This window comes from Sphingorhabdus sp. EL138 (assembly GCF_900258045.1).
Classification (GTDB): domain Bacteria; phylum Pseudomonadota; class Alphaproteobacteria; order Sphingomonadales; family Sphingomonadaceae; genus Parasphingorhabdus.
On record NZ_OGVD01000004.1, the window covers coordinates 1,432,024 to 1,487,865 of the forward strand.

General features: G+C 52.6%; 62 protein-coding genes and 1 other RNA gene (2 of these 63 cut by a window edge). 26 read left to right on the forward strand and 37 right to left on the reverse strand.

Translation table 11 applies throughout. The features are described from left to right. Nucleotides 1–391, reverse strand: partial view of a leucyl aminopeptidase gene (locus DK507_RS16780; RefSeq protein WP_109357430.1) — the 5' portion only. It extends 1,067 nt beyond the left edge of the window; 391 of the gene's 1,458 nt are visible here — the first part of the coding sequence; its start codon is at nucleotides 389–391; its stop codon lies beyond the left edge, outside the window. 262 nt (nucleotides 392–653) lie between these two features. On the opposite strand from DK507_RS16780, the gene lptD reads away from it, so the two are divergent. The 4 genes from lptD to rsmA all read left to right on the forward strand — a co-directional run bounded on the left by lptD (nucleotide 654) and on the right by rsmA (nucleotide 6,216). After that, entirely contained in the window at nucleotides 654–2,891 is a 2,238-nt protein-coding gene (gene lptD / locus DK507_RS16785; protein WP_109357431.1) for an LPS-assembly protein LptD, read from the forward strand. A gap of 108 nt (nucleotides 2,892–2,999) precedes the next feature. Next, nucleotides 3,000–4,355 (forward strand): peptidylprolyl isomerase, encoded by a 1,356-nt coding sequence (locus tag DK507_RS16790; protein WP_254054457.1) that lies wholly within the window; start codon nucleotides 3,000–3,002, stop codon nucleotides 4,353–4,355. Nucleotides 4,356–4,366: 11 nt separating this feature from the next. Continuing rightward, nucleotides 4,367–5,377 carry a 4-hydroxythreonine-4-phosphate dehydrogenase PdxA gene (gene pdxA, locus DK507_RS16795; protein ID WP_109357433.1) on the forward strand — a complete coding sequence of 337 codons (1,011 nt, stop codon included), beginning with the start codon at nucleotides 4,367–4,369 and terminating at the stop codon, nucleotides 5,375–5,377. Between the two features lie 44 nt (nucleotides 5,378–5,421). Further along, nucleotides 5,422–6,216, forward strand: a complete 795-nt coding sequence (gene rsmA / locus DK507_RS16800) for a 16S rRNA (adenine(1518)-N(6)/adenine(1519)-N(6))-dimethyltransferase RsmA (RefSeq protein ID WP_254054429.1) — start codon at nucleotides 5,422–5,424, stop codon at nucleotides 6,214–6,216. Here the strand turns inward: rsmA and DK507_RS16805 are convergent. Continuing rightward, on the reverse strand, nucleotides 6,213–8,327 hold the full coding sequence (locus DK507_RS16805) for a malate synthase G (protein WP_109357435.1): 2,115 nt from the start codon (nucleotides 8,325–8,327) through the stop codon (nucleotides 6,213–6,215). The two genes, rsmA and DK507_RS16805, sit on opposite strands and share 4 nt — an antisense overlap. A 93-nt stretch (nucleotides 8,328–8,420) precedes the next feature. On the opposite strand from DK507_RS16805, the gene DK507_RS16810 reads away from it, so the two are divergent. From DK507_RS16810 to DK507_RS16830, 5 genes are all read left to right on the forward strand, one after another. Next, entirely contained in the window at nucleotides 8,421–8,924 is a 504-nt protein-coding gene (locus DK507_RS16810) for a hypothetical protein (RefSeq protein WP_109357436.1), read from the forward strand. A 60-nt stretch (nucleotides 8,925–8,984) separates the two neighbouring features. Then, complete coding sequence (locus DK507_RS16815) at nucleotides 8,985–10,193, forward strand: hydrolase (RefSeq protein ID WP_109357756.1); 1,209 nt, start codon at nucleotides 8,985–8,987, stop codon at nucleotides 10,191–10,193. Beyond that, nucleotides 10,190–11,209: an arginine N-succinyltransferase gene (locus DK507_RS16820; RefSeq protein ID WP_109357437.1), complete on the forward strand. Its 1,020-nt coding sequence runs from the start codon at nucleotides 10,190–10,192 to the stop codon at nucleotides 11,207–11,209. Before DK507_RS16815 ends, DK507_RS16820 begins: the two co-directional genes overlap by 4 nt. 5 nt (nucleotides 11,210–11,214) lie before the next feature. Continuing rightward, on the forward strand, nucleotides 11,215–12,477 hold the full coding sequence (locus DK507_RS16825) for an N-succinylarginine dihydrolase (RefSeq protein ID WP_109357438.1): 1,263 nt from the start codon (nucleotides 11,215–11,217) through the stop codon (nucleotides 12,475–12,477). A gap of 102 nt (nucleotides 12,478–12,579) precedes the next feature. Continuing rightward, complete coding sequence (locus tag DK507_RS16830; RefSeq protein ID WP_109357439.1) at nucleotides 12,580–12,810, forward strand: hypothetical protein; 231 nt, start codon at nucleotides 12,580–12,582, stop codon at nucleotides 12,808–12,810. Nucleotides 12,811–12,919: 109 nt separating this feature from the next. Here DK507_RS16830 and ssrA read toward each other — a convergent pair. Together ssrA and mscL are read right to left on the reverse strand one after the other, a co-directional pair. Beyond that, nucleotides 12,920–13,299, reverse strand: a transfer-messenger RNA (tmRNA) gene (gene ssrA, locus DK507_RS16835). Between the two features lie 74 nt (nucleotides 13,300–13,373). After that, nucleotides 13,374–13,796, reverse strand: a complete 423-nt coding sequence (gene mscL / locus DK507_RS16840) for a large conductance mechanosensitive channel protein MscL (protein WP_109357440.1) — start codon at nucleotides 13,794–13,796, stop codon at nucleotides 13,374–13,376. A 143-nt stretch (nucleotides 13,797–13,939) separates the two neighbouring features. Here mscL and DK507_RS16845 point away from each other — a divergent pair, with 143 nt between their 5' ends. The 4 genes from DK507_RS16845 to DK507_RS16860 are packed head-to-tail and all read left to right on the forward strand — an operon-like array spanning nucleotide 13,940 to nucleotide 16,586. Further along, nucleotides 13,940–14,530, forward strand: coding sequence for a LemA family protein (locus DK507_RS16845; protein ID WP_109357441.1), 591 nt, complete (start codon nucleotides 13,940–13,942; stop codon nucleotides 14,528–14,530). A 6-nt stretch (nucleotides 14,531–14,536) separates the two neighbouring features. After that, complete coding sequence (locus tag DK507_RS16850; protein WP_109357442.1) at nucleotides 14,537–15,361, forward strand: YgcG family protein; 825 nt, start codon at nucleotides 14,537–14,539, stop codon at nucleotides 15,359–15,361. Beyond that, nucleotides 15,361–16,047 (forward strand): TPM domain-containing protein, encoded by a 687-nt coding sequence (locus DK507_RS16855; RefSeq protein ID WP_109357443.1) that lies wholly within the window; start codon nucleotides 15,361–15,363, stop codon nucleotides 16,045–16,047. Before DK507_RS16850 ends, DK507_RS16855 begins: the two co-directional genes overlap by 1 nt. Nucleotides 16,048–16,094: 47 nt before the next feature. Next, entirely contained in the window at nucleotides 16,095–16,586 is a 492-nt protein-coding gene (locus DK507_RS16860) for an NUDIX hydrolase (RefSeq protein ID WP_109357444.1), read from the forward strand. Between the two features lie 9 nt (nucleotides 16,587–16,595). Here DK507_RS16860 and DK507_RS16865 read toward each other — a convergent pair whose 3' ends face one another. Both DK507_RS16865 and DK507_RS16870 read right to left on the reverse strand, forming a co-directional pair. Beyond that, on the reverse strand, nucleotides 16,596–16,874 hold the full coding sequence (locus DK507_RS16865) for an NADH dehydrogenase ubiquinone Fe-S protein 4 (RefSeq protein ID WP_109357445.1): 279 nt from the start codon (nucleotides 16,872–16,874) through the stop codon (nucleotides 16,596–16,598). Between the two features lie 26 nt (nucleotides 16,875–16,900). Then, entirely contained in the window at nucleotides 16,901–17,914 is a 1,014-nt protein-coding gene (locus DK507_RS16870) for a polyprenyl synthetase family protein (protein WP_109357446.1), read from the reverse strand. Nucleotides 17,915–18,043: 129 nt separating this feature from the next. Here DK507_RS16870 and DK507_RS16875 point away from each other — a divergent pair, with 129 nt between their 5' ends. After that, a complete protein-coding gene (locus tag DK507_RS16875) occupies nucleotides 18,044–18,328 on the forward strand; it encodes a chorismate mutase (RefSeq protein ID WP_109357447.1) in 285 nt (94 codons plus the stop codon). Here the strand turns inward: DK507_RS16875 and DK507_RS16880 are convergent. From DK507_RS16880 to DK507_RS16900, 5 genes are all read right to left on the reverse strand, one after another. After that, nucleotides 18,325–19,527 (reverse strand): NAD(P)/FAD-dependent oxidoreductase, encoded by a 1,203-nt coding sequence (locus DK507_RS16880; RefSeq protein ID WP_162559104.1) that lies wholly within the window; start codon nucleotides 19,525–19,527, stop codon nucleotides 18,325–18,327. The two genes, DK507_RS16875 and DK507_RS16880, sit on opposite strands and share 4 nt — an antisense overlap. 40 nt (nucleotides 19,528–19,567) lie before the next feature. Continuing rightward, the gene (locus DK507_RS16885) at nucleotides 19,568–20,884 is read right to left on the reverse strand and encodes an ATP-binding protein (protein WP_109357449.1); all 1,317 of its coding nucleotides are present in this window, start codon (nucleotides 20,882–20,884) and stop codon (nucleotides 19,568–19,570) included. A 95-nt stretch (nucleotides 20,885–20,979) separates the two neighbouring features. Then, nucleotides 20,980–21,645 carry a response regulator transcription factor gene (locus DK507_RS16890; RefSeq protein ID WP_109357450.1) on the reverse strand — a complete coding sequence of 222 codons (666 nt, stop codon included), beginning with the start codon at nucleotides 21,643–21,645 and terminating at the stop codon, nucleotides 20,980–20,982. Nucleotides 21,646–21,728: 83 nt separating this feature from the next. Next, the gene (locus DK507_RS16895; RefSeq protein ID WP_109357451.1) at nucleotides 21,729–22,037 is read right to left on the reverse strand and encodes a hypothetical protein; all 309 of its coding nucleotides are present in this window, start codon (nucleotides 22,035–22,037) and stop codon (nucleotides 21,729–21,731) included. Between the two features lie 68 nt (nucleotides 22,038–22,105). Then, on the reverse strand, nucleotides 22,106–22,825 hold the full coding sequence (locus DK507_RS16900; RefSeq protein WP_109357452.1) for an SIMPL domain-containing protein: 720 nt from the start codon (nucleotides 22,823–22,825) through the stop codon (nucleotides 22,106–22,108). A gap of 146 nt (nucleotides 22,826–22,971) precedes the next feature. Between DK507_RS16900 and DK507_RS16905 the strand changes: the two genes are divergently transcribed. From DK507_RS16905 to DK507_RS16915, 3 genes are all read left to right on the forward strand, one after another. Then, nucleotides 22,972–24,783 carry an ABC-F family ATP-binding cassette domain-containing protein gene (locus DK507_RS16905; RefSeq protein ID WP_109357453.1) on the forward strand — a complete coding sequence of 604 codons (1,812 nt, stop codon included), beginning with the start codon at nucleotides 22,972–22,974 and terminating at the stop codon, nucleotides 24,781–24,783. Between the two features lie 168 nt (nucleotides 24,784–24,951). Then, a complete protein-coding gene (locus DK507_RS16910) occupies nucleotides 24,952–25,431 on the forward strand; it encodes a helix-turn-helix domain-containing protein (RefSeq protein WP_109357454.1) in 480 nt (159 codons plus the stop codon). Between the two features lie 161 nt (nucleotides 25,432–25,592). After that, nucleotides 25,593–26,696: a sigma-54-dependent Fis family transcriptional regulator gene (locus DK507_RS16915; RefSeq protein WP_162559105.1), complete on the forward strand. Its 1,104-nt coding sequence runs from the start codon at nucleotides 25,593–25,595 to the stop codon at nucleotides 26,694–26,696. Nucleotides 26,697–26,729: 33 nt separating this feature from the next. On the opposite strand, the gene fliS is transcribed toward DK507_RS16915, so the two are convergent. The 18 genes from fliS to DK507_RS17005 form a co-directional block, all read right to left on the reverse strand. Beyond that, the gene (fliS, locus tag DK507_RS16920) at nucleotides 26,730–27,125 is read right to left on the reverse strand and encodes a flagellar export chaperone FliS (protein WP_109357456.1); all 396 of its coding nucleotides are present in this window, start codon (nucleotides 27,123–27,125) and stop codon (nucleotides 26,730–26,732) included. A gap of 19 nt (nucleotides 27,126–27,144) precedes the next feature. Beyond that, entirely contained in the window at nucleotides 27,145–28,497 is a 1,353-nt protein-coding gene (gene fliD / locus DK507_RS16925) for a flagellar filament capping protein FliD (protein WP_109357457.1), read from the reverse strand. Between the two features lie 70 nt (nucleotides 28,498–28,567). Next, nucleotides 28,568–29,710: a flagellar biosynthesis protein FlhB gene (locus DK507_RS16930; RefSeq protein WP_109357458.1), complete on the reverse strand. Its 1,143-nt coding sequence runs from the start codon at nucleotides 29,708–29,710 to the stop codon at nucleotides 28,568–28,570. After that, on the reverse strand, nucleotides 29,710–30,492 hold the full coding sequence (gene fliR / locus DK507_RS16935) for a flagellar biosynthetic protein FliR (protein WP_109357459.1): 783 nt from the start codon (nucleotides 30,490–30,492) through the stop codon (nucleotides 29,710–29,712). The genes DK507_RS16930 and fliR overlap by 1 nt, the downstream gene beginning before the upstream one ends. Further along, complete coding sequence (locus tag DK507_RS16940) at nucleotides 30,489–30,764, reverse strand: flagellar biosynthetic protein FliQ (protein ID WP_109357460.1); 276 nt, start codon at nucleotides 30,762–30,764, stop codon at nucleotides 30,489–30,491. The genes fliR and DK507_RS16940 overlap by 4 nt, the downstream gene beginning before the upstream one ends. A gap of 2 nt (nucleotides 30,765–30,766) precedes the next feature. Then, entirely contained in the window at nucleotides 30,767–31,552 is a 786-nt protein-coding gene (gene fliP / locus DK507_RS16945) for a flagellar type III secretion system pore protein FliP (protein ID WP_254054431.1), read from the reverse strand. Continuing rightward, nucleotides 31,533–31,787 carry a flagellar biosynthetic protein FliO gene (locus DK507_RS16950; RefSeq protein WP_109357462.1) on the reverse strand — a complete coding sequence of 85 codons (255 nt, stop codon included), beginning with the start codon at nucleotides 31,785–31,787 and terminating at the stop codon, nucleotides 31,533–31,535. The genes fliP and DK507_RS16950 overlap by 20 nt, the downstream gene beginning before the upstream one ends. Then, nucleotides 31,787–32,140 (reverse strand): flagellar motor switch protein FliN, encoded by a 354-nt coding sequence (gene fliN / locus DK507_RS16955; protein WP_109357463.1) that lies wholly within the window; start codon nucleotides 32,138–32,140, stop codon nucleotides 31,787–31,789. The genes DK507_RS16950 and fliN overlap by 1 nt, the downstream gene beginning before the upstream one ends. A 9-nt stretch (nucleotides 32,141–32,149) precedes the next feature. Continuing rightward, complete coding sequence (locus tag DK507_RS16960; protein WP_109357464.1) at nucleotides 32,150–33,064, reverse strand: FliM/FliN family flagellar motor switch protein; 915 nt, start codon at nucleotides 33,062–33,064, stop codon at nucleotides 32,150–32,152. A 22-nt stretch (nucleotides 33,065–33,086) separates the two neighbouring features. After that, nucleotides 33,087–33,659: a flagellar basal body-associated protein FliL gene (gene fliL / locus DK507_RS16965; RefSeq protein ID WP_109357465.1), complete on the reverse strand. Its 573-nt coding sequence runs from the start codon at nucleotides 33,657–33,659 to the stop codon at nucleotides 33,087–33,089. A 45-nt stretch (nucleotides 33,660–33,704) separates the two neighbouring features. Next, nucleotides 33,705–35,393 carry a flagellar hook-length control protein FliK gene (locus tag DK507_RS16970; RefSeq protein ID WP_162559106.1) on the reverse strand — a complete coding sequence of 563 codons (1,689 nt, stop codon included), beginning with the start codon at nucleotides 35,391–35,393 and terminating at the stop codon, nucleotides 33,705–33,707. Then, complete coding sequence (locus DK507_RS16975) at nucleotides 35,383–35,829, reverse strand: hypothetical protein (RefSeq protein ID WP_109357467.1); 447 nt, start codon at nucleotides 35,827–35,829, stop codon at nucleotides 35,383–35,385. The genes DK507_RS16970 and DK507_RS16975 overlap by 11 nt, the downstream gene beginning before the upstream one ends. After that, entirely contained in the window at nucleotides 35,826–37,184 is a 1,359-nt protein-coding gene (locus DK507_RS16980; RefSeq protein WP_109357468.1) for a FliI/YscN family ATPase, read from the reverse strand. The genes DK507_RS16975 and DK507_RS16980 overlap by 4 nt, the downstream gene beginning before the upstream one ends. Next, entirely contained in the window at nucleotides 37,177–37,869 is a 693-nt protein-coding gene (locus DK507_RS16985) for a hypothetical protein (RefSeq protein WP_109357469.1), read from the reverse strand. The genes DK507_RS16980 and DK507_RS16985 overlap by 8 nt, the downstream gene beginning before the upstream one ends. Further along, nucleotides 37,862–38,914, reverse strand: a complete 1,053-nt coding sequence (locus tag DK507_RS16990; protein WP_162559107.1) for a flagellar motor switch protein FliG — start codon at nucleotides 38,912–38,914, stop codon at nucleotides 37,862–37,864. The genes DK507_RS16985 and DK507_RS16990 overlap by 8 nt, the downstream gene beginning before the upstream one ends. Next, nucleotides 38,907–40,649 carry a flagellar basal-body MS-ring/collar protein FliF gene (fliF, locus tag DK507_RS16995; RefSeq protein ID WP_109357471.1) on the reverse strand — a complete coding sequence of 581 codons (1,743 nt, stop codon included), beginning with the start codon at nucleotides 40,647–40,649 and terminating at the stop codon, nucleotides 38,907–38,909. Before fliF ends, DK507_RS16990 begins: the two co-directional genes overlap by 8 nt. A gap of 1 nt (nucleotide 40,650) precedes the next feature. Continuing rightward, nucleotides 40,651–41,013 carry a flagellar hook-basal body complex protein FliE gene (gene fliE, locus DK507_RS17000; protein ID WP_109357472.1) on the reverse strand — a complete coding sequence of 121 codons (363 nt, stop codon included), beginning with the start codon at nucleotides 41,011–41,013 and terminating at the stop codon, nucleotides 40,651–40,653. Between the two features lie 14 nt (nucleotides 41,014–41,027). Further along, nucleotides 41,028–42,242, reverse strand: coding sequence for a sigma-54-dependent Fis family transcriptional regulator (locus DK507_RS17005; protein WP_162559108.1), 1,215 nt, complete (start codon nucleotides 42,240–42,242; stop codon nucleotides 41,028–41,030). Nucleotides 42,243–42,599: 357 nt separating this feature from the next. On the opposite strand from DK507_RS17005, the gene DK507_RS17010 reads away from it, so the two are divergent. Continuing rightward, nucleotides 42,600–43,415, forward strand: a complete 816-nt coding sequence (locus DK507_RS17010; RefSeq protein WP_109357474.1) for a flagellin — start codon at nucleotides 42,600–42,602, stop codon at nucleotides 43,413–43,415. Between the two features lie 95 nt (nucleotides 43,416–43,510). On the opposite strand, the gene DK507_RS17015 is transcribed toward DK507_RS17010, so the two are convergent. From DK507_RS17015 to DK507_RS17050, 8 genes are all read right to left on the reverse strand, one after another. After that, nucleotides 43,511–44,230 (reverse strand): sigma-70 family RNA polymerase sigma factor, encoded by a 720-nt coding sequence (locus DK507_RS17015; protein ID WP_109357475.1) that lies wholly within the window; start codon nucleotides 44,228–44,230, stop codon nucleotides 43,511–43,513. Nucleotides 44,231–44,247: 17 nt separating this feature from the next. Next, entirely contained in the window at nucleotides 44,248–46,359 is a 2,112-nt protein-coding gene (gene flhA / locus DK507_RS17020) for a flagellar biosynthesis protein FlhA (protein ID WP_254054432.1), read from the reverse strand. Nucleotides 46,360–46,365: 6 nt separating this feature from the next. Then, entirely contained in the window at nucleotides 46,366–47,208 is an 843-nt protein-coding gene (locus DK507_RS17025) for a flagellar biosynthesis protein FlgJ (RefSeq protein ID WP_109357476.1), read from the reverse strand. Nucleotides 47,209–47,392: 184 nt separating this feature from the next. Next, entirely contained in the window at nucleotides 47,393–47,701 is a 309-nt protein-coding gene (locus DK507_RS17030; protein WP_109357477.1) for a hypothetical protein, read from the reverse strand. Continuing rightward, nucleotides 47,698–47,988: a flagellar biosynthesis anti-sigma factor FlgM gene (gene flgM / locus DK507_RS17035; protein WP_109357478.1), complete on the reverse strand. Its 291-nt coding sequence runs from the start codon at nucleotides 47,986–47,988 to the stop codon at nucleotides 47,698–47,700. Before flgM ends, DK507_RS17030 begins: the two co-directional genes overlap by 4 nt. 120 nt (nucleotides 47,989–48,108) lie before the next feature. After that, the gene (locus tag DK507_RS17040; protein ID WP_109357479.1) at nucleotides 48,109–48,606 is read right to left on the reverse strand and encodes a flagella basal body P-ring formation protein FlgA; all 498 of its coding nucleotides are present in this window, start codon (nucleotides 48,604–48,606) and stop codon (nucleotides 48,109–48,111) included. Between the two features lie 72 nt (nucleotides 48,607–48,678). Beyond that, the gene (locus DK507_RS17045; RefSeq protein WP_109357480.1) at nucleotides 48,679–49,164 is read right to left on the reverse strand and encodes a hypothetical protein; all 486 of its coding nucleotides are present in this window, start codon (nucleotides 49,162–49,164) and stop codon (nucleotides 48,679–48,681) included. A 3-nt stretch (nucleotides 49,165–49,167) separates the two neighbouring features. Continuing rightward, the gene (locus DK507_RS17050; RefSeq protein ID WP_109357481.1) at nucleotides 49,168–49,863 is read right to left on the reverse strand and encodes a MotA/TolQ/ExbB proton channel family protein; all 696 of its coding nucleotides are present in this window, start codon (nucleotides 49,861–49,863) and stop codon (nucleotides 49,168–49,170) included. 248 nt (nucleotides 49,864–50,111) lie between these two features. Here DK507_RS17050 and flgB point away from each other — a divergent pair, with 248 nt between their 5' ends. From flgB to DK507_RS17090, 8 genes are all read left to right on the forward strand, one after another. Beyond that, complete coding sequence (gene flgB, locus DK507_RS17055; protein WP_109357482.1) at nucleotides 50,112–50,465, forward strand: flagellar basal body rod protein FlgB; 354 nt, start codon at nucleotides 50,112–50,114, stop codon at nucleotides 50,463–50,465. A gap of 14 nt (nucleotides 50,466–50,479) precedes the next feature. Then, entirely contained in the window at nucleotides 50,480–50,866 is a 387-nt protein-coding gene (gene flgC / locus DK507_RS17060; protein ID WP_109357758.1) for a flagellar basal body rod protein FlgC, read from the forward strand. Next, nucleotides 50,866–51,534 (forward strand): flagellar hook assembly protein FlgD, encoded by a 669-nt coding sequence (locus DK507_RS17065; RefSeq protein WP_109357483.1) that lies wholly within the window; start codon nucleotides 50,866–50,868, stop codon nucleotides 51,532–51,534. Before flgC ends, DK507_RS17065 begins: the two co-directional genes overlap by 1 nt. A 43-nt stretch (nucleotides 51,535–51,577) precedes the next feature. After that, complete coding sequence (locus DK507_RS17070; protein ID WP_109357484.1) at nucleotides 51,578–52,408, forward strand: flagellar hook-basal body complex protein; 831 nt, start codon at nucleotides 51,578–51,580, stop codon at nucleotides 52,406–52,408. 33 nt (nucleotides 52,409–52,441) lie between these two features. Further along, nucleotides 52,442–53,188, forward strand: a complete 747-nt coding sequence (gene flgF / locus DK507_RS17075; protein WP_109357485.1) for a flagellar basal-body rod protein FlgF — start codon at nucleotides 52,442–52,444, stop codon at nucleotides 53,186–53,188. A gap of 33 nt (nucleotides 53,189–53,221) precedes the next feature. Then, entirely contained in the window at nucleotides 53,222–54,010 is a 789-nt protein-coding gene (gene flgG / locus DK507_RS17080) for a flagellar basal-body rod protein FlgG (protein WP_109357486.1), read from the forward strand. Nucleotides 54,011–54,108: 98 nt separating this feature from the next. Then, nucleotides 54,109–54,726 (forward strand): flagellar basal body L-ring protein FlgH, encoded by a 618-nt coding sequence (locus tag DK507_RS17085; RefSeq protein ID WP_109357759.1) that lies wholly within the window; start codon nucleotides 54,109–54,111, stop codon nucleotides 54,724–54,726. A 21-nt stretch (nucleotides 54,727–54,747) separates the two neighbouring features. Beyond that, nucleotides 54,748–55,842 carry the 5' portion of a flagellar basal body P-ring protein FlgI gene (locus DK507_RS17090; RefSeq protein ID WP_109357487.1) on the forward strand. Its footprint extends 30 nt past the window's final position, so 1,095 of the gene's 1,125 nt are visible here — the first part of the coding sequence; the start codon lies at nucleotides 54,748–54,750; its stop codon lies beyond the right edge, outside the window.

The window sequence follows — 55,842 nt, forward strand, 5'->3', positions numbered from 1 at the left end:
TGCGATATTTATCGATTCTCCAGCTACGCAGTTTCGCGCCAAACAGCAGCCGTGCCAATTGATCTTGCTCCAGGCCCGATCCACTGATCACAAGGTGTTTTACGCCTGATGCAATTAACTTGGTGACAACCGCTCCGCCAGCCGCTTCGCAATCCTTGCGTTCCCCTTTTCCGGTACCGGTCAATATGACCTGTATGACCGCGTCGCCTTCTGTCACAAATGTCTGAAATGTCTGGCCGGTTTTTCCTTCAAACCTTGCCGCTTTGGCGGCAGTGCGGACCACTTTATCCTCTTCAACGTCGATCTTCGCGCTGTCCAGTGCATCTTTGCCAACGGCAATGGCAATTGCATCTGGTGTGGAAGACAGGCTTTCGGCAAAAGTGAATTTCATGGGTAAAACGTCCTTATCAATGGGTCAGCCGTATTCGTATCCCGGCTATATGATCTTCTGTTCAGGGTGGATCAATGAAAGATTGGCAGTGTCTTTGCAATCATCATTTCATCCGAGTTAATGATGAAATCGGGAGATTGGGAAAAATCAGCAGAGAAAATTTGCAGCAAACGCAATCTGGTGCAATAGGGCGTCGAACAGGTTGGCGCCAATATAAATTACGCCAATATTTCATGGGGTCAAAGGTAGGTTAATCTCGTCGATGAAATCTTCAATCGCACTGATTGCATTGGCTCTTCCGATTGCCCTTCCACAGTCCGCTATGGCACAAGCGGATACCGGCGGACAACCACAAGCATCTGCAGAAGCGCCGCAAAAATCTCCTGAGCAATCAGAAGAAATTGAATTTAGCGCCGATACGATAGATTATGATTTTGAAAATGATGTTGTAACGGCCAAAGGCAACGTGCTGCTTAACCGGGACGGATACAAACTGCGTTCCGATACTGTCATCTGGAATCGCAAGACCGGTATCGTGCGTGCGGAAGGTAGTATTCGTTCGATAAGCCCCGATGGCGACACTGCCTATGGCGACAGCATTGTGCTGACCGACAGTCTGCGAGACGGAATCGTCGACAATTTATTGCTGGTGCTCGATGACGGCAGCAGGCTTGCCGCCCGAAAGGGAGAACGGTTTGCGGATGGCGCTCTAACACTTGACAGCGCCGCTTACACAGCCTGTGCAGTTACCACCGAAGATGGCTGCCCGAAAAACCCCAGCTGGCAGATTAAAGCCGTTAAAGTTCGCTATGATCCGATCAAGAAACGCGTCAGCTATGACGGGGCGCGGATCGAGATATTTGGACTGCCGGTCATTCCCCTGCCTGGCCTGTCGCATCCGGTCAGCAACGAAAATCGCAGCGGCATATTGGTCCCTAATCTGAGGTTTGATTCGACCAACGGCGTTGCGGTTTCCATTCCCTATTATTTCAACCTTGCGCCCAATGAGGACGCAACGGTAACAACTCAGGTCTTTACCGAGGTAGCCCCGTTGATCAGCGGGACATATCGAAATCTAAGCGAAAAAGGCGCATTTCAACTCACCGGCTACGCCACTTACGGATCCCGTATCCCCACCGGAGCGTCCGGACCATTGCCAGATGCAGAGAAAGATTTCAGGGGATATTTTGCAACCACTGGCCGCTTCATTCTGGATGAGAACTGGACGATATCGCAATCCGCGAGATTAGTCTCTGACCGAACTTTCCTGCGCCGCTACGATATCAGTGACGATGACAGCCTGCGATCGACCATCAATGTCGAACGGATAGACGACAGCAGCTATTTTTCACTGGCCGGGTGGGCGTTCCAGACCTTGCGCGCCGGCGATCCGCAAAACCGCGTTCCAATCGCTTTGCCCGTAGTTGACTATCGCAAGCGCTTTGCCGAACCGGTACTTGGCGGAAAAACGCAAATTCAAATCAACAGCCTGGCCGTCGGCCGTACTGAGGGTCAGGACACACAACGCGCCTTTGCATCCGCCCGTTGGGATCTGCGCAAACTGACAACCCTGGGTCAGGAAATAACCCTGACCGGCTTTGCACGCGGCGATGTCTATAACAGCCAGGATAACGCGCTTAACGAAACAGCCATTTATCGCGGTGAATCCGGTTGGCAAACCCGTGGTATTGTGACGGCGGCCGTAGACATTAAGTGGCCATTTATTGGGCAGGCCTTTGGCGGAACCCAAACGCTGACACCGCGTTTTCAGGTTGTCGCGACACCCGCTATATCAAATCAGTCGATTCCCAATGAAGATTCGCGTTCGGTCGATCTGGAAGATACAAATTTGTTTGCGCTCAACCGGTTCCCCGGCTTTGATCGTTATGAAGATAATGTTCGGGCCACCTATGGTCTGGAATGGAATCTCAACCGGCCTAATTTGCGCGTCGATGCCATTGTTGGTCAAAGCTATCGACTTGCCAATAATAGCAACATTGTTCCCGACGGAACCGGCCTTTCAGACAGGTTTTCCGATATCGTCGGACGGACGGAAGTCCGCTTCAAGGACATCGTCAAGTTTACCCATCGATATCGGCTGGATAAAGACAATCTCGCAGTCCGGCGCAACGAGATTGATGCCACGGTTGGCACGCGGGATACTTACGCACAAATCGGTTATTTACGGCTGAACCGCGATATTGGCGCCGGGATTGAAGATCTTAGTGATCGTGAAGAGGTCCGTGTTGGTGGCCGTTATCAGATAGACCGATATTGGTCTGTTTTCGGTTCCGCGATCATCGATCTTACCGATGCGCGGGAAGATCCGCTGTCTTCTGCAGACGGATTTGAACCCGTACGGCACCGGATCGGCGTCGCCTATGATGATGGTTGCTTGTCTCTCGGCATAACATGGCGCTATGATTATGAAGATACGGGAGATGACCAGCGCGGCAGCACATTCCTCTTCCGACTGGCTTTACGCAATTTGGGTGTGTAAGGCGTTTGTTAATGATATTTGATTGCTCATATTAGGTTCAGCCCTTTTTTGATATTGGCAGGTCTAAAGTTGTTCTTAGAGTTTGAAAAGAAACGAAAAATGAATTTTATGCGTACCCGATTTACCGGCAGACATGCAAAATTTGCGATTGCTGCTACCGCCGCTCTGTTGGCTGCGACCCCGTCATCAAGTCAGACAGTTTCGGACAATGCTGTGCCTCAAGCAGGCCTCAACATTCCCGAACAACTCACCATTTTTGGCGAAGATAATCCTAACGTTCGGCGGGCAACGGCGATTGTTAACGGAGATATCATAACCGGCACCGACGTCAGCCAGCGCCTTGCGCTGATCGTGACAGCAAATGGCGGCACGGTTTCCAAGGAAGAAGAGGACCGTCTACGCTTGCAGGTACTCAGAAACCTGATTGACGAAACACTTCAGATCCAAGAAGCTGAAGCGAATGAAATCACGATTTCCCAGGCGGAAATAGATCAGACATTTAATCAAGTGGTCCAGCAAAACTTTAGACGAGATTTGAATTCTATTGAACCTTATTTGCGCAGGAATGGCTCCTCAACCTACACGTTGAAACAGCAGATCAAAGGTGAACTCGCATGGAGCCGTCTGCTGCGACGCAATATTCAACCCTTTATCAATGTCGGCGATGAAGAGGTGAACGCTATTATCGAGCGGCTCAATGCTTCCAAAGGCACGACCGAGTATCGTATTGGCGAGATTTATATGTCAGCGGCCCCCGAGGCCGCCGAACAGGTTGCTTCCAACATGCGCCAGATATTGGATCAGATCCGTCAGGGCGGCTCTTTTGTCGCCTATGCGCGTCAATTTTCCGAAGCTTCTACAGCTGTCACTGGCGGGGACCTCGGTTGGGTCCGCCCCGTACAATTGCCGCAATCGTTAGCGGATGCAGCAGCGCAGATGCAAATTGGCCAGGTTGTTGGTCCCGTTCAAGTTCCCGGCGGCTTCTCGATATTATACCTTATCGACCAACGTCAGATACTGACGGCCGACCCGCGCAATGCGGTCTTAAGCCTTAAACAGCTCGCCATCGGTTTCCCACCTGGAACGACCGAAGCACAAGCGACCAGTCGTGCAGCAGAATTTGCTACGGCTACCCAAAACATCAAAGGCTGTGGTGCCGCCAATGAAATAGCCGCCAATATCGGAGCGTCGGTGGTTGACAATGATCAAGTGCGTCTGAAGGACTTGCCTGGTCCACTGCAGAGCACCATCGCCAACCTGCAAATTGGACAAGCCAGCCAGCCTTTTGGATCCGTAACAGATGGCGTACGTGTGTTAATCCTATGTGGCCGCGACGACCCGCAAACCGCAACAGCACCATCTTTTGACAAGATTATGTCGGATCTGGAAAATGAGCGGATCAACAAACGCGCGCAAATCTACCTGCGCGATCTGCGCCGTGACGCCATTATCGAATATAATTGAGGAATGCGAGGGTGACAAAACCCTTTGCCCTTTCGTGCGGTGATCCTGCAGGAATAGGGCCCGAAATCATCTGTAAGAGCTGGCTTGAACGGGAAAGCCTTGGTTTGAGCCCGTTTTTTGCGGTCGGGAATTTTGAAGATTTCAAAGGATCAGATAGTAACGGGCTTTGCGGTGCGCCCATTATCAAGATATCCGATCCTGCCGAAGCCAAAAGTAAATTTGATGCGGCACTACCGATCTTTCATATCCACAACGGCGAACCTACGGTACCGGGGCGACCTACGCTGGACGGCGCTCAATGTGCTTTACATGCTCTGGAAATAGCGTGTGGGCTTGCGCGATCGGGAGACGCTGGCGCAGTTATTACAGCTCCAGTTTCCAAGTCGCAATTGTACAAGGTCGGGTTCCGTTATCCGGGGCAGACCGAATTTGTGTCAGAACGATGCGGTATCGCCCGGGAAAATGCAGTGATGATGCTGGCCGGTCCTTCGCTGCGCGTAGTTCCAATGACAACACATATAGCTTTGAAAGATGTGCCCTCACAGCTCAGCAAGTCACTAATCATCGCGCGTGCCAAGGCGGCTCATAAGGCCATGATCAGGAATTTTGGCATAGAGAATCCGCGAATCGCCATCGCTGGACTTAATCCCCATGCAGGGGAAAATGGGAATTTGGGTGACGAGGAAAAACTGGTCATGGAACCCGCGATTGAGGAGCTTGGGGCGCAAGGTTTTGATGTGTCCGGGCCCTTGCCTGCTGATACCATGTTTCATGAAGAGGCCCGGTCTCAATATGATGTAGCTCTGTGCCCCTATCATGATCAGGCTTTAATACCTCTGAAAACACTACATTTTTTCGACGGTGTGAATTTGACACTCGGCTTGCCAATCGTCCGGACCTCTCCCGATCATGGCACTGCATTCGGGATAGCAGGACAAGGAATTGCCGATCCCCGGTCGATGATTGCCGCCATCCAGATGGCCGCCACCGCCGTTTCCAATCGCGAAAAATACGACCTTTGAGCCACTCATCGACACAGCCACCATCCCTGCCTCCCTTGAGGGAGGTGATCAAAAAACATGGCCTGACCGCCAACAAGGCACTCGGCCAGAATTTCCTGCTTGATACCCAGCTATTGTCGCGCATCGCGGCAGTTCCAGGCGATCTGGAAAACGCCCAGGTGTTTGAAGTCGGCCCCGGTCCCGGCGGACTGACACAGGCGCTGCTGCAGGCGGGCGCAAAGGTGACAGCGGTAGAGCGAGATGAACGATGTCTGCCTGCTTTGGCTGATCTTGCGGATCATTTTCCCGGGCAATTGCAGGTTATCAACGAAGATGCCTTGAAAATTGACCTGTCGCAATTGTTCGACGCACCTTTTCACATCGCATCCAACCTCCCCTATAATGTTGGTTCCGCGCTTCTAATAAAATGGCTGTCCAGTTCTGCGTGGCCGCCCGCTTGGCAATCCCTGACGCTGATGTTCCAACGGGAAGTCGCTGACCGGATTGTTGCCGATGCGGGCTCCAGTGCATATGGGCGCCTGTCCATTTTGGCGCAGTGGCGCTGCGATGCGAAACTTGCGATGTCAGTCCACCGTTCAGCCTTCACGCCGCCGCCGAAGGTGATGTCGGCTATCGTGCATCTGACACCAAAAGAACAGCCCGACGGCGTTGATCCCGAAATTCTGGCCAAACTGACTCAGACCGCTTTCAGCCAGCGCCGCAAAATGCTGCGGCAAAGCCTGAAAGGCCTGCCCGGCGGACTCGACGCCCTGAAAGACGCGGGGATTGACGGCGCTCGCCGCCCTGAAACCGTCAGCGTAGACGAATTTGTCGTGCTGGCCCGCTTTCTGTCGGCCTAGCTTGCTGCTTTCAGTTTCCGGCGATAGGCGTGCAGCAAGGGTTCTGTATAACCGCTTGGCTGCTCGACACCTTTGAACACTAGGTCCCTTGCGGCCTGAAATGCCAGACTGCCGGCCGGATCACTCGCCATCGGCTGATACAACGGATCGCCCGCATTCTGACCATCGACCTTCGCCGCCATGCGCAGCAGCGCAGCATCAACCTGCTCTGCCGAGCAAACACCATGCAACATCCAGTTTGCCATATGCTGGGATGAAATCCTGAGGGTCGCGCGATCCTCCATCAGGCCGACATCATGAATATCCGGAACCTTAGAACAGCCAATGCCCTGGTCAACCCAGCGCACCACGTAGCCCAATATGCCTTGCGCGTTGTTATCCAGCTCGCGTTCAATTTCTTCGGTCGACCAATTATGCCCCTCTGTCAGAGGAATAGTGAGCAGCTTGTCCAGTGATGGTATTCCTTCACTTGCCACCTCTTTCTGACGCGCGAACACGTCCAGCCGGTGATAGTGAATGGCGTGCAAGGTCGCCGCCGTCGGGCTTGGCACCCATGCGGTATTTGCACCGGTCATCGGATGACCAATTTTCTGCTCCATCATATCTGCCATCATGTCGGGGGCTGCCCACATGCCTTTGCCGATCTGCGCCTTGCCGGACATGCCGCAAGCCAGACCGATAGCAACATTGCGGGCTTCATAGGATTGAATCCAGTCGCTGGATTTCATGTCTGCTTTTGCGACCATGGCGCCACCCTGCATGCTGGTATGGATTTCATCACCGGTACGGTCCAGGAAGCCTGTGTTAATAAACACAATCCGGTCTTTCACAGCCTCAATGCAGGCCGCAAGGTTGGCAGAGGTCCTGCGTTCTTCGTCCATTACGCCCACTTTTATCGTGTTACGGGCCAGCCCCAGCAGGTCCTCCACCGCATCGAACAGATCATTGGTGAAGGCACATTCTTCCGGACCGTGCATTTTCGGTTTCACGATATAGATGGAGCCGGCTTTGCTGTTGCGCAGCTCCCCCAACCCCTGCAGGTCATGCATCGCAATCAGGCTGGTAAACACGCCGTCGAGCAGGCCCTCTGGCGCCTCGGACCCGTCGCTCAGCAATACGGCCGGATTGGTCATCAAATGTCCAACATTGCGAACAAACATCAGGCTGCGCCCAGGCAGTGTGAAAGAATTACCATCCTGATCGACATAGTCGCGATCCGGATTGGCGCGGCGCTCAGCCTCCTTGCCGCCTTTCATGAATTTGGCTGCGAGATCACCCCGCATCAGGCCAAGCCAGTTGGTATAGGCGAGAACCTTGTCTTCCGCGTCAACCGCAGCGACGGAATCTTCCATGTCGATAATCGTCGTCAGAGCCGCTTCCAGATAGACGTCGGCAATATTGGCTGGATCATCCTTGCCGATCGGGTGATCTGCATCAAAAATCACGTCAATATGCAGGCCGTTATCTTTGAACAGGCATCCCTTGTCATTCCATCCAACGCATTGCGAAGGATCTTTCAGCGGGATGCCGTTTTCTTTGACATTGCTCAGGTCACTCCAGCTGCCGTTCGACAGCGGTAGCGTCTCGTCCAGAAACGCCTTGGCCGCCTTGATCACCGCTGCACCGCGTACAGGGTCATAACCGCCGGGTTGGGCCGGTGCCGCATCCAGTGCGTCGGTGCCGTAGAAGGCATCATAAAGGCTGCCCCAGCGCGCATTGGCGGCGTTCAGTACGAAACGATCATTCAGTGAAGGCACCACCAGTTGTGGCCCCGCCATTGTAGCAATTTCCGGATCTACATTTTCTGTTGTGATGGCAAAAGGTGCTGGCTCATCCACAAGATAACCGATCTCTTTCAGGAACGCCTGATAGGCCGCCTGATCAATTGGTTTACCCTTGTTGGCGATATGCCAGTCATCAATCTGTGATTGCAGTTTTTCCCGTTTGGCCAGCAGTTCAGCATTGCGCGGAGCAAAACGGGCCAAAAGATCAGCAAAACCAGACCAGAACTGATCCTGATCCACACCTGTGCCAGCCAGGGCGCGTTCATTGACAAAATCAAACAATAACGAAGAAATCTGGACACCGTTTTGACGGACATATTCGGACATGAAGGGTTCCTCTTGTTCAAAAACATAGCACGCCCCCGACATCATTGCCTGAGCGCAAAAGCAGATAATCCGGGGAGGAATCGGTCGCATCCTATGACGTGTGACTCGATTTTTGTAAATGCCGGAAATCAAATCCTTGCCGATGGCGTAAAGATGGTCCAGAAATTCTCACCCATGGTTCTGGATGAAAAAATAACACTGCTCGAAACAAGCCTCGAACGGGCAGCAGACAGGCTTGGTGATATTACCGAGCCGGTGATGAAACGATACTATGACATACACCCCGAAGCCCGAGATTCTTTCCGTGAGCATGGCCTCGGGAACACAGTTAAACTCGAAGCCGAAATGGTGGAAAGCGTTGTCTACTGCTTGATGAACTGGCTAGAAAGTCCGCAGGAAATCCGCATCATGTTTGGCAGTACAGTCCCGCATCATGAGGAAACACTGCATGTGCACACTGACTGGTTTAGCGGGTTGGTCGATGCGGCGGTGCATGTCATTGCTGAAACGATCCCGGACACGAAGCAGGAGGAGCGCGATCTGTGGGAAGAAATTCATCAGGGCGTCAACGACCTGATTGCAGACGCCCGATATTAGGCCTGCAATTGTCGCTGGAAAAAGGTGACAGCGATTGATTACAAATGCTATCAGTTTCAAATGAAAGCAAATCCTCTTCCCGAAAGCGCTATTCTGGAAACTGCCAAAGGCCTGCCGCTTCTGCAACGCACGGAAACCTGGTCCAGAGTCAATAGCGGTACCACCAATCTGGATGGCCTGAAAACCGTTGCTGGCCAGTTGGCAGATACTTTTTCTGCCTTGCCTGGAGATATAAAACTGGTTGATCCAGATCCGGTCGAAGCAGTACGCTCCGACGGTTCCGTTGATCAGGTCCAGCGAGGTCAACACCTCCATGGCTCTATCCGTCCTCACGCGCCTGTGCGGATATTGCTTACCGGCCACATGGATACTGTTTTCCCTGTCGATCACCATTTCCAGAATCTCGAATGGATCGAAGATGGCGTGCTCAATGGCCCCGGGGTCGCGGATATGAAGGGCGGTCTTTCGGTCATGCTAGGCGCGCTGCAATTGCTGGAGCAATGCGAACAGGCCAACCATATCGGCTATGACATCATGATTAACAGCGATGAAGAAGTGGGCTCTGCTTCCTCCTCTGCGCTGATTGAACGCTGCGCCAAGGGCAAGGTCGCCGCCCTTACCTACGAACCTGCCCTGCCCGATGGCACTCTGGCTGGCGAACGCGGCGGTAGCGGTAATTTCTCGATCATTTTTACAGGCAAAAGCGCCCATGCCGGCCGGAACCCTGATGAAGGTCGCAATGCGCTGGTCGCTGCCGCCGATATGGCTCTGCAACTGAAGGCGCTGCACCGAGAAGGATTGAGTGTTAACCCGGCTAAAATTGAAGGCGGCGGTCCTAATAACGCCGTTCCCGATCATGCCATTTTACGGGTGAATTTTCGACCCAAGACGTTGGCAGACCAGCAAGAGGCCCAAAGCACGCTTGATAATCTGGTCGGCATTATTGCCCGGGGTCATGATCTTGATGTGCATTGTCATGGCGGCTTTGGTCGTCCGCCCAAGCCGATTGACCCGCAGGCTCAAAAGCTGTTTCATCTGGTCAAAAGCTGCGGCGCGGATCTGGGGCTGGACATTAACTGGCGGGGGACCGGCGGTGTTTGTGACGGGAACAATATTGCAGCTTGCGGAGTGCCGGTTGTTGACACAATGGGGGTACGCGGCGGCGCTATTCACAGCGCAGACGAGTTTCTGATCACGGACAGTCTTGTCGAACGCACACAGTTATCGGCGCTTACAATCATGCGTATTGCCGCCAAAGGGGGATTATGACGAATTTCAAGATAAGAGCGGCACGGATCGATGATCTGCAGCATCTTTACGAGATGGCAAAGCTGACCGGCGGCGGGTTCACAAACCTGCCTGCTGACAAGGATAGCCTGACAGCGAAGCTGGGTCGTTCCACGCGTGCTTTCGATCGGACGTCGGATGAACACGGCAATGACCTGTTTGTGATGGTGCTCGAAAATGTCGAAACCGGCGCGGTGCGCGGGACATCGCAGCTATTCACCATGGTCGGGCAAAGCTGGCCATTTTATTCCTATCGCCTCAGCACCTTGTCACAGACCAGCAAGGAACTGGACCGGACGTTTCGCGCGGAGATGCTGACTTTGGTCACCGATTTGGAAGGCGCCAGCGAAGTTGGAGGCCTGTTCCTCCACCCCGGCGAGCGCGCGGGTGGACTGGGCATGCTCCTGGCACGCAGCCGTTATCTGTTCATCAAGGAGCACCGGTCCCGCTTTGGTGATCGCCTTTTTGCAGAATTACGCGGCGTGATTGACGAAGCAGGCGGTTCGCCGTTCTGGGATGGGCTCGCTGGCCGCTTTTTCGGCATGGGATTTCAGGAGGCGGATTATTTCAACGCTATCCACGGCAATCAGTTTATTGCCGACCTGATGCCCAAACATCCGATCTATACGGCAATGCTTAGCGAAACCGCACGCGCCGCTATCGGTATCCCCCATCCCAATGGCCGTGCTGCGATGCGGATGCTGGAGAACGAGAATTTCTCTTATGACGGCTATGTCGATATTTTTGACGGCGGCCCGACTATGATCGCCAAGACGGATGATGTGACCAGCGTAAAAAATGCCAAATCGGATGAGATCGTGGCCATCACCGCTTCGGGATCGGGCCTCAAGTCTATTATCTCTTGCGGTAGGCTTCACGATTTTCAGGCCACTTACGCCTTTGTCGGTGAAGCGGAAGGCGGTGTGACGATTGATGAGGATGCTGCCGCCAGTCTGGGCCTGTCCGTCGGCGATACGATCGGACATATTCCAAGGTAATCAGAATGACAAAAGTTCAGGAAATAAATTTCGACGGGCTCATTGGTCCCAGCCATAACTATGCCGGGCTCAGCCTTGGCAACATTGCCTCTTCAACCAATGCTGGCGAGGCATCTTATCCGCGCGAAGCCGCCTTGCAGGGCATCGCCAAGATGCGGCATAATATTGATCTCGGGCTGGCACAGGGCTTTTTCATGCCGCTGGATCGGCCCAATATAGCCTGGCTGGACCAACTGGGCACAACGATAGAAAGTTCAGAACCGCATGTTCGGGCCGCCGCCTATTCCGCGTCATCCATGTGGGCAGCCAATGCAGCAACCGTCTCGCCCGCGCAGGATAGCGAAGACGGCAGGTGCCATTTGACGGTCGCGAACCTGCAAACCATGCCGCATCGCAGCCATGAATGGCCGGGCACTCTCGCGCAGCTGCGGCTCGTCTTTGCCAATCCGGATCATTTTTCTGTTCATGGACCGATTCCTTCTCCCTTTGGGGACGAAGGAGCAGCCAACCATATGCGATTATGCCCCTCTCATGGAGAAGCGGGGATCGAGATATTCATCTACGGCAAAAGTGGCGGCCCCTTCCCCGCTCGCCAGCATGTAGAAGCCAGCAAGGCGGTGGCGCGGAAGCATGGCCTGCAAGATGATCACGTCATTTTCGCGCAGCAATCAGACAAGGCCATCGCCGCTGGAGCTTTTCACAATGATGTCGTTGCTGTTGCCAATGAGCAAGTGCTGTTCGCTCATGAAGATGCGTTTGAGCACCGCGATGATTTTTATGCAGAAGTGCAGCGCAAATTCCCCCAAGCAGAAATTATCACCGTACCGGCCGACAAAGTAAGTCTGGCCGACGCGATCACATCCTATTTGTTCAACGCACAGCTAGTTACCCTGCCCGACGACGGCGGCATGGCTCTGATCCTGCCGACTGAAGCGAAAGACAATGAAGCGGTTTGGACCTATCTACAGGAATTGGTGTCCGGCAACGGCCCGATCCGCAAACTCTGTCCCGTCGATGTCCGGCAATCCATGGCCAATGGCGGCGGCCCAGCCTGCTTGCGTCTGCGCGTTGTTGCCGATCCAGATGCTGTCGATCAGCGCTTCATCGCGACACCGGAGAAGCTGGACGCCATAGCCGGGGTGGTGGAACAATATTGGCCGGAAACCATCATGCCGGAACAACTGACCGATGCCGATCTGCTGACGAGCATCAAAAATGCACGAAAAGCGCTTTTGGAGACATGTGCCCTTACCGACCTTGCGACCTGAATTTCATGCCTCAACTGTCGAGTTAACTTACAGTTAACTATATTGGCAATTGCGAGACTCCCACTTTTCTGGGCTTGGCACGGTGCTTGCTGCGTCTTTGACATGTGGAAAAAATTCAAGCGTCTGTTCATCATCAAAACCAAGTTTGAAGCGTTCTTGATCATCTACGCACTGGCGACTGGCGCTGTCGCGAGAGGTCAGGACTATCTGATGCAATATCCCGGCTTTGGTGGAAAGCTGCTGTTTCTGGCCTGTACCGGTGCGGTTTTCATGGCCGGGGCCAAAATGCTGGATGCGATCGACTATCGCCGAGCCTATGGGCCAGATTATTAAGAAAGTCGGTGTTCCCCGACATCTCATGTGCTGCGAGATATTCGATCAGGGGACATCCAAAGCCATCCAGTGGTAAGCCGCTGTTGCTCGGCACCAAGTCATAATGAAAAGTGGGGGTTTCTGTTGCTCGGTACCCCCAAACCGCCGGTATCCCTTCTGTTGCCCGGTGGGTCCAACCGCGCTTTAACTTCTTAAGTTACAACCGTGAGGTTGTTGGCTTAAGCCGCTACTGCGAGTGCTTCGTTATCGTTTGCACTTATAGTTTTTGAGCAATCACGGCATACTCAGGCCGGGTAAAAATAATGCTTTTCAACACACGTCGATCCTGGTTCGGCCCCATCAGCAAAGATGTCCAAAAACATCCCAAATGGTGGAGCCGCCGGGTACTGCCCCCGGGTCCGTTGTGCCTATTGCACATCACAATTTATCACCATAGTCCACCGAAGCGGACAGGCCCTATATAGGCGCTTAATTCTGAATGAAAAGAGAATGCCGCAAAAATATGGGCGCGGATATTACTATCCACGCCCATAGATATCGTACTTAAACACCTGATTTAGAGTTTATTTTTTCAGATTATCACGAATTTCGGTCAGCAGATCAATTTCGCTTGGGCCGGAAGGTGCTTCTTCCTCTTCTTTCTTCGCCATCACTTTGTTGGCATAGCGGACGATCATGAAAATGATGAAAGCCAATATGATGAAATTGATGACCACAGTCAGGAACTGTCCCCAACCCAGCATGGGTACTCCGGCTTCTTTCAACGCTGCATAATCGGTAGAGCCGGCCAATTCAGCTGGCGGCGTACCGAGCAAGATGAACATTTTTGAGAAATCAGGTGTACCGAGAACCGCACTTACGATCGGCATGATGACGTCTTCGGTCAGTGATGTCGTGATGGTCGCAAAAGCGGCGCCGATAATGACCGCAACTGCCAAATCCAGCACATTGCCTTTCAGGATAAACTCTTTAAATTCTGCAAACATAGCAATACTCCTCTTCCCCGTAAGATGATGGCTAAATGCCCGAAAACCTCTGATTTGTCGAGGGAAGTCATTGCATTTACCCGCTTTCATTCCTATTTTTACATTTGATGAGGCGATCAATAGGAACGTGGGAGAAAATCAACATGCGTGGCAAGTTAAGCAAATTTCTGATGGTACCGGTTTTGGCAATGGCGCTCAGCGCTTGCGGCATTAACAGCGTGCCCACGGCCGAGGAACAGGCCAAGGCAAAATGGGCCGATGTCGAGAGCACCTATCAACGCCGTGCAGACCTGATTCCCAATCTGGTGGAAACGGTCAAAGGCTTTGCAGCCCAAGAGCAGGACACCCTGACCGCTGTGGTGGAAGCACGTGCGAAAGCGACATCTATCCAGGTCAGTGCCGATGATTTGGGTGATGCTTCAAAAATTCAGGAATTTGCCGCAGCGCAGGGTCAGCTTTCACAAGGTCTGGGCCGCTTGCTGGCAACTGTAGAATCCTATCCTGACCTCAAATCCAATCAAAATTTTCTGGCTCTGCAGAGCCAGCTTGAAGGTACAGAAAACCGCATCAATGTGGCCCGCCGGGACTATAATGAGGCGGTCCGGCAATATAATACCACCATCCGGACCTTCCCCGATATTATCGGTGCCAAGATCATCCACGGTGCAGAACCAATGGAGCCATTTACGGCGACAACCGAAGGTGCCGACGAAGCGCCAACTGTAGCGTTTTAAACCGTAATGCGATATTTCCCCCACAGCATTGTCGCAGCAATTTGGGCTGCCTTGATTTTGTCGATCACTGCCGTCTCGGTACCTGCGGCGGCCCAAAACTTCCCTGAATTGACCGGTCGTGTGGTCGATCAGGTGGATTTGCTTGATCCGGCGCAGGAGGCATCCCTGACGGCTAAACTGGAAGCCCTTGAGGCCAACTCTACCCGGCAACTGGTTGTGGCTACAGTTTCCAGTTTGGACGGCTATGATATTGCCGATTATGGTTATCAGCTCGGCCGATCATGGGGCATCGGGCAGGATGGCGACGGCGAAACGGAAAAAGACAATGGCGTCATATTGCTGGTCGCCCCCAATGATCGCAAGGTCCGCATAGAAGTCGGCTATGGACTGGAAGGCATAATGACTGACGCGCTGTCCAGCATGATCATCCAAAATGACATCTTGCCACAATTTCGAAACGGCAACATGCCGGCTGGCATTGAGGCTGGCGTCGACCGGATCGCGATGCAGCTCACACTGCCCGAGGCAGAAGCACGCGCCTTTGCAACACAGGCGGTGGCTCAACAACGTGAACGTTCCAGTGATGGTGAAGGCGGTTTGATCATATTCTGGATCATTGTCGGAATAGTCATAATCGTAATGTCCATATCCGGTTCCCGTGGCGGCAGGCGTTATCGCGGCGGCTCTGGCCCCGTTGTTATCTGGGGCGGTGGTAGCTCCAGCGGATGGGGCAGTTCCAGCGGCGGATTTAGCAGCGGCGGCTTTGGCGGTGGCGGTTTTAGCGGCGGTGGCGGCAGTTTCGGCGGCGGTGGCGCATCAGGGGGATGGTAATGAAAAAGGTCAACCAGCTCTCTGAAGCCGATCACAAGCTTGTTACGGCAGCAGTCAGCGAAGCGGAAAAATCCACCGACGGCGAGATTGTCACCATTGTCACCGATCTGTCAGACAAATATCATGATGCCGGCCTGCAATGGGCTATTGGTATCACATTCTTCTTCCTGTCGACGCTCGCTGTTTTTCCGGCCTTTTATCAATCAATAATAACGGGATTATTTGGCGGTTGGGAGCAGGATTTCACCACTCCCGGTGAGCAAATGGCAGTGCTCTTCATTGCCAGCGTGACCCTGTTTCTCATGATGCGTTATCTGTTTGCGTGGATGCCACTGCGGCTATTGGTAACGCCAAAAAGTACCAAACAACGCCGCGTTCGCAAGCAGGCGATAGACTTTTTCAAAGTAGGTGCAGAGCGCAGAACTATGGGCTTGACTGGAATATTGATCTACGTTTCCCTGAAGGAACATCGTGCAGAAATTGTTGCCGATCAGGCCATCGCGGAAAAAGTCTCTCCCGAAGTCTGGGGCGAGGCCATGGTTGCGCTGATCGATGAAGTACGCGCTGGCCGACCTGGCGAAGGGATGGCAGCGGCCGTCAAGCATGTCGGCGTGGTGCTGAAAGAGCATTTCCCCAAAACTGACAAAAATCCCAATGAACTGCCAGATCGGTTGATCGAAATTTGAGTAGCGGAAATTCCGACACGCCGGATTCCGGTGCCCCTGTCGAAACCATGTGGGAAGGCCGTTTTATAACGGCCAAAAGACAAGGTCGATGGGAATATGTTTCCCGCAGTCGCGGTATCCGGGCAGCAGTCATATTGGCTATCGATGAAGGTCATGTCCTGTTGGTCGAACAATATCGTGTGCCATTGGGTAAGAACTGCATAGAACTTCCGGCAGGCCTGGTTGGCGATCATGATGATAATGGCGATGAGGATGCATCATTGGCTGCTGTTCGAGAACTCGAAGAAGAAACCGGTTATCGTGCCAGCGCAATGGAAAATTGCGGCGAATTTTATTCTTCGCCGGGCATGGTATCAGAGAGCTTTTCGCTATTCAGGGCACATGGTCTGAGCAAAGTCGGCGAAGGTGGCGGCGTGGAAGGTGAGAATATCATTGTTCACCGCATCGCTGTTGAAGAGCTTGATGATTTCATTGATCAAAAACGCGCTGAAGGTGCTGCAATTGATGTTAGGCTGCTGTTACTTTTTCAACCGAAATAAGAGCAACCTCTATCGAAAATTATCCGCATAGGCTTGGATTTTTAAAGTCTTGTTCGGCGTAGGCACGATAGAATAAGAGATACCATATTTGTCGGCATAAGCCTTTGCAGCATCAACATCAGGAAATTTCATCCGCACTTGTCGCTGTGTATCACCAGACCCCGCCCAGCCGGTCAGTTTGTCCGCTTTGCGTGCTTCGGACGGCTCAAACTCCAATATCCATTTGTCAGTCAGCGCCTTGCCTGACTGCATAGCATTCATGGGGTTCTGGTAAATCCGTGCGGCCATCACATTTTCCTTCGTTGATGATCGCCTCAATAAGCGCGTGAAATCGCAAATTCAACCGCTTCGGTCATAGCGGCTTTTGCCTTACCCGGCGGGAAAGCACCCAGAGCGTCAATTGCCCGCTGTCCATAGTGGCGCGCGCGGGAAATCGTGTCATCAATCGCGCCGGTTTTCTTTAGCAGGCTAGTGGCAAAAGCCAGATCATCGTTCGAGACCCTGTGCCCGATAATCGCATCTTTCCAGAATTGCCGATCCTCATCACTTCCACGGGCATAAGCCAGAATCACTGGCAGGGTTACCTTGCCTTCGCGGAAATCATCACCGGCATCTTTGCCCATTGTTTCGCTGTCAGAGGAATAATCAATCGCATCATCGACCAGCTGAAATGCGATTCCCAAATTGCGACCGTAAGAATCGAGTGCCAACTCGGTTTCTTCTCCCCGCTCTGCAACCACGCCTGAAATCCGGCTGGCTGCGGCGAATAGTGCCGCTGTCTTGGATCCGATAATATCGAGATAACGGTCTTCGCTGGTATCAATCTTGCGCTGAGCCGTCAGTTGATTGACTTCACCTTCCGCGATGATGGCCGACGCACTGGACAGAATTTTCAGTACTTTCAAAGAGCCGTCTTCCACCATCAGTTCGAAGGATCGGCTGAACAGAAAGTCCCCCACCAATACGGTCGCAGGGTTGCCAAAAACCAGATTGGCAGTAGTTTTGCCGCGCCGCAGGTCAGAACCATCTACAACATCGTCATGCAGCAACGTAGCAGTATGGATAAATTCAACCGCTGCCGCCAATTTGAAATGGCGATCCCCTTCGTAACCAATCAATTTGGCAGCTGCCAGGGTCAGCATGGGACGCATTCTTTTGCCGCCACCGGCAATCAGATGGCCTGCCAATTCAGGGATTAAAGGGATTTCAGACTGCATCCGGTCAAGGATGACGCTGTTCACCTGGTTCATGTCACTGGCGACCAGTGCCATAAGTGGTTCTAAGGACGGGGTCGCTTCACGCCCCAAATGATGCACTGTTGCAGACATATTCCCTGCGATGTGGCAAGGGAAAGGCGATAAGGCAAGTGAAATCAAAACATCCATAGGTGAAGTTTGCAAAACTTGCGGGCAAGTCTATCAAGCTATGAATCAATTAAGGAAATCAGGCAGCTATTCATGGACGACAAGCTCAAACAATATCGCCAAAGCATCAACAATATCGACGCCGCATTGGTGTTCATGCTGGCAGAACGGTTCAAGGTCACGCAGGCCGTTGGCGAATATAAGGCGAAGAACAAGCTCCCCCCTGCCGATCCTTCCCGCGAACAGGAACAAATTGCCCGCCTGCGACAACTAGCCAGCGACGCCGATCTTGATCCCGAATTTTCCGAAAAGTTCTTGCGCTTCATTATCGATGAAGTGATCCGTCACCATGAGCAGATTCGGGAGGAGTCCGCCTAACCTTGCTTTTGCCTGATATGCTTTAGGCCCAAAACACCGGACACAATATGAGTTATAAAGCTGCGCACCACTGGCCATCGGGCAAAATGATGGATGGCAAGATCGCGGACAAACGGTAAAATTCTGCCATTTGACTGATAAAGCGGCGTGAACATGACGCTGAGAAACTGATAAAGCTCGATATGAAACGACCGCAACCGGCTATATCGTTTCGATATGCCATCAATGCTGACCGCGTTTTCAACAGCCGTTGCAAGCGCACTGGCGTCGATGAGGGCCATGTTGGCCCCCTGCCCCAATTGCGGACTTGTGCAATGCCAACTGTCGCCGACATGATATAGTCTGTTCGATGTCTGCGAGCGACCGGTACGATGCCCATAAACGGCCATGGTCAGCTCGTCCATTGATGCAATCTGAGCTACAAAGGGTTCGGCTTTCGGCCAAAGCTTACAATATTCCTTCCTGAACTTCTCAATACCCGCGTCCATGACACCGGCAGCATTTTCCGGCTTTTCAGACCAGAATATCGCTGCCCCCTGATTACCGGTGGCTGGATTGATGCCAACCGGCATTATTCCCGCCATTTTGCTGGCGTGCCAGTAACGCTGGTCCAGCGCGTTGGGCATTACTTCATGATTGGTGGGTATATCGACCGTTGTCCAGAATGCACCGTAACTGAGTTTTTTAAGACGTCCGGTAGCCAAAGGGCTGCGAGCGCCGCTTGCATCCACCAGCAGATCGAATGGCGCGGGCGATATGCCGTCTGCAAAAACCGGCTCAATTGCAGATTCATTTTCCGATACACCAACCAGTTCCTTGCATGTTTCTATCGGGATTCCCGCCTCTTTTACCGCCTGCATCAAAGTTTCGAAAAGGCTGGCACGGTGAATGCCCAAAGCAGAAACGGCATGGCGGGCATTTTGATATTTCATGTCCAGCGCGCGGCGCCCATTATGCACCGAGATACCGTGCAATTGGTGAACAGGGCTAGCCAGTTGCCGGATGCGATCCAGCAATCCCAATGAGTCCAGAACTTGTTGTCCAGAAGGTTGAATGAGCAAGCCTGATCCAAGCGGTCTGGGTTCAGAAAAACGCTCAAACAGGGTTACCTGATGCCCTTGCTGCGCAAGAAACAAGGCAGATGCTAGACCACCCGGTCCGCATCCTATTATTGCAATATTCTGTGCGACTAGCCCCAAAGTTGAAATACCCGAATATCGTCAATATGCTGGCTTGATATCAAGGATTTACCATCGATTTCGGCAAGCAGAGCCTAACCATCAAACCGCCAAGATCTTCGCTTTCTTCCAGAGAAACTGTGCCATGATAAATTTCCGCAACATCCCGGACAATGGCGAGCCCCAGGCCTGTACCCGGTTTTCCGGTATCCAGACGCGCACCGCGATCGAAAATGCGTTGACGCTCTTCGGCAGGAATGCCCATGCCATCGTCCTCGATCAGCAATTCGACAAACTCGTCATTCGGTTCGACTGTGACAAAAACACTGCCACCGCCATATTTTGCAGCATTTTCAACCAGATTACCGATCATCTCGTCCAAATCCTGGCGTTCGACGGATACCGCAGCATCCTTGTCACCATCGATATCGATCCGGACATGCTTATAGAGCCGTCCAACAGCTCTTTCGACTGCCTGCAGGCTGGGCCACACACGGGCACGGCTGTGCGCATGACCGCGGCGACCAACCGCGCGGGCACGGGCAAGGTGGTGGTCCACCTGACGGCGCATCACGCCTGATTCCCGGATCACCGTGTCGGCAAGGTCATCTGCTTTGGCCGTAGCACTGTTCATGATGACGGTCAGCGGCGTTTTCAGCGCATGAGCCAGATTGCCTGCATGCCGGCGCGCTTCTTCCGCCTGTTTTTCATTATGGTCGAGCAACTCGTTCAACTCGTCAACCATCGGTGTGACCTCATTGGGCATCGGTTCGCTGACGCGTTTTTTCTGCCCGTTTCGCATCTCACCGATCGCCTTGCGAATTTTTCGCAGAGGCCAAAGCCCATATAAAGTCTGCAACGCGGCCATGCCGATCAGTCCAAGGGCGAGCAACAGGAAGCTGTTGATCAATATCGACCGTATTTCATTGACCTGAGCGTCCAACCCATCTCGGCTCTGGGCGACCTGAAACGACCATCTCACTTCTGAATCGGGAAGAACGACGCTTCGTTCTGCTATCCGCAAAGGTTCCTCAGGGAACTGGTCACTTTCATAGAGATGGGTCTCCAGATCCTCATGGGGTTCTGTTTGCTCCAATGTTCGATCCCATAGCGAACGGGAAGCCCAATCATCATGCCCGGCACCGCTAATCTGCCAATATGAACCACTATTGGGTTCCAGAAACCGTTGCTCGCCAAGTGGTCGATTGAATAATATCTCACCGTCGGGTCCGATTTCTGCGGAAGCGATCATTGCCGTAAGGGCATATTCAAGCTGATTGTCAAAATTGCGGGTGACCGCGTTGACGAGCACCCGGTCCAGCGCAACGCCGCCGCCAAGTAGCAATATAATAATCCATGCGGCCGCAATACCGATCATCCTGCGGCTCAGCGACCCTGTGGTTTGCGTGCCTAACGGGGGTTTCGGCTGGACATCTGCTTCATCAATCGGAAGGTCTATTTTGCTTGTCTCATTCAGCTGTCCGGATCCTCTAGACTGTAACCCAGCCCCCGGATTGTCGAAATGACATCGGCACCCAATTTTTTCCGGATACGGGTTACAAATACTTCAATCGTATTCGAATCACGATCGAAATCCTGATCATAAATATGTTCGATCAGTTCAGTTCGGGACACAACCTTGCCTTTGTGATGCATCAGATAAGACAAGAGTTTATATTCCTGCGCGGTCAGCTTCACCGGCCCGCCATTTAAAGTCACCTTGCCGGAACGCGTATCCAGCCGGACATCACCTGCCGTCAGTTCTGATGATGCATTGCCGGATGCGCGGCGTATCAGCGCCCTAAGGCGTGCAATCAGCTCTTCGGTCTGGAACGGCTTGGCGAGATAATCATCGGCCCCCGCATCCAGTCCTGCAACCTTGTCCGACCAGCTGTCGCGAGCGGTCAACACCAGTACCGGGAAATTCCGTTCTTCCTTGCGCCATCGATCCAGTACCGTCAGGCCATCAATTTCCGGCAAACCCAGATCGAGGATAACGGCGTCATATTCTTCGGTAGAGCCCATGAAATGGCCGTCCTCACCATCTGTGGACAGGTCAATTGCATAGCCATTGCTTTCCAGAGTCGATTTTAGCTGTTGTCCCAATGTGGGTTCATCTTCGACTATAAGCACGCGCATAAAGTTACTCCAGGAAACCGGTTTTCAAGATGATATAGCTATATCACCATCATTAAATCCCACAATGATAAAGAGAAAACGACTTAGCGGCGTTCACGGAGGATGGCTCCAGTCCGACCATCGACATCGACAAAGATGACATGGCCTTTCTGGATAAATTTCAATCGATAGACCTGGGCTGAAGGATCATATTCCGGCCCCAGATACTGGCTACCCGCCATTCTTGGCAGAACCTTGTTTTCAATTGATCGCAGGGACTTTCCCTTGCCTGCCATCATTTGCGCACGAGCTGCCTTTTGCTCGTTATCGCGTTGCATAGCCTGGACCGGGACAGCCGTCACAGCCAAGGCAGCGCAAGCCATTATCGCGGAAAAGATGGGTTTCTTGAACATGATCAGGCTTTTAACGTTCCTGCTTTTAACATCACGTGAACGGCAAGTTCAGTTCACATCTTTAATGATTAACGGATCATTTCATAGGTAATATTGAGACTAACCGTCGTTCCGACTTGTCCAGGCGCCACGGGGACGGACTCGTCCTGAACACTCATCATTCGCTTCGCACCCATAGGACGAGAAGAAACATTGCTAAATCCTTCCGCGATAGAAAGCTCCCGCACGCCGGTATATCCCGATGCCTTGGCATAATTTTCCGCCTGCCTCTTGCCGTTGGCTAAAGCCCGTTCGCGCGCCAGTTTCTTGACCTCGCTATCGTCATCAATCGAAAAATAGGGACCGTTGAGATTGGTTGCACCGCCGTCACTGACAAGCGCGTCCAATATCTTACCCAGACTATCAATATTGCGGACTTTCGCGCGGACCTGGTTGGAAACACGATAGCCGACAAAACGATTTACCTTGCCTCCACGATCATATTGGTAATCGGCATTGAGGTTAATACCCGTCGTTTGAATGTCATCTTCTGCAACACCGAGTGACTTCAATTTTTCGATCACCATTCTGGCCTGGCGAGAGTTGTCACGTAACGCCTGTGTTGCGGTGGGAGCCTTTGTCTCAACTCCGGTACTGAACGTCGCCGTATCGGGACGACTATCAACCTGCTCCGATATGGTGAGCTCGATTACGGGATTTTGTGCCGTAATCTGTACATTAGCGGCTTCAGCCATTTGGCCGCCCCCCAACATCGCAGCAGCGAAAGTAATAATTGCGAGATACTTCATGTCGTTCCTTCCAATAAAATCAAAAGTTAAGAACCCTGCTTTGACCAAATGCAACCACCCAATAGTCACCAACTGATTCCTTATAGCCTGCTTTTGCAAAAACGTAACTTGAGCAAAGCGCCACTTGCCTATAACGCGCAAGGACAATGTCTCAGCCACCGATTTTCTCTTATGAAAACCTATCTCTCCATCAAGGCGAAGGATGGTTATTCCGTGACCTCGATCTGCATGTCGGTCCGCGCGACCGTTTGGCATTAATTGGTCGTAACGGTGCGGGAAAAACGACATTGTTGCGGCTGATTGACGATCAGATTGAGCCGGATAAAGGCAAACGGATTATCCAGCCCGGCACCAATATCGTGATGCTTGAGCAGGAGCCGGATTTCTCTCCGTTTGATACACTTCTTGATTTTGCAGTCGCTGGAAGCCGCGGCCCAGCGGAACATGAGGTTCAATCCATCGCAGACCAGCTGTCTACAAACCTTTCAATCCGTGCGGACAAGGCCAGTGGCGGTGAAAAACGCCGGGCAGCGATTTGCCGGGCGCTGGCTTTGGAACCGGATCTGTTGTTGCTTGACGAACCGACCAACCATCTCGATCTAGGCGCGATTGACTGGCTGGAAGACTGGCTGCATCGGTACAAGGGCGCTTTCATTACGATTTCCCATGACCGGACCTTTCTTACCCGTCTCACCAAACAGACTATCTGGCTTGATCGCGGTGCGATCCGCCGACAGGAGGTCGGATTTGGTGGCTATGACGCGTGGATGGAAAAAGTTCATGCGGACGAAGCACAAGCCGCCAGCAAAATTGACGCAAAGCTGAAGCTGGAAGCACGCTGGCTGGAGCGCGGCGTAACTGCAAGGCGCAAACGCAATCAGGGACGGCTTGAGAAATTATATCAAATGCGGGCGCAACGTGCAGCCATGATTGGTCCGGCCGGAACGGCCAATCTGAAAGCCCAAAGCGATGATGTCCGGACAAAGTCCGTCATCATGGCCGAAAATATCTCCAAGGCTTTTGGTGAAGGCGATGCCAAACGCACCATCATTCGGGATTTCTCCCTGCGCATTCAGCGGGGAGACCGGATTGGTATTGTCGGGGCCAACGGAGCCGGCAAGACGACTTTGCTCAAGATGCTGACCGGCGAACTGGAACCGGACACCGGATCGGTTGATCTGGCCAAAACGCTGAACGGTGTCTTCATCGACCAGCAACGCAGCCTTTTGGAAGGAAACAAGACCGTCCGCGACGTGCTTGCCGATGGCAGCGACTGGGTGGATGTGCGCGGCAACAAAAAACATGTGCAGGGCTATCTCAAAGACTTTCTGTTCGCCCCCAGCCTCATTGACGCCAGAGTAGGCACTTTGTCAGGCGGCGAGCAGTCCCGGCTGCTCCTCGCCCGAGAATTTGCGCGTATGTCAAATTTGCTCGTACTGGACGAGCCGACCAATGATCTCGATCTTGAAACGCTCGATCTTCTTCAGGAAGTGATTGCGGACTATGAAGGCACCGTACTACTCGTCAGTCATGACCGCGACTTCCTGGACCGCACGGTTACAGTGACTTTGGGACTGGATGGCAGCGGCAGGGTAGATATTGTCGCAGGCGGCTATGCAGAATGGGAAGCCAAGCGCAAATCCGATAGCAACGGATCAAAGTCCAGAAAAACCGGCAAAGCAGCACCGACAAAAGCTACTACAAAATCAAGCAGTCCGGCGAAGAAGCTGAGTTATAAAGACCAGCGGGATTATGACATGCTGCCCGGTCGGATCGAAGCAATTGACAAACGCATGGAGCAAATCGCCGAAGCTTTGTCCGACGCCGACTTGTACACCAAAAATTTCACCCAATTCGAACAACTTACGGAAGAAAATGCAACTCTCATTGACGAAAAGGATGAGGCAGAGATGCGCTGGCTGGAATTGGCAGAGCAGGTAGAGCAGCTAAAAGGGTAGCGATAAAAACAGTGATCAACCGCTCTACACTTGATAAGCATGCTCGAAACAAAGAAATGGGCGGTATAGAGTGAAGTCTCAATACGTAAAGATGCCTCAGTAACAGTATGGCCATTCGTTAGAAATTGGGTTAGTTAGAAAGTTTATGATGAAGCACGGCTTTTAAATATGGACCCAGTCAGCGTTGAAATCGCCGCGATCAGGTCAGCGCTGGCTGAAGCCACCGAAAAGATCGAAGCGCTGAACGGGCTGGTTGTATCCTCCGAAAATGACGAGACTGATACCCCCGACCCAGCCGTCGAAGATATCACTGCGGCAGAGTTGATACATCGCGCGGAAAGACTGTTGAAATGGAGCCGGCTCAAAGCCGATACGCTTAATCTCGGTTCCGGGTTATTTGCTGATTCCTGTTGGAACATGTGCCTTGACACTTACATTTGCGATCTCAAGGGCCAGAAGATAACCGTTTCATCAATCGCACATAGTTCCGGGATACCCATGACAACGGCCATGCGATATATCAACGTGATGGCAGAAGAAGGCCTGCTCGAGAAATCACCCAATCCTTCTGACAATCGCATGATTTTCATATCCACTTCTGAAACCTGCAAAGACAAGATCTCTACCATATTGTCTCATTTCAAGTGATCTGACCACCAAGAAGCAAAGCGGTCTGATCCAGTTAACTTCTATTTAACCATCTTTGTTCATTTACGTTTTTACCAGGTGACGGTTCGGAGATTGCGGGATCTTCGAACCACCTCTCCCCGGCGATGCCGGATATTGTGGTTTGTTATCTGGGTAGTTTAATGAGTGACGCAAATTTAGAGACGCTCCTAGCATCAAAGCTGATTGGCAGCAGTCCCAAAATGCAGCAACTGCGAATGCTGGTACAGTTCGCCGGTCGTTGCAACAGCTCCATCATGATCACCGGCCCTTCCGGAAGCGGTAAAGAAGTTGTAGCTGAAGCGATCCATAGCATTTCACAACGAGCCGCAGCTCCCAACATTACTGTCAATTGCGGCGCGCTGCCGGAACAGTTGATTGAGTCCGAATTATTCGGTCATGAGAAAGGCAGTTTTACTGGCGCAGTCAACAAGCATGTCGGTTTGTTTGAACAGTCTGACGAAGGCACTATTTTTCTCGACGAAATCGGCGATATGCCCCTTAACATGCAAGTTAAATTGCTACGGGTTCTGGAATCGCGAATAGTCAACCGTGTTGGCGGTAACCAGAATATTCCGATCAATGTCAGAGTAATCGCTGCGACCCACAAAAATCTGGGCACCGCTATTCAACGCGGATCTTTCCGCGAAGACCTGTTCTATCGGCTTTGTGTTGTACCCATCGAAGTCCCTGCTCTGAACGAACGGACAGAAGATATCCCGGCATTGGTGGAACATTTTCTTAATAATCAATCAGATAGCAACCCTCTGCCGATTTTTACCGCGGAGGCCTACGCGGCGCTTCAAAACTATAATTGGCCAGGCAACGTGCGTGAACTACGCAACGTCGTTGAACGCGCTACGGTGTTCTTTTCCGGCCAGCAGGTCCATGCCCATGATATCGCGACTTTGGTTCAATCCGACATCATGCCTGCAATCCATGATCGGCAAGTGGAAGCACAACCTCAGTTCGCTGAGAGCACCCCGGGCATAGACAGCGAGGAAGATTTTGCACCCACCTCACCAATGTTTGCTGCACCACAGTCGGACAATGTCATCGACCTCAACGCCCATCTCAAAAATGAAGAGCGCCGCATCATAATGCATGCTTTGGAAGCCTCACACGGCGTTGTTTCGAAAGCCGCACGGTCGATCAACATCAAGCGGACCACGTTTATCGACAAGATGCGCAAACATAGTATCGATAAACAGCTGCAAGATAGCGTAGCACTAGCCGCCGGTTTTTAGCGCCAGCGCTATTGGTATCGTCTCTTCAGGGTTTTATCGTCCCGGAGCGATTGCCAGCCATGATTTCTCAATTTCATGCAGCATTTCCCTGGCGGACTCTGCTTTTTCAATAAATGAGACACCAACTTCCGCCTGAATCCGGCGACCCGCTTCTCTGTAGATGGTATGGAGCGTTTGGGCGAGATCACCAGCAGCTTCAAAATCCAGTGACTCATCCAATCCATTAAGAATACCAAGCGCTTTGGCCCGAAATTCAAACATTTTTCCATGATCATTGCGCTTTGCACTTTCGATCATCGCGTCCAGACTGTCTCGCAGTTCAGCGAATAATATCGACACCAGATCATAAGGGTTGGCCGACAATACGTGGCTGTTCTTCTGAACCGATTGATAGCTCGATGTACGGCGAATATTGGATTGGAATGTCATTCTTTATTTCTTTCTAACGTCAGTTATCATCAAAAGATGCGAATTGTTGTTCGACATAGGATTGCGTGGCCCGAAGAACGGACAACTGCCGTTCCAAGCCAGCAAAAGTGGTTTGTAGTTGTTCACGGAGGCGATCGCCCTCGTCATTTATTTTCACCCGGCGTTCCTCAATAGATTCCCGGATCGCATCAAGCCGCTCTTGTGCCTGTGCCAAAGCGCCATTCTCGTCCTGTAAGCGGGAAGAAATTGCATCAAGCGCTCCGCTCAAGCCCACATTGGTCTCGCTCACGGTGACTGGCTCCAGCATCAACTTAACTCCGCCGCTGTCCAGTTCCAGCGCAGCATCAAGACGAACATTATCGATACTCAAGGTACCATCGCTTTCGGTGCGCACACCGATATCGGCGAGAGTCCGGAAATCGCCGCCATCCGTCAATTGGGTTGATGTCAGCTGGCTAAGCTGTCGGATGACTTCGCGCGCGCCGCGATCACCGGCCAACGGACCGCCGCTTACACCAGCCAAGCCGGGCGCGGTTGCATCATTTAAAGAACTGCGCAGTTCATTATAGGCGGTAACGAATTCCGTCACGAGACTGCGAACATCGAGTGGTTCTGAATCACCGCTAATCGAAAAAACTGTGCCGGGTTCAGCCGCCAGTAGAGATAGCTGCACTCCGGGAATGGCGCCGGTAACCGCATTGCTGCTGTTGGTCAGCTCTATGCCGTCAACCCGAATAGTACTATCTGCAGCGGCTCCGATATTTGATAGATTCAAGGCTGCCGAAGAGCCGCTCTGACCAATTGTAAAAGCATTTTCGACACCTTCCTGCGCTTCAAATACCAGACGAGACCCGGCATTGTCAGTCAATATAGAGGCTGTGACACCGCTATTGCTGGCATTGATCGCATCTTTCAGACCGGCCAGACTGTTATTGGTATTGTCGATGACAATATCGAAACTGCCCCCGCTGTTGGTAATGGTAAGGGTGCGCTCCCCAATCGGGTCGGAAGCGCTGGCAAAAACGTCGGTCATTTCTCGCTGAGCGGCCGCTATTTGCACAACCTCTACGGAGGCTGGCAGTCCTTCCGGCCGCGCATCTTCGAGTACGGTTGCGTTGGCCAGTTCGGTGCGGCTGGATATCAGTTCACCGACAAAACCCTGACCATCCAGAGTTTCTTTCACAGCGTCGGAAAAGGTAGTCAGCGCCGAAGCGGTGGCGGCCATTGCCGATATCCGTGTGCTGTTAAGCTGGCTGCGTTCATTGAGCTGACTCAACTTGACACCCGTTGATGCTGCGACGAGGTCGGACACCAATTGGGCGGAATTGATACCGGAACCAGCACCGATACTGTTTATGACATTACCAAACATTATTCTTTCACCTTCCTGGTGATTTACGGCACGTTTCGGAGCCGATTAAGATACGGTTTTTCATTTCAGATCAGGCCATCCTGCTGCCGTCGGCACTATATTGCATGTCTTCGGGCAGGCTGATTTTGGGTTTGTGGAGAGGGCTGACCAGTTTTTCATCCAGCTGGATGAGGAAGCTCAGTATGGCAGCCACCACTGCATAGAGGCGATCATCAATCGTTTCTCCTACCTCCGATGTGTAGTAGATGGAGCGGGTTAAATCCTGATATTCCATAACCGGCGTACCCACTTCTGCCGCCATTTCACGCATGGCCAGAGCTATCGCGTCACAGCCTTTACCCAATACCACTGGCGCATAATCCTGATCCCGGTCATAGCGCAGAGCGACGGCAAAGTGGGTTGGATTAACCAGCAGAACGGTGGCTTCCGCGACAGCTTTGCGGGTTGAATCGCTGAGCATCTCGCTGCGACGCTGACGCTGGATAGCCCTGGTGTCAGGTGAACCTTCGGTTTGTTTATACTCGTCCTTGACCTCTTGCTTGGTCATTTTCAGGCGCTTTGTCCGCTGGAACAACTGGATTGGCACATCAATCATCGCGATCAGCATCAGGCTCACGGTGATACCGACCAACAGTTTCAGGAAAAGCGATGTGTAGCTGGCAACCGCCATATCCAAATTCTGCGCACCCAGCTGGGCAAGATCGCCAAAATGCATGGATAATATGGATCCGCCGACCACTCCAAGCAGCAAGACTTTCATGATCGACTTGCCAAGCTCCATCAGACCATTGGTTCCGAATATTTTCCCCATCCCCTTTATCGGGTCCAGCTTTGATGGTTTGGGTTTCATCGCAGACCAGCGAAAGCCCAGTGATCCCAGCAATGCTGGTGTCGCTATTGCGGCAACCAGCAACATGGCGAACAGGCTCATAAATTCCGGTACGATACCGGAAACGAGTGAGAAACTGCGCCCTTCTATGTCGAATATCTCAACATCACGATGATCGAACATCAGCGCGCTGGCGAGCATATCGGCAAGCGCCTGATACAGCGTTCCACCAAAAATCACGACCGCCACGGTGCCAAAGAAAATAACCATCGCGCCACCAAGGTCCTGGGACTTGAGGACATCACCTTTCTCGGCGCTGTCTTTCAGTTTCTTGGGGGTTGGTGCTTCGGTCTTTTCGCCGCCGGTTGGGGATTCCTGTGCCACTATCCGCCTCCCGCAATGAAGACAGCCTGATTGAGGCCCATGCCCAAAGACTGGACAATCGTGTCGGCCATGATCGGCGCGGTTATTGCCAACATTACCAGGCCAGCCGTAATTGTGACCGGTATACCGACAGCGAACAGATTAAGCGCTGGTGCCGTTCGGGCCAGGAAGCCCATAACAAATTGAATGAGGATGAGCGCACCGCCGACAGGCAGAGCAATGAGCAGCCCCATGGAAAATAACGTGCCGCCAAATTTCACCATGCCCAGCAGCAATTCGGGACCCAGAAATGCAAAGCCCGGCGGCAAAGCGGAATAGCTTTCGACAATCGCGGCGATCAGCATCAAATGACCATCGATGGCGAGCAGCAACAGCGTCGCGACGATCATTAGAAACTGGCCGATAACCGGAGTAGATTGTCCTGTTTGCGGGTCCGCCATGCTGGCAAAGCCAAGGCCCATGGCGTTACTGATTGTTTCACCTGCGATAAGCACACTGGCAAAGCCCAGTTGTAATGCAAAACCGATAGCGAGGCCGAGCAGCACTTCACCCATTACAAAAATCATGTTGTTCAGGGTGATCGCTGAATCGGTCGGCAAGTCAAAACTTACGCTGTTGGTTGCGACCATACCGATCATGAACGCCAGGATAATACGGATCTGGACGGGTACATTAGCCGCGCCGAAAACCGGTGTCACAACCATCGCCGCGCCGGGGCGGATCATCGCCATCATCCACATCCAGACCTGGCTTTCAACATCAGCAAAACCGGACAAGATCATAAGAGTAAATCCGGAATTCTGGTGTAAATTTCACGCGTGAAATCGACAATCAGAACAAGGATTGAACCACCAAAAGTTGCAGCAACAACAGCAACAATAACTAGCTTGGGTACGAAGGTCAGCGTTTGCTCATTGACCGATGTTGCCGCCTGAACCATGCCCAGGACAAGTCCGACCAGCAAAGCGGGGATCAAAAACGGGGCGGCTGCGAGAGCGGTAACCCACAAGGCTTGCTGCGCGATACCGACGAAGAAATCTGCATTATCGGTCATAGCTAACTCGCAAACGAGGCCGCTAGGGAGCCCATAGTAAGGGCCCAGCCATCTACAAGAACGAAAAGTAGCAGCTTGAACGGCATCGATATAATCACCGGCGACAACATCATCATACCGAGTGACATCAACACGGCGGCCACGACCAGATCGATGATCAGGAAAGGCAGGAATATGAGAAAGCCGATCTGAAAAGCGGTTTTCAGTTCGCTGGTGACAAAGGCCGGCAGCATGATCGAGAAAGGAATATCTTCAGTCGATTCAAAACCGTCTTCATTGGCAAGATCCATGAACAGGCGAAGATCGCTTTGGCGCGTCTGTTTCGCCATAAACTTATGCATAACCTTGCCCGATCGATCGATAGCTTCGGTCAATGTGATTTCGTCCGCCGAATAAGGCGTAATCGCCTGTTCGTTTATCTTTTCAATACTCGGCGCCATGACAAACAGCGAGAGGAACAGGGACAGGCCGATAAGCACCTGATTGGGCGGTGTCTGTTGCAAGCCCAGTGCATGACGCAAGATCGAGAGCACTATGATGATCCGCGTAAAGCTGGTCATCATCAGGACTATTGACGGCAATATCGTCAGCAACCCCATGACGATGAGGATTTGCAATGTCGTGCTCAACGGTTGCCCGTCTCCCGACACATCATCCAGCGCCCGTTCCAGCGCAGCAGATGCACCCGGCGCGGCATCTTGTGCTAAGGCCGGACCCGCAATGAATGCGGATGCGATGATCGTGACAATGATCCAGATGGTTTTGAGATTAATCTGCATTTTTCTCATCAACTTTTGCAACACCATTGCGAGTGACAGAGAGCAGGATCTTGCGCCCTTCAAAATCAACGACGGCCAGTTTGTTGTTCACACCAATCGGCATGACTTCGACGATATTGAGGCTGGTCGATTTCTGACGCATCATCGTCTGTGGTTGGTATTTGCGATAGAGCCAGAGCGTTCCGTAAATCAGCAAGCCGATCAGCGGCAGCATGATTGCGAGTTTGAGAATGTAAAAGGTCATCAGGTGCGCCTTTCCACGCGCGCCCGTGCCATGCCGTTCGACACGATCTCCGCGATCCTTACGCCGAATTTATTCTTGACCGGAACGACCTCGCCGCGGGCCACCAGGGTACCATTGACGTTAATGTCGATCAGCTGATCGACTTGTCGGTCGAGCTCGACCACTGACCCTTCACGCAGGTCCATTATGTCAGATACCGTCATCGACACGCTGCCAACTTCGACCGACAGGCGAACCTTGATATCGGCCAGAAAGGCATAGTGGTCCTGCGGCTGGCTGATATTTACACCACCGTTTACGTCGGCAGGTTCTGCGGCTCCCAGAGCCTCGCTATCATGAGTCATATCGTTCATTTTCTGGTCCTATAGAAACTGTTTGATTTTGAATGCGACACCGCCATTTTGCTCGCCAATACTGCCGCGTGCGAAGACGCGGTCACCGACGATCAGTGGTACGTTATCGGTTGGAGAAACTGGCAATATGTCACCGACGGCAAGCCGGGACAGTTTGGACAAGTCCATTGTCGGACGTGCCAGCACGGAGCGAACAGGCATGTAAACCTGATCAAAAGACTCTTTCAGCGACCGCTGCCAGGCCGGATCGATAGCGTTGGTTTCCCGGCTTACCGGCCGATGCAGTTGCGGTTCGATAGCGGTGAGCCCGTCAATCGGCTGAGCAAAATCAATCGCTTCAACCGCATGGCCCGAAAGCGCGATCCGGGCAGAACTGACAAGAATATTCGGATCTTCGAGATCCATCTCCAGATCGTCCTTGTCATGAATATATCCGGCATAACGAAACGTTGTTTCATAAACCACCGACCAACTCTCGGCGAGGCTATCGGCTATGGCTTTTCCCAGACGACCAATCATCGCCGTTTCGGATCGCGAAAGCTTTCCTTCTGCGCAGGTTTCACCATCAAATTGCCCGCCAAAAAAACAGTCTACACACCCCGTCAGAAACAAACGCGAAACCCGGACCCACATAGGAGGTCCCGACGTGCCGGAATGATATTCCAGATAGACTGCGTCACCTTCCAGTGCCTCATGCCATTTGGGGAATTGCAATGTGTCGCTGCTGGCCATTTCGACGCCCAACTCACAACTGACAATGCCCATCAGATGGGCTTTGATCCGACTGGCCAACTTTTTCTCGACCTTCCGATATACTGTCAAAAGCATATCGTCAGGTCCGCCTTTTTTCAGCAGACTGTGCTCGGCTGGCGCGCGGTCAGTTACTGCGCTGGCGGAGGCGGTTTCTGTGGTAGGCTGGGACATTGGTTTATCGCCTTCTAAAATCTTACTGGATGACCATGCTGGTGAAATAGACGTCCTCAATTCCGCCAAATCCCGATTTTTCTTTCAGGGTGGCATTGATGACATCGCGGAGCTTTTTCTTCAGCTCGCGTTTGCCTTCGGACGTGTCCAGCTCGAACGGATCTTGTTGCCCCAGTTCCATCAGGATAGCGGAACGGATGGCAATCTCATGCTCGGTCACATGCTCAAAGACACGCTCGTCATAATAGGTTGAGATAGCGAGCGACAATTGCGCAAAGCTCTCAGAATTGGAGAGATTCGATGTAAACGGCTGCTCGATCTGATGATAAGTAATTTTGAAATTACTATCGTTCGGCTCCGATATTGCGGTCTTGGCTTCCCTTTCGCTAACGGCTGTGCCGTCTTTCAAAATTATCTTGGGCTTGTTCGGGTCTTCAGGTTCACCACCTTCACTGTTCATCGTACCGGCGACATAAAATCCGCCAGCCGCGCCGCCGCCGCCAAGAACAGCAACTGCAGCAAGCCCAATGATGATGCCTTTCATCTTGCCCTTTTTCTTTTTGGGCTTTTCTTCTTCCGGATTGGTATCTGACATTTTGACCTCTGAAGTTTCTATTCGTTTTAATGGGTGATTTCAGGCTCAGGCGTAGCGGCTGTTATCGGACGGTGCCGGTGGATCGACATCACCCTCGGCCGTCATCGCTGCGCTGCCATTTTGGGAAGGCGAAGCGGTGTGTTCTTCCTGTTCGCCTGCGCCGTTTTGTTGACTGAAATCCATGCTGTCATTTTGAGATGCAGCGAACATATTGTCCCGTACATCCACACGCAGGGTCAGATCAGACCGTCCCTGTGCCTTTAAAATATCCTGAATCGCCTGACTATGCTGTACTATCACCTCACGAGCCGCGTCGCTTTCTGCTTCAATTTGAAGTACTTCCACTCCGCCACGCGAAACGAAGGACACTTCCAGGCGCCCCATATTTCGTGGATTAATCTCAAATTTCTTCAGATCGCCGTTGATCCGCATATCGCTGATTTCAGAGGCAAAGCGCTCGGCAAATTGCGGCGCGTTCCAGTCGAAACCAACAGTCTTTTGTGTGGCAGTTTGAGTGCTGGTCGGTTGGGCAACGGGCGCTGGCGCTGACAGTTCAATGCTGGTTTCCAGATCATGCCCAGTGGAAAGCTTTTGCATTTCCAAGAAAGACGATTTTGTCTCGATTTTCATCGAAGCATCTGCAGGCGCGGTGGAAACCCGAGCATCGATTTCAGGGGCTTGTGCAGATTTGGCGCCTGCCAAATTTCGATTGCTGACCAACCGCAGATCAAGCGAGTCCAATACCGGTACGTCTGAGTCAATGTTACCCGGCGTAGAGAGTGCCGCAGGGCGTTTGCCATCCACTTGGTTGGCTTTTGAGCGATTGCGTATCGCAAAATCAGTATAGGGCACAGCCGGAATGGGTGCCTTTGGCATATTGCCGGTTTGTGACGTTTCCGTTGTAGTGGTCTGCGCCAGAGCGGGCTTCTGCACACTGATTTCAGGTGAGGATTTGTCTGAATTGTTCAACGCAGCAGATGGGATGTTGGCTTTTACACCATTTTCGGAAACTGGTTTGGTCTCTGCCAATATCTTACCATCGAGTGGGGTTTTACTTTGTCCGACAGGATCATTTTCCATCTTGGGCGCAGAGAAAGTTTTGGCACCTTCCCTCACCACATTGCTGTTTTCCGGCGTCGCTATTTTGATGTCGCTAGGAGCAGGTTTGATATCACCTGGAGCATGCATATCGACCGGAGTGACCGGCTGCTTTTCTGCCAACATGGAGGCCTGTTTGGTATCTTTGCCCGCGCCAGGGTTCTGCTCTTTGGTGCTCTGGACCGTTACACTAAAACCATTTGATGCTCGCTTCGGTTCAATGTCAGATACGCTCTTGCCGATCTGTGTTGAATCGCCGGAGGACGGTTGAAGAACCGATACGAAACGCTGCATTTCCGAAGCAGCTTCTGGAGAAAACGAAGCATCGGTCTGGGCACTATCGACACCGTCATCACCCGCGATCTTCATTGTGACGGTTTTTACCATCTCAAGCTTTTCTGCAGGTGTAACGGACTGATCATCATTACCGATCAACTGCGCCAGAAACTGCTCAGCGTCATTGCCTTCTGCCGTTTCTGCTCCGTCTTTATCCAATGCCGAACGCGACCGGTCCTCACCGGCGGACAAAAGGGAGCTGAACTCGTTATTTGCAGTGCGTGTTTCCATGCCGACAGGCTTTGCAGAAAGCATGCCAATTATGGATTGAGAGGCCTCAGACAAGATTTTACCCATCATCACGGCTATCCTTTTTCCTATTATTTCCTATATTATACAATATGTTATGACGAACATCGGTTTTGAATATTTCCGCCTTGCGAGCCTTACGAAGGTTGGAATGGAGGAGTTTCTCGGTACCCTCATAGGTGGTCCGGGCGGCAAGGTTTTGCCGCTCGGCATGGGCAAAGTCTTGCCGGGCTTTCTCCATAGACGCTTCTATCGAGCGCTCGGCATCAACCAGGCGCCCGGAAAGTTCCATTCTGGCGGACAACATATCGGCGTTAACCGCCTGAACATCGGACAGTGTTTCAATCTGAAGTTTTCTGATCCGGTCCGCGTTATGCTCTAATGCCGCGCAATGATTGCCAGCTTTTGCGAGCGCCATTTCCTTTAATTTCTTCTGGGTATCACGCACTTTCAGTATGCGCTGCAGCCCCTTCACTTTCCGTTTCATGGCTCGAACAGACCGAAAAGGTCACTGGTACTTTGCTGGAAGTTCACAAGTTCGCGGGGCTTCTGCTTGAGATACTCGACCATGATCGGCCACTGTGCGAGCGCTTCGTCAATATTGGGATCATTGCCAGCTTGGTATGCTCCCATTAAAACCAGATCCCGGTTCTCCTCATAGATGGACCAGAGACGCTTGAAATGGGTTTGCGCCGCATGATGCGCGTCATCGATAATGTCCACCGCGACCCGGCTGATTGATTTCCCGATATCAATGGCCGGAAAAATGCCCTGCTCCGCCAGCGAGCGAGACAATATTATATGGCCATCAGCAATAGCCCGCGCATTGTCTACAACCGGATCATCGAGATCATCGCCATCAGCAAGAACGGTGTAAATGGCGGTTATCGAGCCGCCAGTTTTGCTGTCATTCCCTGCCCTTTCGATCAGACGAGGGATCATCGACAGAGCGGAGGGTGGATAGCCTTTCATCGTCGGCGGTTCGCCGGCAGCCAGACCGATTTCGCGTTGGGCATGGGCAACACGCGTCAGGCTGTCGATAACCAGCACAACCGATTTGCCTTGCGACCGGAAATGTTCGGCAATGGCGGTCGCGCGATGGGCTGCCTTTAACCGCGAGGAAGGCGAGTGATCAGCAGGCACGGCTACCGTGATCGTCGGCACTGCATCCTTTTTCTCATTGCGGCGGTTCACGAAGTCATTCACCTCGCGGCCGCGTTCACCGATCAGGCCAACCACCACCACATCGGCAACGACGCCGTCCAATATCTGATTGATCAGCATTGATTTGCCAACACCCGATCCGGCAATAACGGCAACCCGCTGCCCTTGACCGAATGTCAGCAAACCGTTCAAAGCCCGTATGCCCATATCTATAGGCTTGGTTACACTGGCACGGCGCATCACATTACCTTCGAGCCCCGATAGCGGGATGCTCTCGGTAGCTAATATCGGCCCCTTGCCATCAATCGGTTCCCCCATCGGGCCAATGATCCGGCCGAACAGTGCGTCGCCAACTGCGGCTTCATTCGATTTGGCAAAGGGTAGTACCCGGCTGCCGCTTCGCAGCGGCGCGTCCTGCACCATCGGGATCATCAGGGTGCGCGATCCCTTGAACCCGACAACCTCGGCCGTAATCTCACGGCCGTCAGTTGCGATGACGCGGCCGGAATATCCGAGGGGATAGGGGAAACCTGTGACTTCCAGCATGCCATTGTCATGCGCAGATAACTTGCCGACCTGGCGCGGTTCATTGCCGATATGTTCAATGCGGGCCAAAAGACCGCGAATGCCTTTGCCGCTATTATGGTCGCTAACGAACGATTGAGCCGTTTCACTCATGACCGGATTCCGATTGCTGACCGCTCAATTCATCTATCAGTCCGCGCAATTCATCCAGTACGACTTCTGACCCTTTTTCGATCCAGCCGCCGGCGTGATTCAGTTTCAGATTACCGCGCAGCATGGATGGATCGGCGCGCAAAGGCAGCTTACACTTGTCCTGGTCAATCAAAGCCAGATCATCGGGATGCAAAAGCAAGCTTGCGCCCTTCTGATCCTGGTCAATTCTGTCTGCCAATTGCGTTGCCCAGGCCTCCAGCAAGACTTTATCTGGCACGGCAAGTTCCGAACAGCGGCGAAAGAGCGATTCAATCGCGTTGAGAATCAGGGAAAAACTGCCAGTCGAATATAGATCATTCAGATGACTAATCGCGTCGGCCAAGGTGGCAGAGGCCTGATCATTCGCTTCCTGCTCTGCAGCCAAAGCCGCCTGCCCGTCTTCCCAGCCTTTGCGATAGGCCGCTTCAAATATGTCTTCTTCCCCGCCACCGGACGCGCCGTTCATACCCGTTTCCGATCCATCAAAGCTTGGAAACTGATGATCAGAGCTCGCTCCGCTATTTTTCGGCAGGCTGCCGGACCAAGCAGAAAATTCTTTCTGTTCCATCGGCATTCGCCACAGTGGAACAACCTCATCATTGTCCATCGCACTGTGGAGATTTTGTTCCGAACGCAGGTCAGACATAATCAGCACCACCGGTCGACATGCTGATTTCTCCATTGTCGATCATCAGTTTCGCGATAGCGATAACGCCTTTTTGTGCACTGATCACAGCTTCCATAGGTTGTGGTGGGGACTCATCCATTTCATCCTGAATGGTCTCCGCCGCCCGCTGTGACATAGCTTCGAATATTTTCGCTTTGAGTTCGCTGGAAGCACCGCGCAAAGCAGGCACCAATATGGCAGAATCCACCTTGCGAACGACCGTACCGATATCCTTTTTCGACAGATTCATCAGGTCCGCAAAGACGAACATCTCATCTTCGATCTGTTTTGCGATTTTACGATCGCGTTTTGCCACACCTTTCAAAATCGCCTGACTGGCCTGCTTGGGTAAGCCGTTGATAATCGACGCACTATCCATCAGGCCGCCAATTTCCATCGGTGGCGCGATCTCCTCTGCCGACGGGCCATTGCTTTCCAGAAGGGCGTGAATTTGTGCCAGTGCGTGAGCGCTAACTGGCCCCAAGGTCGCAACGCGATAAATCAGTTCTTCCTGCAAGGCAGGTTCTACCAGCTGCAACATTTCTGCCGCCGCTTCAGGTGTCATGAATGAGATTAAGACCGCGGCAATTTGTGGAGGTTCGTTCTGAACCAATTCGGCCAGGTCTTTAGTCTCGACCCACTTGAGTAGCTCCGCGATATTGGTGGGCCTCTTCGGGGCAAAGCGGTTCATCATCGTTTCCGCACGGGGTGTTCCCAGGGCCTGCCGAAAAACGCGGCCGACTTTTTCATCCGACTTGTAGGCCAGCATGGTCTGGTTTCTGGTCAGTTGCAAAAACCGGTCGAGCGACCCGTCAATCTGAATGGCATCGACGTCAGCGACACTGAACATCGCTTCCCCCAAAAGCTCAGCTTCCTGCGGCTCAAGGCGTTCCAGAATTTTGGCGGCCTCATCATCATCGAACAATAGCATGAGGATCGCCGCCGTTTGACGTCCGGTAATCAACTCAAGTTGCTGGCCGTCTTCTTTTTCTGTTTTATCATCCTTAGATGCAGCATCAGCCATCAGCTTCCTCCAGCTCATCCGATTCTTTCAAAAGCTCTTTCACCACCAGAGCAGCGTGATCAGGGTTTTGTTTGACAAAACTCTGCGTCAACAGCGCTCGTTCCTGATAGCTTGGCGCGGCCTGGATCATGTCGATGGTGACCTGTGAACCATCGATCTGGGCTGCTGGCCCTCCAGCGTCTGCATTTGTCGGCACTGCGCCTGGCAGGCTGCGGTTTTGCATCATGAGGTCGGCAGGAATAGCTGCGCTGTTAGCAGCCATATTGGCTTTCAGATTTTTCTCCGCACTCAGCCATTTTTTCAATATCGGGCGAGCGATGAGGAATATGATCAGCAAGGCGACAACCAGCGCCGTCACATTTCGCGCGATAATCGCGAACCACGGAGATTCATAAAAAGCTTCTTCGGCTTCTTTCTCCGTTACCGGCCGGAACTGACGGGCAGACACGGCAATCTGGTCACCGCGCTCGGCATTAAAGCCAATGGTTCCCTTGACCAGTTTTTCAATTTCCTGAATCTCTTTGGGTGACTTGGTATCTTTCAGCGCCTTGTCATCAATGGCTACCGCGACCGAAAGCCGGGAAACCTGACCGGTGGCTTGGTTTGTTATGGCAATTTCACGAGCCAGCTCGAAATTACGTTGATATTCTTCGCTGGTTTTCCGCGGCTCGGTTTGCTGAGCAACTTGCTCTTCCTCACCGCCAGGTTGATCTTCAAATTCGGCAGCAGCAGGGGGCCTGTTGGCCAGTGCTCCAGGTATACCGCCAACTTGCGGCCCACCGACCGGTTCTTCCGAGCGCATACCTTGTTCAGAGCGCAGGACCGATCCATCGGCAGGATAAATCTCACTGGTCGCCTGTTTTTCGTCAAAATTGACATCGGCGGTGACCTCGGCAACAAAGTTTCCGGGACCGACAATCGGCGTCAAAAGGCTCGCCAGTGATTGACGATAGCGATCTTCTATCGCCGCTTTGATTTTTAACTGGGTATCATTGTTCTTTGAGTTTTCATCGTCACGGCTCGACAATAATCTGCCATTTTGATCAATGACCGATACATTGGAGGCATCCAGCCCCGGAACGGAACTGGCAACCAAGTTCAAAATGGCTGTCGTCTGGCGCTCGTCCAATTTGGTAGCGCCACTTAATTGCAAAATGACCGATGCAGCCGGCTCATTTCGATCACGCAGAAATATACTTGGCTGCTCGACAGCCAGGTGCACCCGTGCAGAGACTACATTGTCCAGTGCCTCAATCGATCGCGCCAAATCCATTTCCCTGGCCGTGCGCAGTTTTTCAGACTCAACTGCACGACTGGCCCCCATTGGCATGCTGGACATAACAGTGTCACCGCTGGGCGCGGTGCGCGGTAGCCCCTGCCCTGCCAGTTCGATTTTTGCGGCGTGATAGTCTTCGTTGCTGACAGTCAAAGTGCCGCTGGTTTCATCAACCTGATAGGGAATGTTGGCACTTTGCAACGCTTGCATAACTGCCGACTTGTCATTGTCCGGCAGACCGCGGAACAGGTCTCGTTGCGCGGGTTCACGCAGTACCAGCCACGCAGACAGAGCAGCGAGCAGGACAGCGGACAATATGATCAAAGGCATGGCCCGCGCAATGGCAGGCTGCTGCACAAAGGATTGAATGGAACCCATGAACCCGCTGACGCCAGACGCGTTCATGCCCGTCGGAGCGACGGGCGTGAGGTTCTGGTTGATGGAAGTTTCTTCGGCCATCTTATACCGACATGTTCATTATGTCTTTGTAGGCGGACAAGAGTTTGTTCCGGACCTGCAAAGTGGATTCAAAGCCGATGGACGCTTTATGTTTGGACAGCATGACCGCCGCCACATCATTGGTTTCACCCATTTGATAAGCGGCGGTATCGGCTTTGGCGGTGGCCTGCAGCTTGTTCACTTCCTGAATTGCATCGGTCAATTGCGCGGCAAAACCTTTTGGGTCGCTTATTTGTTCGGTTTGCTTGATCTGCCCCGGGCTGGCCAGATTGTTTGTCTTGCTGGCGATATCCTGCAGCGCGTTGTTGCGGTTCAGGATCGCATTGCGTGCAGCCATCAGGCTATTCATATTGACGGAAGACATGGTCTATCTCCTGCTCAAGCCGCGAGCGCTCGCATATCGGCCATCCGATAGCGTAGCGTCCGTTCTGAAATACCAAGCTCTTTCGCAGCCTCACGGCGATTGCCGTTGGTTTGCTCGAGCGTTCTGGTGATCGCGTCATATTCGACGCTTTTGGAAATCGAGTGGAGATCGCGGCCGCGAACGAAGCGGGCGGAGCTACCAGGTTGCACAGCATCCTGTTTCGGCTGGGCTGACAGACTTTCACCAGAGAACATCAGGTCTTTGGCTTCAAGACGATCGCCATCACACATTACCAAGGCGCGTTGCAGCACATTGGCAAGCTCGCGGACGTTGCCTGGCCATTGATGCGCTTTAAGCCGATCGATGCAGGAAGGTGACAGTGCGATGAATTTGTCGCGACCTTTTTGGAAGTCCATCATCATGAATGTGGCAATTGCAACAATGTCAGCCGGGCGAGCCGCAAGCGGCTCCAATTCAACCGGCATTACGTTCAAACGCCAGTACAGATCTTCGCGGAATTTTCCGGCTTTCACTTCTTCAGCAAAATTGCGGTTGGCCGCACAAATGACGCGAACATCAATTTTCTCATGACGCGTTGCGCCGACCGGAAGAATTTCGCCTTCTTGCAGAACCCGCAGAAGCTTTGACTGGCTTTCCAGCGGCATCTCGGTAATCTCGTCGAGGAAAATCGTACCGCCGTCCGCTTCCTTGAACAGACCAACGGCATTCGCATAGGCACCGGTAAAGGCACCTTTCTTGTGACCGAATAAAATGGACTCGATCATTGTTTCGGTAATCGCTGCGCAGTTGATAGTGACAAGCTGTTTGTCAGCGCGCGTGCTATGTTCGTGAATATATCTTGCGACGCCTTCTTTGCCGGTACCGGTTTCGCCGGTAATCATGACATTGGCATCACTGCTCGCCACCCGGGCGGCATATTTATATAAGGCAATAGATTTGGGATCTGCAAAGGCGGGCCCTTTGCCCCCGCGCATGGACTCGATGATACACGACAGACCAAATACTTTGTCTGCCTCACCAAATTCAATGCGTGGGGGCTGGCTGAGGGTAGCCGGAACGAAACGGAATGGTCCATCGCGATAAATTACGATGGGATCTTTTGTACCACCATTAGCATCTTTTTTCGCTGCGCCATCAATGTGGGGTAGTTGCGCAGCGGTCGATGACAATGTGTGGTCGGAGTGGAAAGTTTCTACACTCTCGAGCATATCAACAAGCTCTGGAAACCTAGAGACCAGGCTAGATTTTGTCGCGTTGTTGATCATCTCATTCCCTCACGTTTTACTCTGAACACGGGATCGTTGTTGTGCTCATCCGACACCTCGCAATCCGCGTGCCAGTTTTGGGAATTGGCTGAAAATCAGTATTTTTTGTTCTGAAACCGTCGGTTTCCCGACATTTTTGTCGGAAAGCAGACACCTTTGAGAGGCACCTGTCGGAGAACCGACAATTTTTTTTTGATTAATTATTTTGGGGTCCGCCGTTAACTCCTCTGAGGCCGCTTCAGCAGACGAGGTGACCCATAGTATCAATCAAGTTAAGTAAATTGTGAAAAGGAAGTCACCATGACTGTAATAGGAACCAATGTAACGTCACTGCGGGCAAGCTTTGCTTCAAGCCAAGCTGAAATGGGTCTCGCAAAATCTATCGAACGCCTTTCAACTGGCCGCCGGATCAACTCTGCGGCTGACGATGCTGCTGGTAATGCAATCGCAACCCGCATGACCTCTGAAGTTCGCGGCCTGAACATGGCAATTCGTAACGCCAATGACGGCATTTCCGCTGCTCAGACTGCAGAAGGCGGCATGAACGAAATCACCAGCATGTTGCAACGTATGCGTGAACTGTCTGTTCAATCTGCCAACGGCACGCTTTCTGGCGGTGATCGCACCAATCTTCAGGCTGAGGTAACACAGCTTATCGGACAGATTGGTGATGTGGCATCACGCACAACCTTCAACGACGTGGCATTGCTGGACGGCACCAACGCATCGATCAGCATTCAGACCGGCAGCGACGCCAGTCAGACAGTGTCGATCGCTCTGACCGATGTCGACGCTACCGCCCTTGCAGTCAACGCGGTTGATATCAGCACCGAAGCTGGTGCGACTGCCGCACTGACCGCTCTGGACACTGCTCTGGACACGGTCACAACCGCACAGGCTAATTTGGGTGCCTCGCAGAACCGTCTGCAGACCACCGTATCCAACTTGTCCGACCGAGTAGCCAACATCACAGAATCTCGCTCACGTATCGTGGATGTAGACTTCTCTGCTGAAACCACAGAACTGGCCAAGAACCAGATCCTGAGCCAGGCGTCCACAGCGATGCTCGCACAGGCTAACCAGTCTCAGCAGTCGGTATTGAGCCTGATCAGGTAAGTAAGTTCAGACCAATACTAAAGAGAAGCCTCTTCCCCGAACGGGAGGAGGCTTTTTTCTTTGCCTAAATTATTCAAAAAAAATACTGCGCCGGTTTAGTCTGAACTCATCGCGGCTTGCAGCTTTTCCAAGGCACGTTTTTTAATCTGGCAAACCCGGACAGAGGATACGTCAAGCACAGCGCCTATTTCATCAAGCTGCATCTCTTCTATGAAATAGCAGTTCAGGACAAGCTGCTCCCGCTCATTCAGTTTCTTCAGATTTGCCGACAGCAGTTCAACCATCTGGCTTTTTTCCAGTATCTCGTGCTGGTCGTCATCATCGTTGGTAAACCAGCTGCTGGAATCGCAATAGACTTCATCAAGGGAATCAACGTGGACGTCGATGGCGCGATCGGCATTCTTGCGAAACTCCGCTTGGTCCATGCCCATCGCTTCAGCCAGTTCGACTTCATTCGGTTCGCGGCCATTTTCCTGAGCAAGCTGATCACTAATCCGGCGAAGCTTCTTGTTCCACTCCACCGCGCTTCGCCGCAGGCTGCAAGTGTTTCTCAAATAGTCGATCATCGCGCCACGAACGCGAACGTATAGATAGGTGCTGAAATTATGCCCCTGATCTACATATTTCGCAGCGGCCTCGACCATAGCCACCAGACCGACCTGGATCAGGTCCTCTACTTCAATCTGATCAGGCGAGAAGGATTTGATCTGCCATGCAATTTTGGTCACCAGACCTTGGTGATCCTGGACCAGTTTGGTCTCGTCAATCTGCATGGCACCATAGGCCTGAGATGCTTTGATTTTTGATTGAAACATAAGTCTATTCCACTCGATTAAAATGTCTGATTTGCTTCGACCCGCGGCGCATCAGGCCGAGGTGAAGGGACGCCAATTTTCGCCAGTACTTCGATGGATTTGTCTTCCGGTAACTCGTGATAGGAAAGCACCGTCAAATCCGGGAAGCGGTTCTTCAGCAGCCCGCCAAGGGGGCGCCGCACAATCGGAGAAGTGATAAGAGCGATATTCCGCGCTTCCATTGGCAGTGTGCGCGCTGTTTCATCGACTGCTTCGACCAGCTGCTGCGCGAGTTGCGGCTCTATCGGATAGCTTGCATCTTCGCCGACCTTCAGTGCTTTAACGAGCAGGCTTTCCAGTTCGGCATCGAGCGTCACCACCGGCAACGGCAGATTGATCGGGACCATTGTCTGAACGATCAGGTTGCCGATCTTCTGACGGATCATATCAACAATCTGTTCGGTTTCAGTATGGTGGTTCGATGCCTCAAGCATTGCCAGGCAGATTTTCTGAAAATCTTTGACCGGCACTTTCTCCGCCAGCAATTCCCGGCAAATTGCCGTAATCGCAAATAATGAGAGCGGTTGCGGCGTAAGGCTATCGACCAGTTGCGGCGATGTATCCTTCAGCAGGTCGAGTAGTTTCTGCGCCTCATCCATGCTGAACAATTGGGTTGCGTTTCGGCGAACGACATCGTTGAGATGAGTTGCGACAACCGTGGGTGCATCGACAACCGTATAACCTTCAGCAACAGCGTGTGATTTTTTGTCGGCCCCGACCCACAAGGCATCCATGCCAAATGTGGGATCTTTACAGGGACGCCCCTCGATAACCGCATCCACATGACCATCGTCCAGTGCCAGAAAGTCATTGGGCCACACGGTGCCTTCACCCAATACCATGCCGCCCATCATGATCCGGTAGCTATTGGGTTCCAGTTCCAGATCATCCTTGATCCGGACGAGCGGCACCACAAAACCGAGTTCCTTGGAAATCTGACGACGGATGCCGGTGATCCGTTTCATCAGCGGCGCACCCTTGCGGTCTTCGACCATCGAGACGAGACCATAGCCAATCTCGATTCCAAGCCGCGCTTTTTCCGATACATCTTCCCAATCAATCTGTTCCGGCTGTTTTTCCTGAACTGGCTCGGGAGGAGCTTCGACAGGCTTTGGTTTGCGGATCAGATAGAATGCAAAGCCGCCCGCGACGGCAGCTGCTGGCAGCACAATCATATGCGGCATTCCAGGCAGCACGCCCAAAATGGTCAGAATGGCAGCAACCGGTATCCAGGCGCCGCCGGATCCGAATTGTGAAGTAATCTGGTCCGGCAGGTTTTTGTTGGAGGCGACCCGTGTGACGATCGCAGCCGCAGCAATGGACAGGATCAACGCCGGTACTTGTGCAACCAGGGCATCACCAATCGCGAGCATCGAATAGGTGCTGGCCGCTTCAGCAAACGGCAGCCCGTGTACGGCGGTGCCAAGCACAATGCCGCCGATAATATTAACTGCCAAAATCAATATGCCGGCGACTGCGTCACCTTTCACAAACTTCGACGCACCATCCATGGAACCATAAAAGTCGGCCTCAGTCGCAACGTCAGCACGCCTTTCCCTAGCTTCCTCTGGCGCAATCAATCCGGCGTTCAGATCAGCATCAATCGCCATTTGTTTGCCGGGTAAGGCATCCAGAGTGAAACGAGCGGATACTTCGGACACCCGGCCCGCACCTTTGGTGATAACAATCAGGTTAATGATCATCAGGATTGAGAAGACGAATATCCCGACCACATAATTGCCGCCAAGCAGCAAGCTACCAAAGGCTTCGATGACCTGCCCTGCAGAATCGCCGCCTTCATGGCCCTGCACCAATACAACCCGTGTCGAGGCAACATTGAGGCCGAGGCGCATCAATGTTGCGAATAACAAAACTGTCGGGAAACTCGAGAAGTCTAGCGGTTTGGTCGCGTTCAATGCGACCATAAGTATCGCGAGCGAGATCATGATGTTGGTAATGAACCCAATATCCAGCATGATCGTGGGAAGCGGTAACACCAGAAAGATGACGAGCAACAGGGTTGCCATTGGTAGCAAACCGGATTTCAGGTTATTGGCCATCCGGTCCATGGAAAAAGCTTGTCGGTTCATTATGATTTACATCCCCAAGGTGGCGAGCATCAGATAGGCGGCACGTGCGGGCTGGCTAAAAGGCTTCGGTGAGTTTGAATGGTTTTCGCCAACGGTGTTGGCATCTATGACATGAGCTTGGGCGATCCGCAGATAGTCCTCTGGCTGCACTGTCGGTATGGCACTATCGGACTGCGGCAAGATATTTCCGTTCTTCGGCAAACCTTTGCCGCCACCGACGAGATCAACAGCGTTAGCCAGCTTTTGCTCAAAACGTCCCCGAATATCCTCAAAACTGCGGGCCTGCCCCTTCTTATCGAAAAATATATTGTGATTGGCCCGGGCAGCTTTCGGAAAGACCGATGCTGCAGAAGCCGCTGGATTGCTATCCATACGATTGAGAAACTTGGCGGCGCCTGCGGGGCCAAGAAAATGCGCCAGATAAAGATCTACCGATTCCGGCTTGCGGCCCGTTTGCTGTTGCAGATAGGCGCTATTGTCCCTTGCGAATTCTCCGGCCAGGTGAGCGGAAATTTCAGGATTGTTACGAAGCGCCAATATGCTGGATTTCTGAGCCCTATCGGCAACTGTCAGCTGCCCATTCGGGCGCCTCGAAATGGCATTTTGGGCCCAGCCAAGTCCGTACTGATCGCCCTTGTCCTTGACCAGACCAAGCCAGGTTTGATCGATAAACTGGTAGAGACCGGTTGCTGAAGATGTTCTTGCCTTGGCATCAGCGCGCATCCCGCTTTCGAGCTGGGCTTGAGCGATCAGATATTGGAAATCGACACCCGTCCGCTGCGCACTTTGCGCAATGACGCTTTTCAGATTGTGCTGCTGGTGCAGGTTTGTGATCGACAAGTTGGGCATGCTGGTATCAAAGTCTCCTTCAGAAGAGAGAAGCAATGATCATGCCAAGTTGCTATTTTTTGGGGTTTTTCCGGGCTATTGCTACTGTTTCCAGGCGCGCGCATTTTGCACACCGCTCACCCATCGCGGAACCGCGTGAGCTTTCATATATTCAAAGATTTTAATGTGAAGGCGGCTAGGCCTATCAGCCTCGCCCAGCACCGGAATAGGTATTGGCCTGACTGTCACGAAAACCGGCCAGAAGCTGCAGGCGCGTAGAACTGTGGTCACGCAAGAAGCGCAGCCGATAAATCGAGGCCTGGATCAATTGATCCGCCTCGGTCATCATGGGTTCGAGGCTGCGATCAATATTCTGGGGTTCAATTGCTCCCAATTGTGCCGCTGCTTCACCCAGTTGTTTACTGGCTTGAAAAATCGCATCACTGTCATGGCCTTCAAGAGCGGAGAAGAGCATATCCTGAGAGTGGCGAAAAGATTCTACCATCTGTTTCATTTGGTTGTTTCCACTCCGAATACGCCCATATCGAGCATCTTTTGAGCCAAGGCGGCAGTATCCACACTGTAAATTCCGGACGCAATTTTCTGACGCACGTCGGCCACTTTCTGAGCATCAAATGGCGGCGTTTGCGCAGCTAGTATTGAAGCCGTGGTGGTGATTGACGGCGTTTCTTTTGCCTGACCGGAATCTGCGCCAGCACCAAGTTTCGTTGTGGCACCTTCTTGCAATACCGGCCGGTCAAGGCGCGTATTAATCGCTGAGTAGCTTTCAACAGGTTTCATTTCAATTCATCCTTAATGTGTTCAACTTATTGATCTTTTTCATCTCAGTCGAAACACCGACAACTTCTTTCACAACAATTTACGGCACGTTGTGAAAAAATTAATATCTTTATAAAAAAATTATTGAGCCAGCTCCACTTCGCCCGATCCGGACACACGGGCCATCAATATTTTGGATTTGCGGCTGGAGCGAACGGGAATGTAATCTCCTATTCTTCCGTTTTTCTGCGCCACTACTTTGTAGCTGATGCTGAAACTCGGCCGCCTGACCACAAGGTTTAGCGGCTGGTTCCGGCGAACCGCAAATTCCTCTGCGCGGTTGTTTTGAGCAGCCGCACGTCCCTGTCCGCGCCACAGGGGAACAAACACCCTCCATCCAAGATCAGGGCAACTGACCATGACGGCGTTGTTATTAGTGTCTGAAAAACGGACACGATTTGGGCAACGCTTCAATCGCAGCTTTTTGTCTATCGGAGCACGGGCGCCTCCTGCATCACCAATATCTGCATTAAGATATACTGCCACCTGACGATCCAGATGATCTGTATCTTCAAAGGACGAGGCCGCGCCCATTGCAAAAACGGACAATAGGGGAATGGCTAGACGAAAATGGGGCATGATTTTTTCCTGTGCACTCTGTTCGGGAAAAACAAAGCAGGTTTCATGCCAATTTAGTGGTCAGCCATGTCCTTATTCTGAAACAGGGCTTCCCGGCGACAGAAATACCAGCCTGATATCCTGTTTCTCTTTGGCCTTGGACACCAGCTTATCCGGCATTTTCAATAGTATCATCTCGCCGTCCTGGCCTGCCTTTTCAAAAGCATCCGCGATCGCTGCTGAGCGGGCGGCCACTTTTTCCCACTGCCGCAGCCTTTGCCCTTCCCTGCTTTCAGCGACCGGAGGAACATATATGGTAAGCAACTGGTTCTGCTGGAGAGCAACGATTTCGGAGATTTCCCCCCGGGCAAATTCCGTCAACATGGCGTTACTATCTTCGAAAAACGCACCTGCCTCATAATCATAGGCACCAAGTATCTCGGGGGCTTTAGCTGCTTCTTCAGCTAATTTTGCACGCGTTTCCGGATCTGCAATATTCACAAAATGCGCATAGGCAAATGCACTGAGTAACATCAGTGCCAGATCGAGAAAGGACAAGGTGGTGCGTCCTGCGTTCACGGCTTAGCCCGCCGCCTTCAGAGGTTTTGCCGGAGAGAAATGGACGGGTCCCAAAATGACGAGCTCTCGTTTGGCAATCGCAATCGCATGCTGCACCACCTCAGCCCGATAGTTGTTCAATATCTCCGCTCTGGCATGCAGACGCACATAGATGGGGAAAGCGATAATGTGGGACACGAACAGCCCATAGAGGCTGGTAAGTAGCGTGAAGCTCATCGCGGGGCCCATTTTCATCGGATCAATGCCAGTCGCAAATAGCTGGATAAGGCCGAGAATGGTCCCGATCAATCCGATCGCCGGTGCTATTTCAGATGCGGCACTCCAATAAGTTGCGGTAATATCCTGCTTCTTTTGGACAATACTCTGTTGTAACCGGGCCCACTCCTCAAAGGTTTTGGCATCCTTTGCGTTGAGCAATTCGGCAATCAGACGGGTGACAAATGCGTCTTCGCTGCGCACTTTCTCCAGTCCGACAAGCCCTTGTTCCCGCAGTACAAAATCAATGCGGCGACACATGAAAGTGGCATTCTCTCCGCTTTCTGCAAAAGGATCCCGGCCGCTGTTGAGCAGCGCGGCAAAGGCCAGAGCGAAAGACGCACGGCCGTTCTGGATCCAGGCCATGATCAACACGCTGCCGAGCACCATGCCGAACAAAAGCGGGTCAAAAAACCGTTCGATATTACTCAGGATAATATCCATCAGATCGCACTTTTTCTGAAAGCGGCAAAATTTTTCCGGTAACCGGCAAAAACTTGCCGGTCCGGGCCGTGCTTAAAAAATATCATGATTGCCACCGGTATAAAATCCCCAAAAACCGTCAATTATCGCTTGCCGACCCAAAACTGGCACGCCCTTTGCGAAGTACTGTTCGAGATTACCGATCCCGGTGTTTCTCATGCCCAAGTGACGGTCGAAAGGCCGCACAGTTAAGACAGGATTTTGTTTCGATGCCGAGTTTGGACCAAGTATTAGCATTAAATGGCGGGGCGCTAAAATTGCGTTCGCAGCGTTTAAACATGCTTGCCTCTAACATCGCGAATGCATCTACGCCTGGATATAAGGCGAAGGATCTCGATTTTGATCGGGCGATGCAGCAGGTACAAAAAGGCAGCTCCATCGACAAAGCGATGAGCGATCACACCGGTTTTCGCGTGCCGCTACAACCTTCGCTTGACGGCAACACCGTCGAACTGGCGGTGGAGCAGACCCTGTTTGCCGAGAACGCCATTCAATATCGCACCACCCTATCCTTTCTGAATGGGCAGGTGTCGTCGATCAAACGCGCCTTGAAAGGGGAATAAAGATGAGTGGTAGCATGAATGTATTTGATGTCGCCAGCCGGGCCATGTCGGCTCAGATGGTACGCCTCAACACCACGGCTTCCAATCTGGCAAATGCCCGCACGGATTATGCCAGCAAGGATGAAGCCTATCGCGCCATGCGTCCGGTTTTTCGTTCCGTCATGGAAGATAATATGGCGACAATTGATGTCGAACGCGTCGTTCAAACCGATGCAGAACCACAAAAGCGATACGATCCATCAAATCCCATCGCCGACAAGGAAGGCTATGTCTGGGAAGCGGCTGTCGATGAGACAGCAGAGATGATCGACATGCTCGAAACCGCCCGAAATTATAAGAATAACGTACAAGTTTTACAGACCGCAAAATCACTCATTCTAGAAACGGTAAGGAACCAATAATGGAAATTGCACCACAAGTTTTTGAAAATAACAGATCAAATGTCGCCGGTCTTGCGGAGGCACAGCCTGCCAACGCCAAAGGCGATAACAGCTTGGGTCAGGAATCCTTTCTGCGTCTGATGACGACACAGCTCAAATTCCAGGACCCTTTTGATCCGTTGGACAACCAGGCCATGGTTGCACAGCTCGCACAATTTTCAAGCGTCGCCGGCATTTCCGAGATGAACCAGTCGCTTACCGACATTGCATCGATGCTGGGCAACAATCGCCTGTCCGATGCCAAGGAATGGATCGGTCATTCGGTCCTGGTTCCCGGTAATTTCGCGGTGGCCAACAAGGACGGCGAATATACCGGCGAGTTTGAACTTAACCAGCCAAGTGAAAACCTGTCGATTGATCTGCTCAACGAAGCTGGCGAGATTGTGATGTTCGCCGAGCTTGGCAGTCAGGAAGCCGGACCAATCCAGTTTAACTTTGACAGCAAGAACGCCGCTGGCCAGCCGCAGGACCTAGGTCGGCTTCGGGTGCGTGTAAATGGTGGCTCCGTGTCCGATCTCGCGACATGGGTTCCGGTTGCATCCGTGCAGACGTCCGAAGGTAACGGCCCGCCCATTCTTGTAACCCCGATTGGTAACGTCTTGCCAGCCGAAGCGCTGCGCATCGGATAATCGGGCACGTCCCTCAAAAAGATTTCAACCAGGAGAAGAACTAATGTCTTTCTTTACATCCCTTAGTGGTCTGAAAGCCGCACAAACCGATTTGAATGTTATTTCAAACAACGTCGCGAACACAAGTTCGACCGGCTTTAAGAAAAGTCGCGCACAATTTGGCGACCTGTTTGCCGCCTCACCGACCCAGACCACCAAGACCGTTGCCGGTCAAGGTGTGCGGTTGAGCGGTATTACCCAGCAATTTACGCAGGGCACATTGCAGGCCACCGACAAAACGCTCGATCTTGCGATTGCCGGTGACGGATTTTTCTCCGTCCGCGGTCAACCTCCGCGGCAGGGTCTGTCTTTCACCCGCAACGGTTCTTTCTCGGTCAATGTCGATCGCGAAGTCGTCGATACTACTGGCGCCAAGGCACAACTTTTGCCGGTTGATGCCAATGGTGTGGCGACATCGACCAACGCCGCGGACATGTTTGATTTCATTGTGCCGGAATTCGATCCCGCCGATCCCACAGAATTGCTGACCAATATTTCCATCAATGGCGAAGGCGTTGTGAACGCGACCTTCTCTAACGGAAACCAGATTGCTCTTGGCGCGATGGCCATGGCCAGCTTTACAGCCATTGAAGGCCTGCGTCCCGTCGGCGATGCACACTGGGTAGCCACCGGTGATTCCGGTCCGGCACAGGTCAACCAGGCTGCGAATGGACCACTGGGACAGGTTCGCTCCGGTTCGCTGGAACTCGCCAATGTCGATATTACCGAGGAGCTGGTCTCATTGATTTCCGCTCAGCGTAATTTCCAGGCCAATGCCCAGGCTATCGAGACCGCCAACACCCTGAGCCAGACGGTCATCAACCTTCAGGTCTAGGATCTGATGGTCATATCAATCCAGGAATAATCTATGGATAAGCTTGCATATACCAGCATCAACGCAATGAAATCGTTGATGAACCGACAGACGGCCATCGCCAATAACATGGCGAATTCCAACACTGTGGGTTTCAAAGCCGACATGGTGTCGGCCGAGGCCAAATATCTGGTCGGCCCCGGCCATGACAGCCGTGCAATGGCGGTCGAACGGGATATGCAAGCCGATATGAACGCAGGGTCAGTGACCCAAACCGGCCGTTCCCTGGATATTGCCCTGGAAGGCGATGCCATGATTGCGGTTCAGGCCGCCGATGGCAAGGAAGCCTATTCCCGGCGCGGTGATTTTCGGATCGCCGCATCGGGCGCCATGGTCACCGGTGACGGTTTTCCCGTTATTGGTGAAGGCGGCCCGATCACAATGCCTCCGGCGGAGCGCATAGATATCGGTGCAGACGGTACAATATTTTTTGTGCCGCAGGGCGGTGATCCAACCCAGCCACAGGAACTCGACCGGATAAAGCTTGTTAGTATGACGGGCAGCGCCATTTCCAAAGGACCGGACGCATTGTTCCGCGCCGCCAATAATGGGGTCTTGCCAGTTGACGACAATGCGCGGGTTACCTCTGGCGCTCTGGAGGAATCCAACGTCAACATGACGGCCGCACTGGTCGATATGATCGAGACCAGCCGCGCATGGGAAACACAAGCGAAACTGCTGCGCACCGCTGAAGAACTGGATGAAAGCAGTTCCAGCATCATGAACATGCCGCAAGGATAATCGGTGCGATAGTCGCACGAAGGAGATTTTGAAATGACCAATGCAGCCCTGCAAGTCGCGCGTACCGGTCTGGATGCGCAAAATACAAAAATGCGCGTCATCGCCAACAATCTGGCGAACGTGAACACCACGGGTTTCAAAAGGGACCGCGCGGATTTCGAGACGCTTGCCTATCAGAATATTGTTACACCAGGTGCGCCATCGGATGCCCAGAACCGCTTTGCCAGTGGTTTGCAACTCGGTACCGGCGTCAAGCTATCCGGTATCGGCAAGATCAGCACGCAAGGAACGCTGCAAAACAGCGAAAACGCGCTCGACATGGCGATTGAGGGCTCCGGCTTTTTTCAGGTTGAGAGACCCGACGGCACAACAGGCTATACCCGCGCCGGTAACTTCAGCCTGACCGCCGAAGGGAATATGGTCACTAGTGATGGCCTGCCTCTGGTACCGGCCATTCAGGTACCACAAGGCGCAACCTCTTTGACCATTGGCAATAACGGAACGGTTACGGCAAATCTTGCCGGCCAAACCGACGTAAGCGAGCTTGGTCAGATAGAGCTTGCCAATTTCACCAATCCGTCCGGGTTGATGTCTGTCGGAAACAATATTCTCATTGAAACACCGGCCAGCGGACCGCCCCAGGTCGGCGAAGCGGGCACCGAGGGGATAGGCAGCATTCGCCAAGGGGCGCTGGAACAATCCAACGTCAATATCGTCGAAGAGTTGGTGAACATGATCGAGACGCAGCGCGCCTATGAGGTCAATTCTAAAATGATCTCGGCCACCGACGAAATGCTGCAGTTCGTCAATCAACAGATTTAACCTCCATTTGAGCAAGAGGCACTAATATGATGCGCATATCCCATTTTTCGAAGACGGCACTGTCCGTTACTGTGGCTCCCTTTCTGCTGATTAGCTGCATGGGCTCCGGTGGGTCCAATGCGGAGCGGGGTTTCGCAGCCGCGATCGCTCCGCCATTGCCAGCCCCTGCCCCCGCAGCTGCCAATGGTGCGATTTTTCAGCAAGCTTCCGGCTATGCTGCACTAACCAGCGGTATGCGCGCCAGCAGGAAGGGTGATATCATCACCATCCTGCTTGTCGAAGATACCAGGGCAGCCAAATCAAATAGTGCATCCAAAGACCGTACTGGCGGGATTTCATTGACGCCTCCCACCACAGGCTTGTTCTCTTTATTCTCGCCCAGCGATGTTGCGTCGAGTGGGTCACAAAATTTCAACGGCAGCGGAAATGCCGCCCAGTCCAATTCACTGCAAGGACGGATTAGCGTGACGGTCGCGGAAAGCTATGCCAACGGCACGATGCTGGTGCGCGGTCAAAAACTGACATCGCTCAATCGCGGGGACGAACATACGCAGTTTAGCGGCCTCATCCGTGCGATAGACATTTCTTCCGACAATACTATCCCGTCCACCAAGGTCGCCAATGCCCGCATTATTTACGGCGGCACCGGCGAAATTGCATCCGCCAGCAAACAAGGCTGGTTGCAAAAATTCTTCTCTTTCATTTCCCCCTTTTAGTCCCCGATCAGGCGAGACAATATGACCCTATCTCCTAAAATAACCCGCTTCATTCATGCGTTCGCAGCATTGGTAATCACCCTGTTGATTGCGATGCAACCGGCGCAGGCAGAACGGATCAAAGACCTTGGTCATTTTGCCGGCCTTCGAACCAACCAGCTGGTTGGCTATGGCGTAGTGGTCGGGCTCGCGGGGACCGGCGATGACAGTCTGGAATATGCGACATTAGGCGTGAAAGGCATGACCAGCCGTTTTGGCCTGGCCCTGCCCCCTGGCGTCAATCCCGCTACCAAAAATGCTGCGGCGGTAATGGTCACGGCCGAAATGCCGGCCTTTGCCAAACCTGGACAGCGGATGGACGTAACCGTTTCAGCCTTGGGCAAAGCCAAATCGCTGCGTGGCGGTACATTGATTCTGATGCCGCTTTATGGTGCCGATCAACAAATCTATGCGATGGCGCAGGGTAACCTCGCCGTCGGTGGTTTGGGTATTTCCGCAACCGACGGGTCACAGCTTACTGTCAACATTCCCTCTGTGGGGCGGATTTCAGGCGGCGCAACCATTGAAAGAACTGTTGCGACTGGTTTCGAAAGTGAGCCTTTTCTTAGCTTTAATCTGTCCGATGCCGATCTGACCACCTCCCTGCGTGTGGCGGATGCGATCAATGAAGCATTGGGAACGGACCAAGCTATTGCGGCAGATGCCGTCACCGTACGGATCGCTGCCCCCGTTGGCGCGCAGGAACGCGTGATGCTAATGGGTAAAATCGAAAATTTGATGGTCAAACCTGCAGAGGCCCGCGCTCGTATCATTGTAAATGCGAGAACCGGAACCGTCGTAATCAACGGAGCAGTCCGTCTGGGTCCCGCGGCGGTGACGCACGGAAAACTGACCGTGCGGGTCGAAGAAAATCCGACGGTTGTGCAACCTGCACCGTTTAGTCGCGGACGCACCACAACCGAGCCAAATAGTGACATCGCTCTGGAAGATGAAGGTGCCCCGGCCTTTGAAATTGGTCGCCGTGCTTCTTTGTCCGAAATTGTCGAAACTATTAATTCCATCGGAGTTTCACCGTCTGATCTAACAGCGATCCTTGAAGGATTGAAACAGGCCGGG

Bases quoted from the DNA above. Each gene is read 5' to 3' on its own strand.
- DK507_RS16910 (WP_109357454.1), top strand. From the start codon at position 24,952: ATGGACCCAGTCAGCGTTGAAATCGCCGCGATCAGGTCAGCGCTGGCT.
- DK507_RS16900 (WP_109357452.1), bottom strand. From the start codon at position 22,825: ATGAAGTATCTCGCAATTATTACTTTCGCTGCTGCGATGTTGGGGGGC.
- DK507_RS16855 (WP_109357443.1), top strand. From the start codon at position 15,361: ATGAAAAAGGTCAACCAGCTCTCTGAAGCCGATCACAAGCTTGTTACG.
- flgF (WP_109357485.1), top strand. From the start codon at position 52,442: ATGGATAAGCTTGCATATACCAGCATCAACGCAATGAAATCGTTGATG.
- DK507_RS16810 (WP_109357436.1), top strand. From the start codon at position 8,421: ATGACGTGTGACTCGATTTTTGTAAATGCCGGAAATCAAATCCTTGCC.
- DK507_RS17070 (WP_109357484.1), top strand. From the start codon at position 51,578: ATGTCTTTCTTTACATCCCTTAGTGGTCTGAAAGCCGCACAAACCGAT.
- flgB (WP_109357482.1), top strand. From the start codon at position 50,112: ATGCCGAGTTTGGACCAAGTATTAGCATTAAATGGCGGGGCGCTAAAA.
- DK507_RS16975 (WP_109357467.1), bottom strand. From the start codon at position 35,829: ATGAAACGGAAAGTGAAGGGGCTGCAGCGCATACTGAAAGTGCGTGAT.
- DK507_RS17030 (WP_109357477.1), bottom strand. From the start codon at position 47,701: ATGAAACAGATGGTAGAATCTTTTCGCCACTCTCAGGATATGCTCTTC.
- fliL (WP_109357465.1), bottom strand. From the start codon at position 33,659: ATGTCAGATACCAATCCGGAAGAAGAAAAGCCCAAAAAGAAAAAGGGC.
- fliE (WP_109357472.1), bottom strand. From the start codon at position 41,013: ATGTCTTCCGTCAATATGAATAGCCTGATGGCTGCACGCAATGCGATC.
- flgC (WP_109357758.1), top strand. From the start codon at position 50,480: ATGAATGTATTTGATGTCGCCAGCCGGGCCATGTCGGCTCAGATGGTA.
- DK507_RS16865 (WP_109357445.1), bottom strand. From the start codon at position 16,874: ATGGCCGCACGGATTTACCAGAACCCCATGAATGCTATGCAGTCAGGC.
- DK507_RS17005 (WP_162559108.1), bottom strand. From the start codon at position 42,242: ATGCTCGAGAGTGTAGAAACTTTCCACTCCGACCACACATTGTCATCG.
- mscL (WP_109357440.1), bottom strand. From the start codon at position 13,796: ATGTTTGCAGAATTTAAAGAGTTTATCCTGAAAGGCAATGTGCTGGAT.
- DK507_RS16820 (WP_109357437.1), top strand. From the start codon at position 10,190: ATGACGAATTTCAAGATAAGAGCGGCACGGATCGATGATCTGCAGCAT.
- DK507_RS17065 (WP_109357483.1), top strand. From the start codon at position 50,866: ATGGAAATTGCACCACAAGTTTTTGAAAATAACAGATCAAATGTCGCC.
- DK507_RS17015 (WP_109357475.1), bottom strand. From the start codon at position 44,230: ATGTTTCAATCAAAAATCAAAGCATCTCAGGCCTATGGTGCCATGCAG.
- fliF (WP_109357471.1), bottom strand. From the start codon at position 40,649: ATGGCCGAAGAAACTTCCATCAACCAGAACCTCACGCCCGTCGCTCCG.
- DK507_RS16980 (WP_109357468.1), bottom strand. From the start codon at position 37,184: ATGAGTGAAACGGCTCAATCGTTCGTTAGCGACCATAATAGCGGCAAA.
- DK507_RS16990 (WP_162559107.1), bottom strand. From the start codon at position 38,914: ATGGCTGATGCTGCATCTAAGGATGATAAAACAGAAAAAGAAGACGGC.
- DK507_RS16960 (WP_109357464.1), bottom strand. From the start codon at position 33,064: ATGTCCCAGCCTACCACAGAAACCGCCTCCGCCAGCGCAGTAACTGAC.
- flgG (WP_109357486.1), top strand. From the start codon at position 53,222: ATGACCAATGCAGCCCTGCAAGTCGCGCGTACCGGTCTGGATGCGCAA.
- DK507_RS16805 (WP_109357435.1), bottom strand. From the start codon at position 8,327: ATGTCCGAATATGTCCGTCAAAACGGTGTCCAGATTTCTTCGTTATTG.
- DK507_RS16850 (WP_109357442.1), top strand. From the start codon at position 14,537: ATGCGATATTTCCCCCACAGCATTGTCGCAGCAATTTGGGCTGCCTTG.
- DK507_RS16895 (WP_109357451.1), bottom strand. From the start codon at position 22,037: ATGTTCAAGAAACCCATCTTTTCCGCGATAATGGCTTGCGCTGCCTTG.
- flgM (WP_109357478.1), bottom strand. From the start codon at position 47,988: ATGAAACCTGTTGAAAGCTACTCAGCGATTAATACGCGCCTTGACCGG.
- DK507_RS17025 (WP_109357476.1), bottom strand. From the start codon at position 47,208: ATGCCCAACTTGTCGATCACAAACCTGCACCAGCAGCACAATCTGAAA.
- DK507_RS16970 (WP_162559106.1), bottom strand. From the start codon at position 35,393: ATGATGGGTAAAATCTTGTCTGAGGCCTCTCAATCCATAATTGGCATG.
- DK507_RS16860 (WP_109357444.1), top strand. From the start codon at position 16,095: ATGTGGGAAGGCCGTTTTATAACGGCCAAAAGACAAGGTCGATGGGAA.
- DK507_RS16950 (WP_109357462.1), bottom strand. From the start codon at position 31,787: ATGACCTTTTACATTCTCAAACTCGCAATCATGCTGCCGCTGATCGGC.
- flhA (WP_254054432.1), bottom strand. From the start codon at position 46,359: ATGAACCGACAAGCTTTTTCCATGGACCGGATGGCCAATAACCTGAAA.
- DK507_RS16875 (WP_109357447.1), top strand. From the start codon at position 18,044: ATGGACGACAAGCTCAAACAATATCGCCAAAGCATCAACAATATCGAC.
- fliP (WP_254054431.1), bottom strand. From the start codon at position 31,552: ATGAGAAAAATGCAGATTAATCTCAAAACCATCTGGATCATTGTCACG.
- DK507_RS17010 (WP_109357474.1), top strand. From the start codon at position 42,600: ATGACTGTAATAGGAACCAATGTAACGTCACTGCGGGCAAGCTTTGCT.
- DK507_RS16940 (WP_109357460.1), bottom strand. From the start codon at position 30,764: ATGACCGATAATGCAGATTTCTTCGTCGGTATCGCGCAGCAAGCCTTG.
- DK507_RS16830 (WP_109357439.1), top strand. From the start codon at position 12,580: ATGTGGAAAAAATTCAAGCGTCTGTTCATCATCAAAACCAAGTTTGAA.
- fliD (WP_109357457.1), bottom strand. From the start codon at position 28,497: ATGTTTGGTAATGTCATAAACAGTATCGGTGCTGGTTCCGGTATCAAT.
- DK507_RS16985 (WP_109357469.1), bottom strand. From the start codon at position 37,869: ATGTCTGACCTGCGTTCGGAACAAAATCTCCACAGTGCGATGGACAAT.
- fliN (WP_109357463.1), bottom strand. From the start codon at position 32,140: ATGAACGATATGACTCATGATAGCGAGGCTCTGGGAGCCGCAGAACCT.
- DK507_RS16845 (WP_109357441.1), top strand. From the start codon at position 13,940: ATGCGTGGCAAGTTAAGCAAATTTCTGATGGTACCGGTTTTGGCAATG.
- lptD (WP_109357431.1), top strand. From the start codon at position 654: ATGAAATCTTCAATCGCACTGATTGCATTGGCTCTTCCGATTGCCCTT.
- DK507_RS16915 (WP_162559105.1), top strand. From the start codon at position 25,593: ATGAGTGACGCAAATTTAGAGACGCTCCTAGCATCAAAGCTGATTGGC.
- DK507_RS17085 (WP_109357759.1), top strand. From the start codon at position 54,109: ATGGGCTCCGGTGGGTCCAATGCGGAGCGGGGTTTCGCAGCCGCGATC.
- DK507_RS16790 (WP_254054457.1), top strand. From the start codon at position 3,000: ATGCGTACCCGATTTACCGGCAGACATGCAAAATTTGCGATTGCTGCT.
- DK507_RS16870 (WP_109357446.1), bottom strand. From the start codon at position 17,914: ATGTCTGCAACAGTGCATCATTTGGGGCGTGAAGCGACCCCGTCCTTA.
- fliS (WP_109357456.1), bottom strand. From the start codon at position 27,125: ATGACATTCCAATCCAATATTCGCCGTACATCGAGCTATCAATCGGTT.
- fliR (WP_109357459.1), bottom strand. From the start codon at position 30,492: ATGATCTTGTCCGGTTTTGCTGATGTTGAAAGCCAGGTCTGGATGTGG.
- DK507_RS17040 (WP_109357479.1), bottom strand. From the start codon at position 48,606: ATGCCCCATTTTCGTCTAGCCATTCCCCTATTGTCCGTTTTTGCAATG.
- DK507_RS16890 (WP_109357450.1), bottom strand. From the start codon at position 21,645: ATGCGCGTGCTTATAGTCGAAGATGAACCCACATTGGGACAACAGCTA.
- DK507_RS17050 (WP_109357481.1), bottom strand. From the start codon at position 49,863: ATGGATATTATCCTGAGTAATATCGAACGGTTTTTTGACCCGCTTTTG.
- DK507_RS16905 (WP_109357453.1), top strand. From the start codon at position 22,972: ATGTCTCAGCCACCGATTTTCTCTTATGAAAACCTATCTCTCCATCAA.
- DK507_RS16825 (WP_109357438.1), top strand. From the start codon at position 11,215: ATGACAAAAGTTCAGGAAATAAATTTCGACGGGCTCATTGGTCCCAGC.
- DK507_RS16885 (WP_109357449.1), bottom strand. From the start codon at position 20,884: ATGATCGGTATTGCGGCCGCATGGATTATTATATTGCTACTTGGCGGC.
- DK507_RS16815 (WP_109357756.1), top strand. From the start codon at position 8,985: ATGAAAGCAAATCCTCTTCCCGAAAGCGCTATTCTGGAAACTGCCAAA.